Annotated in this window: 41 protein-coding genes and 1 pseudogene; 20 read left to right on the top strand and 22 right to left on the bottom strand. The window is 32.6% G+C overall.

Annotation, left to right across the window (positions count from 1 at the left end; translation table 11 throughout):
• Positions 1 to 49: 49 nt before the first annotated feature.
• The 12 genes from acs (at position 50) to murI (ending at position 13,290) form a co-directional block, all read left to right on the top strand.
• Positions 50 to 1,942 carry an acetate--CoA ligase gene (acs, locus tag Q385_RS0108465; protein ID WP_028951249.1) on the top strand — a complete coding sequence of 631 codons (1,893 nt, stop codon included), beginning with the start codon at positions 50 to 52 and terminating at the stop codon, positions 1,940 to 1,942.
• Positions 1,943 to 2,074: 132 nt separating this feature from the next.
• The gene (locus Q385_RS0108460) at positions 2,075 to 3,433 is read left to right on the top strand and encodes an OprD family outer membrane porin (protein ID WP_028951248.1); all 1,359 of its coding nucleotides are present in this window, start codon (positions 2,075 to 2,077) and stop codon (positions 3,431 to 3,433) included.
• A gap of 15 nt (positions 3,434 to 3,448) precedes the next feature.
• Complete coding sequence (locus Q385_RS0108455; RefSeq protein WP_028951247.1) at positions 3,449 to 3,763, top strand: DUF485 domain-containing protein; 315 nt, start codon at positions 3,449 to 3,451, stop codon at positions 3,761 to 3,763.
• 1 nt (position 3,764) lies between these two features.
• Positions 3,765 to 5,498, top strand: a complete 1,734-nt coding sequence (locus Q385_RS0108450; protein WP_028951246.1) for a cation acetate symporter — start codon at positions 3,765 to 3,767, stop codon at positions 5,496 to 5,498.
• A gap of 51 nt (positions 5,499 to 5,549) precedes the next feature.
• Positions 5,550 to 7,358, top strand: a complete 1,809-nt coding sequence (locus tag Q385_RS0108445; protein WP_028951245.1) for a putative nucleotidyltransferase substrate binding domain-containing protein — start codon at positions 5,550 to 5,552, stop codon at positions 7,356 to 7,358.
• Positions 7,355 to 7,969 carry a 3'-5' exonuclease gene (locus Q385_RS0108440; RefSeq protein WP_028951244.1) on the top strand — a complete coding sequence of 205 codons (615 nt, stop codon included), beginning with the start codon at positions 7,355 to 7,357 and terminating at the stop codon, positions 7,967 to 7,969. Before Q385_RS0108445 ends, Q385_RS0108440 begins: the two co-directional genes overlap by 4 nt.
• A 79-nt stretch (positions 7,970 to 8,048) precedes the next feature.
• Positions 8,049 to 8,939, top strand: coding sequence for a DsbC family protein (locus Q385_RS0108435; protein WP_028951243.1), 891 nt, complete (start codon positions 8,049 to 8,051; stop codon positions 8,937 to 8,939).
• Entirely contained in the window at positions 8,936 to 9,709 is a 774-nt protein-coding gene (locus tag Q385_RS09080) for an ABC transporter ATP-binding protein (RefSeq protein WP_051524442.1), read from the top strand. The genes Q385_RS0108435 and Q385_RS09080 overlap by 4 nt, the downstream gene beginning before the upstream one ends.
• A gap of 95 nt (positions 9,710 to 9,804) precedes the next feature.
• The gene (locus tag Q385_RS0108425; protein WP_028951242.1) at positions 9,805 to 11,217 is read left to right on the top strand and encodes an Rne/Rng family ribonuclease; all 1,413 of its coding nucleotides are present in this window, start codon (positions 9,805 to 9,807) and stop codon (positions 11,215 to 11,217) included.
• Complete coding sequence (locus Q385_RS0108420) at positions 11,214 to 12,140, top strand: outer membrane protein assembly factor BamD (protein ID WP_028951241.1); 927 nt, start codon at positions 11,214 to 11,216, stop codon at positions 12,138 to 12,140. The genes Q385_RS0108425 and Q385_RS0108420 overlap by 4 nt, the downstream gene beginning before the upstream one ends.
• Before the next feature lie 8 nt (positions 12,141 to 12,148).
• Positions 12,149 to 12,508 carry a ribosome silencing factor gene (gene rsfS, locus Q385_RS0108415; RefSeq protein ID WP_028951240.1) on the top strand — a complete coding sequence of 120 codons (360 nt, stop codon included), beginning with the start codon at positions 12,149 to 12,151 and terminating at the stop codon, positions 12,506 to 12,508.
• Positions 12,508 to 13,290, top strand: a complete 783-nt coding sequence (gene murI / locus Q385_RS0108410) for a glutamate racemase (protein WP_028951239.1) — start codon at positions 12,508 to 12,510, stop codon at positions 13,288 to 13,290. The genes rsfS and murI overlap by 1 nt, the downstream gene beginning before the upstream one ends.
• Here murI and Q385_RS0108405 read toward each other — a convergent pair.
• The 6 genes from Q385_RS0108405 to Q385_RS0108385 form a co-directional block, all read right to left on the bottom strand.
• Entirely contained in the window at positions 13,287 to 14,138 is an 852-nt protein-coding gene (locus Q385_RS0108405) for a complex I NDUFA9 subunit family protein (protein WP_028951238.1), read from the bottom strand. The two genes, murI and Q385_RS0108405, sit on opposite strands and share 4 nt — an antisense overlap.
• Before the next feature lie 102 nt (positions 14,139 to 14,240).
• Positions 14,241 to 16,463, bottom strand: a complete 2,223-nt coding sequence (locus tag Q385_RS0108400) for a nitric-oxide reductase large subunit (protein ID WP_028951237.1) — start codon at positions 16,461 to 16,463, stop codon at positions 14,241 to 14,243.
• Between the two features lie 22 nt (positions 16,464 to 16,485).
• Positions 16,486 to 16,893 carry a hypothetical protein gene (locus tag Q385_RS0108395; RefSeq protein ID WP_028951236.1) on the bottom strand — a complete coding sequence of 136 codons (408 nt, stop codon included), beginning with the start codon at positions 16,891 to 16,893 and terminating at the stop codon, positions 16,486 to 16,488.
• Between the two features lie 7 nt (positions 16,894 to 16,900).
• The gene (locus Q385_RS09555) at positions 16,901 to 17,029 is read right to left on the bottom strand and encodes a hypothetical protein (RefSeq protein WP_281169363.1); all 129 of its coding nucleotides are present in this window, start codon (positions 17,027 to 17,029) and stop codon (positions 16,901 to 16,903) included.
• Positions 17,030 to 17,093: 64 nt separating this feature from the next.
• Complete coding sequence (locus Q385_RS0108390) at positions 17,094 to 17,321, bottom strand: DUF2249 domain-containing protein (protein ID WP_028951235.1); 228 nt, start codon at positions 17,319 to 17,321, stop codon at positions 17,094 to 17,096.
• A 9-nt stretch (positions 17,322 to 17,330) separates the two neighbouring features.
• Positions 17,331 to 17,762 carry a hypothetical protein gene (locus Q385_RS0108385; RefSeq protein WP_245596382.1) on the bottom strand — a complete coding sequence of 144 codons (432 nt, stop codon included), beginning with the start codon at positions 17,760 to 17,762 and terminating at the stop codon, positions 17,331 to 17,333.
• 182 nt (positions 17,763 to 17,944) lie between these two features.
• Between Q385_RS0108385 and Q385_RS0108380 the strand changes: the two genes are divergently transcribed.
• From Q385_RS0108380 to Q385_RS0108370, 3 genes are read left to right on the top strand one after another with little or no spacing between them, the layout of a single operon-like run.
• Positions 17,945 to 18,226 (top strand): hypothetical protein, encoded by a 282-nt coding sequence (locus Q385_RS0108380; RefSeq protein ID WP_028951233.1) that lies wholly within the window; start codon positions 17,945 to 17,947, stop codon positions 18,224 to 18,226.
• Between the two features lie 2 nt (positions 18,227 to 18,228).
• Positions 18,229 to 19,464, top strand: coding sequence for a hypothetical protein (locus Q385_RS0108375; protein ID WP_028951232.1), 1,236 nt, complete (start codon positions 18,229 to 18,231; stop codon positions 19,462 to 19,464).
• Positions 19,465 to 19,481: 17 nt separating this feature from the next.
• Entirely contained in the window at positions 19,482 to 19,781 is a 300-nt protein-coding gene (locus tag Q385_RS0108370; RefSeq protein ID WP_028951231.1) for a metal-sulfur cluster assembly factor, read from the top strand.
• On the opposite strand, the gene Q385_RS0108365 is transcribed toward Q385_RS0108370, so the two are convergent.
• Together Q385_RS0108365 and Q385_RS0108360 are read right to left on the bottom strand one after the other, a co-directional pair.
• The gene (locus Q385_RS0108365) at positions 19,774 to 20,442 is read right to left on the bottom strand and encodes a Crp/Fnr family transcriptional regulator (RefSeq protein WP_051524443.1); all 669 of its coding nucleotides are present in this window, start codon (positions 20,440 to 20,442) and stop codon (positions 19,774 to 19,776) included. The two genes, Q385_RS0108370 and Q385_RS0108365, sit on opposite strands and share 8 nt — an antisense overlap.
• Before the next feature lie 68 nt (positions 20,443 to 20,510).
• Positions 20,511 to 21,080: a precorrin-2 dehydrogenase/sirohydrochlorin ferrochelatase family protein gene (locus Q385_RS0108360; RefSeq protein WP_028951229.1), complete on the bottom strand. Its 570-nt coding sequence runs from the start codon at positions 21,078 to 21,080 to the stop codon at positions 20,511 to 20,513.
• A 113-nt stretch (positions 21,081 to 21,193) separates the two neighbouring features.
• On the opposite strand from Q385_RS0108360, the gene ahbB reads away from it, so the two are divergent.
• The 4 genes from ahbB to Q385_RS0108340 all read left to right on the top strand — a co-directional run bounded on the left by ahbB (position 21,194) and on the right by Q385_RS0108340 (position 25,229).
• Positions 21,194 to 22,195 (top strand): siroheme decarboxylase subunit beta, encoded by a 1,002-nt coding sequence (gene ahbB, locus Q385_RS0108355; protein ID WP_028951228.1) that lies wholly within the window; start codon positions 21,194 to 21,196, stop codon positions 22,193 to 22,195.
• A gap of 71 nt (positions 22,196 to 22,266) precedes the next feature.
• The gene (locus Q385_RS0108350) at positions 22,267 to 24,378 is read left to right on the top strand and encodes a ribonucleoside triphosphate reductase (protein WP_028951227.1); all 2,112 of its coding nucleotides are present in this window, start codon (positions 22,267 to 22,269) and stop codon (positions 24,376 to 24,378) included.
• Entirely contained in the window at positions 24,371 to 24,535 is a 165-nt protein-coding gene (gene nrdD / locus Q385_RS09350) for an anaerobic ribonucleoside-triphosphate reductase (protein ID WP_156925213.1), read from the top strand. Before Q385_RS0108350 ends, nrdD begins: the two co-directional genes overlap by 8 nt.
• Positions 24,536 to 24,539: 4 nt before the next feature.
• Complete coding sequence (locus tag Q385_RS0108340) at positions 24,540 to 25,229, top strand: anaerobic ribonucleoside-triphosphate reductase activating protein (protein ID WP_037919909.1); 690 nt, start codon at positions 24,540 to 24,542, stop codon at positions 25,227 to 25,229.
• On the opposite strand, the gene cobA is transcribed toward Q385_RS0108340, so the two are convergent.
• From cobA to napA, 14 genes are all read right to left on the bottom strand, one after another.
• A complete protein-coding gene (gene cobA / locus Q385_RS0108335; protein ID WP_028951225.1) occupies positions 25,201 to 25,962 on the bottom strand; it encodes a uroporphyrinogen-III C-methyltransferase in 762 nt (253 codons plus the stop codon). The genes Q385_RS0108340 and cobA overlap by 29 nt on opposite strands.
• A gap of 3 nt (positions 25,963 to 25,965) precedes the next feature.
• Positions 25,966 to 27,033: a cytochrome D1 domain-containing protein gene (locus Q385_RS0108330; RefSeq protein WP_028951224.1), complete on the bottom strand. Its 1,068-nt coding sequence runs from the start codon at positions 27,031 to 27,033 to the stop codon at positions 25,966 to 25,968.
• Positions 27,030 to 28,157: a radical SAM/SPASM domain-containing protein gene (locus Q385_RS0108325; RefSeq protein ID WP_028951223.1), complete on the bottom strand. Its 1,128-nt coding sequence runs from the start codon at positions 28,155 to 28,157 to the stop codon at positions 27,030 to 27,032. The genes Q385_RS0108330 and Q385_RS0108325 overlap by 4 nt, the downstream gene beginning before the upstream one ends.
• Positions 28,150 to 28,629: a V4R domain-containing protein gene (locus Q385_RS0108320; RefSeq protein WP_028951222.1), complete on the bottom strand. Its 480-nt coding sequence runs from the start codon at positions 28,627 to 28,629 to the stop codon at positions 28,150 to 28,152. Before Q385_RS0108320 ends, Q385_RS0108325 begins: the two co-directional genes overlap by 8 nt.
• A 2-nt stretch (positions 28,630 to 28,631) precedes the next feature.
• Positions 28,632 to 30,284 carry a cytochrome D1 domain-containing protein gene (locus Q385_RS0108315; RefSeq protein ID WP_028951221.1) on the bottom strand — a complete coding sequence of 551 codons (1,653 nt, stop codon included), beginning with the start codon at positions 30,282 to 30,284 and terminating at the stop codon, positions 28,632 to 28,634.
• 2 nt (positions 30,285 to 30,286) lie between these two features.
• Positions 30,287 to 31,954, bottom strand: coding sequence for a nitrite reductase (locus tag Q385_RS0108310; RefSeq protein ID WP_051524441.1), 1,668 nt, complete (start codon positions 31,952 to 31,954; stop codon positions 30,287 to 30,289).
• A 63-nt stretch (positions 31,955 to 32,017) separates the two neighbouring features.
• Positions 32,018 to 33,307 (bottom strand): hypothetical protein, encoded by a 1,290-nt coding sequence (locus Q385_RS0108305; RefSeq protein WP_028951219.1) that lies wholly within the window; start codon positions 33,305 to 33,307, stop codon positions 32,018 to 32,020.
• A 72-nt stretch (positions 33,308 to 33,379) separates the two neighbouring features.
• Positions 33,380 to 33,742 (bottom strand): chaperone NapD, encoded by a 363-nt coding sequence (locus Q385_RS0108300; protein WP_028951218.1) that lies wholly within the window; start codon positions 33,740 to 33,742, stop codon positions 33,380 to 33,382.
• Complete coding sequence (locus tag Q385_RS0108295) at positions 33,739 to 34,698, bottom strand: WD40 repeat domain-containing protein (RefSeq protein ID WP_028951217.1); 960 nt, start codon at positions 34,696 to 34,698, stop codon at positions 33,739 to 33,741. The genes Q385_RS0108300 and Q385_RS0108295 overlap by 4 nt, the downstream gene beginning before the upstream one ends.
• The gene (locus tag Q385_RS0108290; RefSeq protein ID WP_245596381.1) at positions 34,695 to 35,219 is read right to left on the bottom strand and encodes a 4Fe-4S binding protein; all 525 of its coding nucleotides are present in this window, start codon (positions 35,217 to 35,219) and stop codon (positions 34,695 to 34,697) included. The genes Q385_RS0108295 and Q385_RS0108290 overlap by 4 nt, the downstream gene beginning before the upstream one ends.
• Positions 35,219 to 35,872 carry a nitrate reductase cytochrome c-type subunit gene (locus Q385_RS09075; protein ID WP_051524439.1) on the bottom strand — a complete coding sequence of 218 codons (654 nt, stop codon included), beginning with the start codon at positions 35,870 to 35,872 and terminating at the stop codon, positions 35,219 to 35,221. Before Q385_RS09075 ends, Q385_RS0108290 begins: the two co-directional genes overlap by 1 nt.
• Entirely contained in the window at positions 35,865 to 36,740 is an 876-nt protein-coding gene (gene napH, locus Q385_RS0108280) for a quinol dehydrogenase ferredoxin subunit NapH (RefSeq protein WP_051524438.1), read from the bottom strand. Before napH ends, Q385_RS09075 begins: the two co-directional genes overlap by 8 nt.
• Entirely contained in the window at positions 36,740 to 37,531 is a 792-nt protein-coding gene (gene napG, locus Q385_RS0108275) for a ferredoxin-type protein NapG (RefSeq protein WP_028951214.1), read from the bottom strand. The genes napH and napG overlap by 1 nt, the downstream gene beginning before the upstream one ends.
• Positions 37,532 to 37,544: 13 nt before the next feature.
• Positions 37,545 to 40,349: a nitrate reductase catalytic subunit NapA gene (gene napA, locus Q385_RS0108270; protein WP_028951213.1), complete on the bottom strand. Its 2,805-nt coding sequence runs from the start codon at positions 40,347 to 40,349 to the stop codon at positions 37,545 to 37,547.
• A 424-nt stretch (positions 40,350 to 40,773) separates the two neighbouring features.
• On the opposite strand from napA, the pseudogene Q385_RS09070 reads away from it, so the two are divergent.
• Positions 40,774 to 41,011: pseudogene (locus Q385_RS09070) on the top strand (hypothetical protein); the annotation flags it as partial.

Genomic DNA, 41,011 nt, shown 5'->3' with positions numbered 1-41,011 from the left:
ATACTGTTTTATTTTTCATAATAAAACTATGTTATAAAGGAGGTCAAACATGGAAAAGTCTGATTTACTTTTGAAGGTTGATGAAAAGTACTATCCACCAGAGGATATAGTTCAGCAGGCTTGGGTTAAGGATTACGAATATCTCTACAAACAATCTATTGAGGATAGAGAAGGTTTTTACAGTAAAATCGCAGAGGAGTTAGAATGGTTTCAAAAGTGGGATAAGGTTTTAGAGTGGGACTACCCTTATGCAAAATGGTTTGTAAACGGAAAGACTAACATTACTTATAACTGTATTGATAGACACGTAAAAAATGGAAAAAGAAACAAAGTAGCTTTCATATCTGTTGATGAAGAAGGAAATGAGAAAAAAGTTACTTATGGTGAGCTCTTATATTTAGTTAGCAGGCTGGCAAACGGTTTAAAGTCTTTAGGTATTAAAAAGGGTGATAGAGTTTCCATATACATGCCAAACACTGTAGAAGCTGCCATTGCAATGCTTGCCTGCGCAAGAATAGGAGCTATTCACAGCGTAGTTTTTGCTGGATTTAGTGAAGGGGCATTAAAGATAAGAGTAGACGATGCAAAAGCAAAAGCGGTTATAACCGCAACTTACACAAAAAGAAGAGGTAAAAAGATACCTTTATTCCCAACTGTAAAAGAAGCTATAAAAGATTTAGATTTTGTTGAAAAAATAATACTTTGGGACAGAGACAACGAACTTTCTGATGAGTATGAAGAACACAATGTAGTTGATTTCTACAAATTAATTAAAAATTCTTCTAAAGAATGTCCTCCTGAAATCCAAGACGCAGAAGACCCTCTATTTATCCTTTACACTTCTGGAACAACAGGAAAACCAAAAGGTGTTTTACACACGACTGGTGGGTATATGGTAAACACTTATATGACTTCTAAATACGTTTTTGACCTAAAAGAAAATGATATTTACTGGTGTACTGCAGACGTAGGTTGGATTACAGGACACAGCTACATAGTGTATGGACCACTGGCAAACGGTGTAACTTCTATAATGATGGAAGGAGTGCCTGTATATCCTCATCCAGGAATATGGTGGGAGTATGTTGAGAAGTACGGCGTTAACGTATTTTATACAGCTCCTACAGCTATAAGAATGCTTATGAGATTTGGAGAAGAAATACCTGCTAAGTATGACATATCTTCACTGAAAGTTTTAGGGTCTGTAGGAGAGCCAATAAACCCTGAAGCTTGGCTTTGGTATTACAAAAACATAGGAAGAGGAAAAGCAGTTATTGTTGACACTTGGTGGCAAACAGAGACAGGAGCTCACATGATTACAACAGTTCCATCTTACCCAGCAAAACCTGGAAAAGCAGGAAAACCAATGTTTGGTATAGAGGTTGCAGTTGTTGATAAACAAGGAAATCCTATGCCACCAAATCAAGTAGGACACCTTGTTATAAAGAATCCTTGGCCTTCTATGCTTAGAACTTGCTGGGGAGAGCCTGAAAGATACGAAAAATATTGGAACGAAATACCAGGATACTACTCAGCTGGAGACCTTGCAGCTATAGACGAGGAAGGCTACATAATGGTTGTAGGTAGAGCTGACGACGTTTTAAGCGTTGCAGGACATAGAATAGGAACTGCAGAAGTAGAGTCAGCAATAGTTGAAAATCATGCAGTAGCAGAGGCAGCTGTAATAGGAAAACCAAACGAGATAAAAGGAGAATCTATAAAGGCGTTTGTAATCCTAAAAGAAGGTTATGAGCCTTCAGAGGAGTTAAAAGAGAGAATAAAGGACACAGTAAGAGATGTTCTTGGACCAATAGCCGTTCCAGATGAGATTGAGTTTGTAGATAAACTACCAAAAACAAGAAGTGGAAAGATAATGAGAAGGCTTTTAAAAGCAAGAGAGTTGGGTCTTGAAATAGGAGACACTTCTACTTTAGAAGAATAAGTTTTTTTAAATCCAACCTCTCCGTTTTTGGAGAGGTTTTTTTATTGGCTAAAAATAAGCAAATATAACGATGTTATAAACATTTGAATATAACAATGTTTTAATAAATCTAATTTTATAGGAGGTTAAACGATGAAAAAAGTTTTGGCACTGTCAGCACTTTTGGCAGTAGGTTCAACTCAGGTATTTGCAGCAAACGACCTTGAGTCAGCTTTCAAAGAAAGCAAGGTTATGGGTCAGTTTAGGGCTTTTTACATTGATAGGGATTACAACACTGCGTTCTCAAAAAATGACCGTTCAGCTTTTGCAATTGGTGGTAAGTTTGGATTTGAAACTGCAGCTGTCAACGGTTTGAAATTTGGTATTATGACTTACACGACTAATGCAATAAACCCAAATAGAACTAATGATGACGGGACTCCAAACTCACATATGGACCCATCTTTATTCGGTAAAGATAGAAAAGGTGTTACTTACATAGGTCAACTTTATCTTAACTACACTTATAAAAACACAAACTTAAAAATCGGAAGACAGGAAATAAACACTCCTATGGCTGGTATGGACGATGCAAGAATGCTTCCAAACCTTTTTGAAGGTGTTGTAATTACAAACAAGGACTTACCTAAAACAACCTTAATAGGAGCTCACTTCTGGAACATGGCTTATGGAACATTTGCAAACGCATATTCAGCGTGTAGTTATCTTGGATTACAATCAGGTTATGGTTGCGGAGGATACTCAAGTCTAAATCAAGGATTAGCTAAATACGATACAGGAAACTTTATGAATATGGGTAAGCAGGCTATAGGAAAGTCTAACGCGGGAGTAACAGTTTTAGCTGCGATTTACGAAGGAATACCCAACTTAAAACTTCAAGCTTGGGATTACTACGCTTGGGATATGTTAAACATTGTATACCTACAAGGTGATTACACTGTGAAAATGGCTGATGTAAAAACTACAGTATCAGCACAGTATATAAATGAAACAAACATAGGAGATAACGTTAAAAAGGTTTTTGGTAAAGAAGTTGGAGCAAACCTTTTTGGAGCAAAAATTAACTTAAATATTCTAACTCCAGTAGTCCAAAACTTTAACCTTTACGGTGCGTACTCAATAACTGGTAGTAATACAAACAAACTATTAAATGGTGGACTTATTACTCCTTGGGGTGGAACACCTGGATTTGTACAAGGAACAGTTACAAGGCTTGGATACGTAGCAGACACAACAGCTTGGAAGGTTGGAACAAGCTTTGACATAATAAAAGGATTAAACTTACATTTAGCATACTCTTATTTTAATGTTGGAAATAATGCAAAATATGCTTCAACAACTCACGACGCAAGCGAGACTGATTGGGACTTAACTTGGAAGTGTAGATTAATCAAGAATTTAGAGCTAAAAGCAAGGGGAATATACACTTGGAACTTTGTTCCAGGACAAAACTTTACAGAATATAGACTAATAGCAAACTACGACTTTTAACAGGAGGTAAGCGTTATGGACAGAAGTCTTATTGAAAAAATCAAAAACGACCCTGACTTTCAAAAGTTAGTATCTGAAAGAAACAGGGTAATGATTATTCTCACGGCGTTAGAGTTGATAATTTACTTTGGTTTCATTCTACTAGTTGCATTTAACAAGGAATTTTTAGCTCAAAAAATCGGAGAAGGTGTAACAACAATCGGTATACCTATTGGTATTGGCGTTATAGTTTTATCTTTCATCTTAACAGGAGTATACGTCTACATCGCAAACAAAGATTACGACGAATTCTCAGAAAAAATAAAGAAAAAGTATCTAAAGGAGGTATAACATGACAAAAAGGGGATTGTTTTTCTGGTTTTTAAGTTTTGCTTTAGTTTCATTAGCCTTTGCAGCTGGTAGTGTTGAAGGAAACGTTCAAAAACAGGCTGTTAATATGACTGCTATTTCAATGTTTATACTGTTTGTTTTAGCTACTTTAGGTATTACATACTGGGCAGCTAAAAGGACAAGAACTGCAAAAGATTTCTACACAGCAGGCGGCGGTATCACTGGATTTCAAAACGGTCTTGCTATAGCTGGAGACTATATGTCTGCAGCTTCTTTCTTAGGTATTGCAGGACTTGTTTACACGTCAGGATATGACGGACTTTTATACTCAATTGGTTTCTTAGTAGGCTGGCCTATAGTTATGTTCTTACTTTCTGAGCCACTTAGAAACTTAGGAAAGTACACATTTGCTGATGTTACTTCTTTCAGACTTGAACAAAAAAGAATAAGAATCCTTGCAGCTATAGGTTCTCTATCAGTTGTTACGTTCTATCTTATTGCTCAGATGGTTGGTGCAGGTAAGTTAATACAGCTTTTATTTGGATTACCTTATTCCACAGCTATTATAGTAGTAGGTGTATTAATGATAACCTACGTTGCGTTTGGTGGAATGCTTGCGACTACTTGGATACAGATTGTAAAAGCTGTTTTACTTTTAGGTGGTGCATCTTTTATGGCATTTATGGTTCTTCTAAACTTTGGATTTAGTTTTGAATCATTATTCTCAACAGCTACAAAAGTTCACGCAAAAGCTGAAGCTATTATGGCTCCAGGTGGACTTGTATCAGACCCGTTAAATGCTATATCTTTAGGACTTGCTTTAATGTTCGGAACGGCAGGATTACCTCACATCTTAATGAGATTCTTTACAGTGCCTAACGCAAAAGAAGCAAGAAAATCAGTATTCTTTGCAACAGGATTTATCGGCTACTTCTATATACTTACTTTCATAATAGGTTTTGGAGCTATTGCTTTATTTGTAAACCATCCTGAATACTTCCAAAACGTAAAACAGATTGTTGTTGATGGAATAACAAAAATAGTTAGTGCTACTGACGAAACTAAAAACCTGATAGGAGATAAAAAAGCATTAATTGGTGGAGATAACATGACAGCTATCCATCTTGCAGAAGCTGTAGGTGGATCAGCGTTTATGGGATTTATATCAGCAGTTGCATTTGCTACAATATTAGCGGTTGTTTCTGGATTAACGTTGGCTGGAGCTTCTACTTTATCCCACGACCTGTATGCAAATGTTATAGCAAAAGAAAAAGACGAACAGAAAGAAATGAAAGTTTCAAAAATAGCAACTTTTGTAATCGGTATACTGGCAATAATCTTAGGTATAATCTTTGAAAAACAAAACGTAGCGTTTATGGTTGGACTAGCGTTTGCTATTGCTGCATCTGTAAACTTCCCAATTCTTCTTTTATCTATCTACTGGAAAAACCTTACTACAAAGGGTGCATTCTGGGGCGGTTTAGCTGGATTAGTTGTTGCTTTAGTATTAATCGTTATATCCCCTACTGTATGGGTTGATGTACTTAAAAATCCAGAGCCAATAATAAAACTTAAAAACCCTGCATTATTCTCAATGCTTACTACATTTGTTTTAACAATACTAATCTCTAAACTTGACAACTCTGAAAGGGCTAAAGAAGACAAAGAAGGCTTTGAAGCTCAATACTTTAGATCTCAAACTGGAATAGGTGCAGAAGGAGCTGTTAAACATTAATATAGAGATGGGGCTTTTAAGCCCCTTTTTTAGATATTAAGGAGAAAAACGATGAGTATAGCGGACATAAAACTGTATTTAAAAACCTGCTATCCTTTTGAGCTACTGACTGATTCTCAACTAAACGAGATTATAGACAACACAGAAATGGTATATCTAAAACCAAATCAAACTGTGCCAAATCTTTCAAAGTTTTACTGTATCATTCTAAAAGGAGCAGTAGTTGAAAAGGATTTAGCAGGAAATGAAGTGAGCTACTTTGGAGAAAAAGACAGTTTTGATTACCTATCAATATTAGGTCAAAATGAAAATCAGTTCTTTACTGTGGAAGAATGTATCTTTTACAGATTTCCATCAAACATATTACTAAAACTAATCTCTGAAAATTATGATTTTGCAAGTTATTTTAAGAAGTCTACAAAAGAAAAACTCTCTTCTATAGCTTCAGAAAATCCTTATCTATTCTCAAAAGTTAAAGATATAAAGTATCAAAAACCTTTGATAGTCGAAAAAAATTTATCTATATACGAAGCTGTAAAGAAGATGACCGAAGAAAAGGCATTAAGTATAATAGTTAAATACCCAGATTCTTATGGCATCGTTACAGACTCAGACTTAAGAAAAAAAGTTATTCTTTCTAAGAAAAGCGTAGAAGATTCCATAGGCGATATAGCGAACAAAAACATTATAAGCGTAAATCCAGACACTTTCTTATTTGATGCAATAATAACGATGATAAAACACAACATAAAAAGAGTTGTAATTAAAGATGAAAATAACCAAATAATTGGAGTACTCAACGAAGTAGATATACTTACCCAGTACTCAAATCAACCTCAATTTTTAGCTCTACAAGTAGAAAGAGCAAAAACAATAGATGAATTAAAAATTATATCAGACTCAATGATAAACACAGTAAAACTCCTGCACAAAGAAGGAATAAGAACCCGTCATATAATGAAGTTTGTATCAGAGATAAACGAAAAGATATTCAAAAAAATATTCAATCTCCTTGCAGATGAAAAAATAAAAGAAAATACCTGCCTCATAGTTATGGGAAGTGAAGGCAGACAAGAACAGATACTTAAAACAGACCAAGACAACGGCTTAATCTTATCCGATGGTTTTGAGATTGATAAAGAAGTTTTAGAAAGCTTTTCAATAAACTTTATTGAAGCTCTTAAAACGTTAGGTTATCCAGAGTGTAAAGGAAACGTAATGCTTACAAACCCATACTGGAGAAAACCTTTAAAAGAGTTTAAAGAATCTATTTTTGAGTATACAAACAACATAAACCCAGAAAATATGCTGAACCTTGCAATACTTGTAGATTTAAGACCTATTGATGGAAAAACAGAGCTGGCAGAAAAACTTAGAGATTATCTTTTTGAAAAAATATCAGACAATAAAACATTTCTATCTTGGTTTGCACTACCAACTATAAGTTTTAAAACACCTTTAAACTTTTTTGGTGGATTTGAAACAGAAAAAGGAGAACACAAAGGAGAGTTAGACATAAAAAAAGGTGGTATATTCCCGATAATCCACGGTATTAGGTCTTTATCGGTTGAGAATAGAATAACTGAAACAAACACCTTCAATCGTATAAAAGAACTCGTTAACTTAAATGTAATAAACAAAGATTTTGGTAAAGAATTAATAGAGTCGTTAGAATTTATGCTAACTTTAAGACTTAGAGAAAGACTTAAAAAGATAGAGATGAAAAAACAACCTGACGATTATATAAATGTAAACTCTCTAACAAACTATGAGAAAGATTTACTAAAAGAGTCGTTTAAAATTGTAAATAAATTTAAAGATTTTATAACAAACCATTACAAACTAAACTATTTAAGATGATAGATTTATTAAAACGCTTAAAAAAAGAACTTTTAAAGAAAAAGCTTAAAGACAAAGAGTTCTTATTTCTTTTTGATAACCCACCAGAAGATGAATACGTAGTTTTTGATACAGAAACAACAGGCTTAAACCCAAAAACAGATGATATCCTGTCTATTGGAGCTGTAAAGATTAAACAAAATAGAATCCTTCTAAAAGATAGATTTTACACAGTAGTAAAACCTGAAAAAGATATTAACGAAGAAACAATAAAAATACACGGGCTTAGAAAAAAAGACCTTGAAAACGGTATCCCATTAAAAAAAGCCATAAAAGAGTTTTTAAAGTTTATAGGAAGTAGACCTCTTGTTGGTTATTACATAGATTTTGATGTAGCAATGATAAACAAATACACAAAAAAGATTATAGGAATACCACTTCCAAACGAAAAAATAGAAGTATCTGGAATGTATTACGATTACAAAATAGGTACAATACCACAAGGATTTGTAGATTTAAGGTTTGATTCAATACTAAAAGACCTAAACATTCCATCTTTTGGAAAACACGACGCTTTAAACGATGCAATAATGACTGGACTAATTTTCCTAAAATTAAATTCAAAAAATTAGCAGATTTACAAAAGATTTACACACAAAATTAGAAACAAGGATATAATATATAAAAAATCTAATCTTAAGGAGAGAATTGATGAAGTTAAAGATGTTTTTAGTTGGACTAATGACCGCAGGAACAACTGTTTTTGCAGCAGAAAGTTGTCTTGGAGGTGGAAGTAGTAAAGTAAGTACTGCTCAAGTACAAAAAGCATTATCTGGAATTTTAGGAAATGCAAAAGTCGTAAGTGTTTCTGACTCACCTATATCTGGACTTTACGAAGTTGTAATAGAAACAGGCAACAAAAAAGTGCCTATTTACGTTGATTGCAATCTTAAATACTTAGTAAATGGTGAAATTATAGACGTAAACAAAAAAGTAAGTCTTACAAGAGAAAGATTTCAACAACTCCAATCTCAAGTAAACTCTGAAAAAGAAGCTAAATTGGCAAAAATTTTAGGTAAAGATAAAGTAGAAATGCTAAAAAAGGAAGGACTTATAGACCTTATAAACTTTGTTGACACAAAAAATTTACCTAAATCTAACATTACCTACGGTAGTGGTAATAATATAGTTTACGTATTTACAGACCCACAATGTCCTTTCTGTGCAAAATTACATCAAGAGATAGAAAAAGTTTTAAAAAACAGAAAAGATGTGAAATTTGAAATGGTGCTGTATCCTCTACCATTCCATAAGCACGCAAGAGGTATATCAGAAAACATAGAGTGTCAAAAAGATAACAACGCAAAACAAAATATACTTAACAGATCTTTTGAAAGTGTAGCAAAGGGAGATGAAGCAGGATTATCTTCTATAGATAAATCTTGTCAATCAGCTAAAGGAACAATAGATAAAAATCTTCAGTACGCTCAATCAGTAGGAATAAACGGAACACCTACGATAGTTTTTCCAAATAAAGGTATCGCAGTATCAGGTGCAATACCAGCAGAAACTTTAAACAAACTTATAGACGCTTTAAAGTGATAAAAGTTGAAAATCTAAAAGTAAAGTTTACTCTTGACAATCAAACAGTGGAGGCTCTGAAAGGAGTCTCCTTTCATCTAAATCAAGGTGAGATTCTATCAATCGTTGGAGAGTCAGGTTCTGGAAAAAGTGTAAGCTGTAATGCCATAATGGGTCTTCTTCCTTCTTATACAAAGGTTGAAGGAAATATAATTATAGACGGCAAAAACATAAAAGACCTATCAAAAGAGGAAATTAGAAGATTAAGAGGTAGTGTTGTATCAATGGTTTTTCAAGAGCCATCAGCAGTTTTAAATCCACTACTTCCAGTAGGAGAACAGATATTAGAAACAGTGTTGGCACACAAAGACATGTCTTATAAAGAAGCAAAAGATTTAGTTTTAAAAACTATGGAAGCTGTAAAAATTCCAGACCCAGAAAGACGATTTTACCAATACCCTCACGAATTATCTGGAGGTCTTAAACAAAGAGTCGTAATAGCTACAGCTGTAGTAAACAAACCTAAATACATATTAGCAGATGAACCAACAACAGCTTTAGACGTCACAACAGCAGCTAGCATTTTATCCCTTTTTCAAGATTTAAAACAAACATACAACATTGGAATACTGTCTATAACCCATGACCTTGGAGTAGTCGCCCAGATAGCTGATAGAGTTGTTGTAATGTATAAAGGAGAGATTATGGAAGAGGGTGATGTTTACCAGATATTTGACAACCCAAAATCAGAATACACCAAAAAACTCCTATCATCGAGAGTTTATTTGTAAACTCACCTTTTAATAAAAACTACCTCACCTAAATCATGTGTATTTATGCTAAAATTATAAACGTTTTTGTTATTATTGCTTACGGAGTAAAACACTTGGATAGAAAGCTTATCATTACAACAGGAACAAAAAAAATTTTTTACCTTATATTAGAAGATAACGTTCCTGTTGAACTTAAAATTGAAGATATAGAGATATCAAAACAAACAGGCAACATATATAAAGGAAAAGTTTTATCTTACAGCTCAGCAATGGAAGCCTACTTTGTAGACATAGGAGAAGACAAAGAGGCTTTTTTACCCAGTAAAGACGTATGTGAAGAAGAGTGTAAAAATCTAAAAAAAGGCTCTGTAATCCTCGTTCAGGTAAAAAGGTCTCCTGTAAGTACAAAAGGAGCAAAACTATCCTGTAAACTTTCCCTGCCAGGAAAGTTTTTAGTTTTACTCCCACAAAATAAAGGAAAAATTTCAATATCTTCAAAATACGAAGACCAAGAAATAAGAGATTCCTTAAAAAATCGTATAAGTAATCTCATAAAAGACTACAACCCTGATAATTATGGAATAATAATAAGAACTTCTGCAATAAATTCTACAGATGAAGAGATATTAGAAGATTTTGAGTTTTTAAAAGAGTTATGGAGCAACATTCAAAAAGATGCAGAAAAAAAGAAAGCGCCAGCACTTATTTACGAAGAACCATTTAAAGCTTTTACCATCTTAAGAGACTATGCAGCAAACTTTTCAGAGATAATATCTGACGACATAAAACTTCTAAAACAGATAAAAGAGTTTTTAAACAACAACTTCCCAAACAATACCATAAAAATCACACCATACAGAAAAAGAAAAGAATCTCTATACTTTGCATACGGTATAGATAAACTAATAAATAAAATACTTTCACCTTACGCATACCTAAAAAGCGGAGCTTACCTTGTAATACAAGAGACAGAAGCGTTGGTTGTTATAGATGTAAACAGTGGAAGCTGTCATAAGCAAAAAAACCTTGAAGAAACAGCATTTAAAATAAACACAGAAGCTGTAAAAGAGATAGTAAGGCAAATAAGACTTAGAGATTTAGCAGGAATAATAATAATAGACTTTATAGATATGACAGAGAAAGACCATAAAGAAAAACTTCTTGAATTACTAAAAGAAGAATTTAGAAAAGACAAAAGACCTGTAAAAATAAAAGGATTAACCCAGCTTGGTTTAGTAGAACTTTCAAGAAAAAAGTTAGAAGAAAGTATAGTAAAACAACTTTCTCAGTCTTGCCAAACATGCTACGGAAAAGGATATTTAAGGTCTGAAGATATATTACTTTTTGAACTTGAAAAAACGTTGCTTAAAGCCAAACCATTTGTTAAATTAAAACTTATGATAAACCCAAAGCTATCAAACGGAGTAAATCAACTTTTAGAAAGTCTAAACCTTAAGGAGTTTGTAGAAATAGAGTATAATAATAAAATGCACATAGATAAGTTTGAGGTTGAAAAAGTATTATGAAAAAAATTGTTTTTTTAGGCATTTTATCGGCTTTTATGTTTTCTTGCGGTAGCAAAACAGAAGTTTACATAGGTCAAGAAAAGTTATCAAAAGGTTTAACTCTATATCAAAAAGGAGATTACAAAAAAGCAAAAGAAGAGTTAAAAAACGCAATATTCAAGTCGGAAGGTCTTACACCTGCACAGCTTATGGAAGCAAGATTTGCTTTGGCAGACTCTTATTACAACAGAGAGGAGTATGTAGATGCTATAGTTGAGTTTGAAGAGTTTATTGCCCTTTTCCCAACTTCACCTAAAATCCCAGAAGCTCTATACAAACTTGCAATGTCCTATATGTTTGTATCCCCTGATTACAAAAGGGACTTAACATACGTAAACAAAGCAGAAGAAAAAGCACAAGAGATAATAGACAGTTATCCAGACAGCAAATATGTAGCAGCTGCGAAAGAAATAATAAAGAAAGTAAACGAAATAAAGGCAAAGCATACATTATACATAGCAGAGACCTATGAAAAGTATGGCAAACCCTACTCAGCTGCAGTTTACTATCAAGAAGCATACAGTAAGTACAAAGATTACATACAAAAAGACTACGTAATATACAAGCTCGCTTACAACTTAATAAACTCCCAATATCAGTACACCCATGAAATTGAAAACTACAAACAACAGATAAAAGAGTTAGAGAAAAAGATAGACCAAGAGAAAGACTTAGAGGCAAAAAACGTTTTAATAAACAGAAAAAAGCTTTTAGAACAGCATCTTAACAATCTCATAGAGAGAATAAACAACTCAAAAGAGAAAGCAAAAGAGATGATAGCATCATTTGATAAAGCTTTTCCAGAGTCTCCTTACAAACAGCAAATGAAAAATCTTGAAAATGAAAGTAAATTGCAAAATTTATTAAAAAAACTTCAATTTTAAGAGGTGAGATGGAAGCGTTGGATATTTTAAAAAAGATTGTAGAAAAAGCAGAAGAGAAAAAAGGAGAGGATATAGTAGCTTTAGAAATAGGAAAAGTGTCTCCTATTGCAGATTACATGGTTATTCTATCTGGAAGTGTGCCAGTTCATACAAGGGCTATATGTGATAACATAATTGCAGGTTTAAAAGAGTATGGTGTAATCCCACAACATTTAGAAGGTTATAACGAAGGAAGATGGATAGCCATAGATTATGGAGATATTATGGTAAACATATTTTTGCCAGAGATAAGAGATTACTACAAACTTGAGTGGCTATGGTCTGACGCTCCAAGAGTAGAAATTAACTCAACAGTTAAGGAAAGTTAATGTCCATTGGAATATTTGATTCAGGAATAGGTGGATTAACAGTATTTAAAGAAGTTGCAGAAAATTTTCCAAGTGCAGATATTTACTATTTAGGAGATACTGCAAGAGTTCCTTATGGAAACAAATCAAAAGAAACAATAATAAGATATTCTATTGAGTGTGCTACATACCTTTACCATAACTTTAATGTAGACCTTTTGATAATAGCCTGTAATACAGCTTCTTCCTATGCTCTGGAAACTTTAAAAAAAATCCTACCTATTCCTATAATAGGCGTTGTAAAACCTGGAGCTGAAACTGCTATAAGGTACACAAAAAACAAAAAAGTTGGAGTGATAGGTACAGTTGCAACTGTAAAAAGTCAATCTTATGTAAATGAGCTGAAAAATTTAGACAACTCGTTAGAAATCTATCAAAAACCTTGTCCTTTGTTTGTGCCACTGGTAGAAGAAGGCTGGACTGATAACGAAATAGCAAAGCTAACGGTAAAAGAATACTTGCAAGAGTTGGTAGAAAAAGGTATAGATACTCTTATACTTGGTTGTACCCACTATCCCCTTTTGAAAAATACAATCAAATCTCTATATCCTCATCTAAACATAGTTGACTCATCTATAGCGATAGTTGACCATATAAAAAGTTTAAATTTAAATTTTAAAGGAAACGGAGTTAGAAAAATATTCATTACAGACGAATCCCACGCCTTTAATAATTTTAAAAAAATCCTAATAGGAGATGTAAGGACAGAAAAGATAGAGCTGTCTGATTTATGCTCCCTTTAAAAAACAAAAGCATCTCTTACACTTCCAAGTAAGTCTTTTACTCCTTTATAATTTCCACTGCAAACGTTATCTTCCTGTAGCATATAATACTGGTCAAGTGTCATTATAGGGTCAGGCATTAAAGAAAATGCAGGTATCATAAATAAAAATGCTTTCTTTGGAACAGGTATAACAGGTCTTTTTATGTTTAGGTATTTTAATGCAAACTCAAATAGCTCTTTATAGTTTACTACTTTATTACCACAAAGCTCAAAAATCTCATTTTTTACATCTGTTGTGGTGGCTTTTTCAAAACATTCTGCTACATCGTAAACGTTAACAGGCTGAACTTTTGCGTCGCAAGGTGCTAAGAAAAAAGGTGCTATTTTACTGTACTTTTTAAAATCTTCAAACAGTTTCTGCTCTTTCCCAAATATTATTGAAGGCCTAAATATAACGTAATCAAGACCACTGGATATTAAATACTGCTCTGCCATCGCTTTAGTTTTTTGATATCTACTTTTTGAGTTTATATCAGCTCCTAAGGCTGACATTTGAATAAACTTTTTAAGATTAACACTTTTTGAAGCATCTATAAGTCTTTTTGGTATTTCATAGTGGGTATATTCAAAGGTGTTATCTTTACTTTCTTTTAGAATACCTATAAGGTTTATGACAACGTCTGGATTAACTTCAAAAATAGGATTTTCGATTTTATCGGTTAATTTTATAGCTTTTATGTAATCTCCAAAAATGCTCTTTACTTTACTTTCATTCCTCACAGCTAAATATAGCTCTACTTTATTAATCATCTGCTTTACAACATACCTTCCTACAAAGCCAGTGGAACCATAGATTAAAACTTTCATAGTGTTAAATATGAGCGAGGAATTTGAATTTTGCAATAAGAGTTATTACGTTTTAAACTTTATGATAAAGAGGGAAGGTAAAACCTTCCCTCAAAGTTTGGATTATGGAGATGTCTTATATGATACAGATTCTTTTTGAGAGAGGTAAAGCTTATAAATAATATCCACTAAAATTAAAGCACTTCCTATTAATATCATCGCATCTGGTACTATTCTAATCCACATCCAAAATCCTAAACCTTCTAATACTTCTCTTGTTCTCGCAGCCCAATATCCTATTTCGTATGCCCATTGAAATTGTTTAGTTCCAATAACCATTGTAGGAATTGCATAGAAGAATATTCCAGCTGTTGTTAATCCAAAGGCAAGGTTTGAAAGCTTTTCATCCCAGTGAAGACCTTTTGCTAAAGCATTTGCCCTAACAATAAAATATAAGAATGCTATTGCTACATAGCCAAACGCACCAAGCAATGCAACGTGTCCATGTGCCATTCCAAAGTAGGTTCCGTGTTCATAATAGTTAACTATAGGTAAATTTACTATCATTCCATAAAATCCTGCTCCTAACCAGTTTAAAAAAGCAGAACCAGCAAGCCAGATAAATGCCATTCTAAATGGAAAATCTTTATGAGATACATGAGCGTACTCTTTGTATGCTTCAACCATCAGTATAACAAGTGGTAAAGGCTCAAGAGATGAAAGTACACCACCCCAAGCAATCCACATCTCATTTTCTCCCATCCAGAAATAATGGTGTCCCGTTCCAATGGTACCTGTAGCAACTATTAAGAATGCTTCAAAGAACATCATAATTGTTGCAAATCTAACACTGACAAGACCTAAAGCAACAGTTAAAAATGCCATAGTTCCAGCTGCAAAAAGTTCAAAAGTATTTTCAACCCAAAGATGAACGACCCACCATCTAAAGTAATCATCAACAGTAAAGTTTGGCATTATTTTTGTTAGGGGTGCCATACCAGCAAGATATAAAACAGCTATCGCAAAAGAAGACCATATAATCATCTGAAGTGGTGGAGTAATCTTTTCAGCTTTTCTTATTGTAAAGAATACTATCGAAAACCATAGGACAAGTCCAACTACTATTCCAATATCCCATAACCTACCTAATTCAATATACTCTCTTCCTTCATTACCAAGCCAAAACCAAAGATTATCTGGGAGTTTTCCTAAAGCTCCTAACCATAATCCCGCCAATCCTCCAAGTCCGACAATAACAAGTGCAATCCAAAGTATATCTACAGCTATCGGGAATTTAAAGTCTTTTCCTTTTGTAACTAACGGTGCTATAAATAACCCACCAGCTAACCAACCAATAGCAATCCAAAGAACTGCTAAGTTTAAATGGAAAGATCTTGCTGCGTTAAAAGGTAATAATGATTGTGGAATTATCCAGCTGTGAGCAGGATCTGCGTATAGGTGCGCTAAATATCCTCCCATAACCACCTGTAAGAAAAAGAACAGTGGAACTAACGGGACAAACTTTAAAACTTTTTGTTGCATAGGTGTTAAAGATGTTATAGTTAAGGAAGGCTCCGGTTTATCCCCGTTAAATTTCATAAAGTAATCATAAAATGCCCATAAAACCACTATTGTTAATGTCCATATAGCCATTACTGCAACTAATGACCATGCTAATGACGAGAAAGAAGCAGTTAATCCAATTCTTGGTTCTGGCGGCCAGTTGTTTGTGTATGTTAGGTTACTACCAGGTCTGGGTGATGCAGCAACCAAGGCAGACCAATCAACGAATGCAGCAATCTTTTCTGCTTCTTCCGGTTTGATAATTCCTCCAATTAAAGAGTAATTAGGATTTCCTTTTGTTAGAAATTCAACTAATTCTTGTTTTGCTTTTAAAAAAGCTTGTTCATGCTCAGGAGTAATCTGGGTTGTATCTGGCTTTAATACAGATACTTCTCTCATATCTTTTTTAACAAGTCCATCAACATAAGCTTTTTCAGCTGGATTTAAGGAATCAAAAGATTTTGATAACATTTTTTGTGAGTAAATTTCCTCCAAATGTCTTATTTTTTTGTCCAACATCATTGCAGTGTAATCAGGCCCTATGTATCCTCCATTGCCGAGGATAGATCCTTGATCCATAAGAACGTACTTTTGAAAGTAAGCTTTTCCCTGAACTACATCATCATAAGTGTAAAGCGTTCCAGTAGCCCCTTTCACCTCCTGTGGAATAGGTGGAACGTTTTTAATCTGATAGACAGTAAAGCCTGTAAAAAGTAAAACAGCAACAATCAGGCCTATCAGAAATGTCACGAACCACTTCTTGTAAGACCTTTCTTCAGCCATGACAAAACCTCCTATTAGAATTTTAATGAACTAAATAAACTCTACTTAGATAAACTAAAAAATAAATCAAAACCATAACCCGTATTAGAACTTTCTTAATTTTTAAACTATCTCCTTTATATAAAAGGAAAAATATGAAAATAAATACCAAAATAGAAAAACCGCTGATCATTAAAAGTATGCTTATTCCAACATTATTTGTTGTTAAGTCATCCATACCACCAATACTGAGTATAGATAGAAGTCCTATGCCAGATAGAAAAGAAACAATCAAAAAAACAGATGAGAATTTTTTATATATGGACAAAACTTTACTTTCACATGTGTATTCACAAGCAAGAAGCATCAAAATAGAAGAACCAAAAAAGGCTGAATTTGTTATCATATGAGCCATATATGAAATTTTCCAGATCAATCCAACAATATCCATATAAACCTCACATCAAGTTTTTCAGTAAGAGAGTTATAATTGAAATAATACATGGACCTATCAGTAAAATAACTGTTAAAACTATAGGTATTCCCGCCAATACTACAATAATCACAGCTTTCTTTAATCCATTCATTTTTAAAATCCTTTTTATTTAGGATAGTAAAGATCTACTAACTTTTTCATTGATTTAAATCAATTTAAGTTTTTGTTATTTTAACTTTCCATAAATCAGGTCCCTGTTGTAAGTACTCCCATTGAAACTTACCCTCTTGTTCATATTTAAACTGGTAGTAAAGTGGTTTTGGGTCATGATCATTAATAAGAATAAAGGACTCGTTTGGTTTTAACTCTTCAAATGTTTTAAAAATAAGTTCATGTCTTTCAAAAGGTATAATTTTTCTTACATCCAAAACTTTTTCTTCCATAATAACCTCCTATTCTTTTTTTCCTTCTAAATAGTTTCTAAATAGGGAATGACATTTCATACATCCTTGAATCATAAATGTATAGCTTTCATAAGCTTTTGTTTTATCACCTGCCTCGATATATTTAACAATATCTTCAGCCGAACCATGAACGGCCTTTTCAAAAGAGGGCATCATCTTAGCAAATTCTTCTCTCTTTTCCGTTCTTATGTATCTTAATACACCTCCTTTTGGTAAGGGATGTGCATTTATCTCGGTTGCTCCTTGTTTTATCATTTCATCATTGTTAAATAAAAATCCTTGAAGTATTTTTATAGCAGCAGAATTTACAAGTTGCATTACCTGTTTAAAGGTCATATCTTTTTCTTGTTCTTGAGGAGTTCTTTCATTAGCCAATACCAAAGATATCGGAATCAACGTTAAAACCAAAAGCTTCTTCATATAAGAACCTCCTATTCAGTTTTAATTTATTTAAGATAATAAGGTCTTAAATTCATAATTAAAATGATGTTTATCATAAAATTTAAGACATTTTTATCTTAAATTTAATTTGACTCAAATCAATGAGAATTTAAAAAAGTTTTATTAAATTTTAATTTTAATCAAAAATTGGAGGTGCTAAGATGAAACATGAAATTAAAGTAGAAGGTGCAACTGTTCCAGTTTATACCTACGAAGAGAATGGTTACACAGTTTTTGAATTTGATACTTCTATGCTTGGACCACCTGAACCAATGGTTAATGCTATGGCTGTTTTAAAGTTATTGGATAGCCCTAGTAAAAAAGTAATTATGATAAATCATAAAAAACCTATGGGACTTCTTGAAAAAGTTGAAAACAAATACAATATAAACATTTCAGATTATGAAGGAAAGTATAAAATAGAGTTCACTTTAAAAGGGTAATTATGAGAGTAGTTGGAAGTTTAGCAACAAAGTTTGCTCCACCATTCAGCCTGATTTTACATTACTTTGTGCCAGCATCTTTGTTGCAACTTCTTTTTCCAATATTTCTTTTTATCAACAAAAAAAATATTCTTTTAGATTTTTCTATTTTAGAAAACGGGGCGTTAACTCATTTATATCTACTTGGTTTTATTATGATGGTTATATTTGGAGCTTTATACCAACTTATTCCTGTAGCTTTAGAAATTCCCGTTTTTTCCTTTAAACTCGGCTATTTACAGGCTTATTTATATGTAATAGGTTCACTATCATTCATTACTTCTATGTTTTTTCATTCTTTATTTTTATTTTTATCTTTCTTTGCGGGGATTTTATTCTCTTCTTTTCTCATTTTTGCATTTAATTTTTTTATGAGTTTAAAGAATATTGAAAAATTTGATATAACATCAATTTTTATAATAACAGGAACAGTTTTTCTGATATTTGGAACTTTCTTTGGTCTTTTAATTGCTCTCAACTTCAGTTTTGGTATAGGTTTAGATATAAATAAGCTTTTGTTTATTCATGCAGTAATGGTTGTTTTTGGATTTGTGTTCAGTATTATTTTTGGTGTTGGTTTAGTTTTACTTCCCATGTTTTCTGTATCTCATAACTTTAATTACATTTACTCAAAAGTGAGTTATTTTCTTTTAACATCAGGTGTTTTTGGATTTTCTATATCTAAGATTTTCTCTCCTTTTTTTTCAGCATTGTTTTTTATAGTTATAACTATTTCTATTCTTATTTACCTTATTCAAGTTTACGAGATTTACAAACATAAGCCAAAAAAGAAAAGTGATTTTGCTCTAAATGGAATGTTTTTATCTTTTTTATTCATTCCAATGGGATTTCTTGGACTTTTTCATTCAATACAGCTTTTTGCAGTAATTTTATTTCTAGGTTTTTTAGAATTGTTAGTTTATTCAAGCCTTTACAAAATTGTTCCCTTTTTAACATGGTTTCATAGATTTTCTTCTTTTGTGGGTAAAGTTCCTGTTCCTACTTTAAGCCAGATGCTTCCTAAAAATTTACCGACCATCCATTTGATTGTTCATTCATTTTCTTTAGTAGTTATATCCTTAGGAATCATTTTAAAGCAAGATTTGGTAATTTCTTTAGGAACATTTTTACTTTTTGTAGGTAGTATTCTTTTTCTTTACAATTTTATTTACATCATTTCTTATAGAATAAAGGAATAAAATTTAGGAGGCTAACAATGGAAAGAAAAGATGAAGTTTTAAATGCTTTAAAAAAAGTTATTGACCCTGAAATAGGATTTAACATCGTTGATTTAGGGCTTATTTATGATATTAAAGAAAACGAGGGAAACGTTAATATAGATATGACTCTTTCAACACCTTCATGTCCTTTATCTGGAACAATTTTAAGTTGGGTAGAAAGTGAGGTGAAAAAGCTACCATGGGTAAAAGATGTTGAAATAAATTTAGTCTGGAATCCACCCTGGACTATAGATAGAGCTTCTGAGAATGTGAAAAAGGCTCTGGGTGTTATTTAACAAAGATTAACGGTTCATCTTTTGACAATCTTCTTAGTTTTTCTCTATCTTTTATTTGGATTTTTTTACCTTCGATAGATATGATTTTTTTATCTTTTAATTTAGAAAGGACTCTTGACAATGTTTCAGGAGTTATATTTAGGAAAGATGCTATTTGATTATGTTTCAAAATTTCAAATATCTCAGGACTTTCAAGTATAAGTTTTGCTACTCTTGCCTCAGCACTCAATACAACAGTTGAGTCTATAAAGTTATTTAGCATCCTGATTTTATTTGACAAAGATTTAAGTATAGATAGAAGTATATCAGGATTTTTTAAAAATTTTTCTTCAAAAACTTTAAAATTGATAGCCAAAGCTTTTCCTTCTGTCATAAATTCCGCAGTAGCTGGATAAGGGATCTTTTCAAAATTTGCAAGCTCTCCAATCATAGAAACAGGACCAAACTGATTTATGAATATTTCTATTCCTTTGAATGTAGTTTTATAAACTTTCAATTTTCCTTCTAATAAAATGTAAAGATTCTCTGCTTTTTCTCCTTCAAAAAAGAGAACCTGCCCTGGTTCATACTCTCTAATAGTGGATATTGATGCCAATTCTTTTAAAGTTTCATCTGATAAGTGTTTGAATAGATAGACGTTTTTTAAATCTTCTATTGTCATTCCCATATACTCTCTCAATTTTTTAATAAAAGTATATGATATAAATCAAAATATTCTTATGATTTAAGTCATAAATTAAAATGTTTTTCAATAAATTCTCTGGCTTTTTTATCTAAAATTTCTTGTCTTTCTTTTCCTTTTGGAATTTTCTCTCTCAGCTCTTTCATCTCTTTCAAAAAGTCTTCTATCTCATCAGGAATTATCCTTTCAAAAAATTGTCTCAGGTATTTAGCAATAGCAGGAGAAGATCCCGATGTAGAAAAAGATACTATTAAATCACCTTTTTTAACAATTGAAGGAAAAATAAAATCAGAGTATTCTACAACGTCTACAGTATTACATAACTTTTTACTTTTTTTTGCGTCTTTATATATTTCTTTCTGAAGTTCAATATCATTTACAGCAATAATAATAATATCGTAATCTGATATAAGCTCAGGAGTATACTTTTGTGAAATATAAGTTAAATGTTCTTTATCAACTATTTCATTAAGTTCCGAAGTTAAATCTGGAGATAAAATCGTAATATTTTTTGTAAAACTTAATAACCTCTTAATTTTTTCTGTAGCAACTTTACCTCCACCTATTACTAAGAACTTTTTATCTCGTATATTTAGGATTATCGGAAATGGATTCATTTTATCACCTCTGTATTATTTTACAATAGATTTTTAAAAGCATGTTTTGACTTTAATCAATGATTTTCAGAAAGAATATATAAAATAATGATTATAAAAAGTGAGGTAGTGTTATGAAGGACGAATTTTTAAAAATAATACAATCTTCTTTTCCTCTTGAAAAAAGACCTTTTGAAGATATTGCAAAAAGGTTAAATTCAACTGAAGAAGAAATTTTGAATTTATATAAAAACTTAAAAGAAGAGAAAATAATAAGACAGACATCTGCAATATTAGAAACAAAAAAAGTTGGATACAAATCTACACTGGTTGCTTTTAGTGTAAAAGATATAGAAAAAGCTGCAGAGATTATAAACACACATCCGGGTGTCAGTCATAATTATGAAAGAAATCACGAAATTTTTAATCTATGGTTTACTTTGGCTGTACCTGAAGATTCCAAACTCGGAATTGAAAAAACGATAGAAATTCTTGCTAATGTAACAAATGCTGAACAGTGCATAATCCTTCCTACAATAAAGATGTTTAAAATAGGAGTTGTTTTAGATACAACAGCAAGTAGTGTTGAAAAGGAGAATATTAAAAGAAGAGAGTATAAAGATATAAATCTAACTCAATTACATAAGGATATAATGTATTATCTTCAAAAAGACATAATGCCAGTAAAAGAACCTTTTAAGGAAATAGTAGAAACATTAAATATAGATTATGATACATTTTTTGAAGAGATAAATAACTTATTAGAAGCCGGATACATAAGAAGGTTTGCAACAATCCTAAATCACAGGAAAGCAGGATTTACAGCAAATGCAATGGTTGTATGGAACGTGCCAGATGAAGTTGTAAATGGGGTAGGTGAAGAACTATCACAGTATAAGTCTGTTTCCCATTGTTACATAAGACCAAGGTATCAAAACTGGCATTACAACTTATTTTCTATGATTCATGGGAAATCAGAAGATGAAGTAAATCAAGTAATAATAGAAATATCAAAGAAATTCAATATAAAAGACTTTAAACCTTTATATTCTACAAGGGAATTTAAAAAATCCAGGATAGAGTACTTTAGTAAATCTTTTAATGAATGGGAAGAAAATTTTTCTAAAAATCTTTGACAAAAATCAATGCATCCTTCCTATATATAGGGTATATTTATAAGAAACTATACTATATATAGGAGGAGACAATGTTAATAATAAAAAGAGATGGTTCTATTCAAGAATTTATGCCTTATAAAATTAAAGATGCAATAACCAAGGCTTTTGAAAGTGTTAATCAAAAATATGATGAAAATATTTATAATGCAGTTATCAAAACGTTAGAACAAAAAGATGTATGGGCTGTTGAAGAGATACAAGACTTGATAGAAAAAGAGTTATTTAGAGCTGGTTATTTTGAAGTTATGAGATCGTTTATGTTATACAGACATACAAGAAAACTTCAAAGGGAACATGTTCTTGGTCTTAACGATGATACAACTTATATTGACACAACTCAAGCAGTTGAAGAGTATATCTTTAACAAAGATTGGAGAGTAAATGCAAATTCTAATATGGGCTATTCTCATGCTGGTTTAGTTAACAATCTTGCAGGAAAAGTTATAGCTAACTATTGGTTAGACAAAGTCTATAGCAAAGAGGCAGGATATGCACATAGGAACGGAGATATTCACATTCACGATTTAGATAATTTATCTGGGTATTGTGCAGGTTGGAGTTTAAGACAACTTTTAAATGAAGGATTTGGTGGTGTTAGAGGTAGGGTTGAAAGCAAACCTCCTAAACATTTTAGGGAAGCACTTGGTCAGATGGCAAATTTCTTAGGTGTTTTACAATCAGAATGGGCAGGGGCACAATCATTTAGTTCATTTGATACTTATTTAGCACCATACGTTTTTAAAGATAAATTGTCTTACAAAGAAGTAAAAAAAGCCATAATAAGTTTTGTTTACAATTTAAACGTTCCATCAAGGTGGGGTCAATCTCCATTTACAAATATAACGATAGATTGGACTGTACCAGAAGATTTAAAAGACCAATGGCCTACTGTTAACGATAGACACCTTTTTGAAGGTATACATGATGAACAACTTTTAGAAGAAGGCAAAAAACGAGATAAAAATATTAAAACCCTTACAGATTTAAGATTTAAACATTTCCAAAAAGAGATGAATATGATAAATAGAGCTTTTTTTGAAATAATGACAGAAGGTGACAAAACAGGACAACCCTTTACATTTCCAATCCCAACAGTCAACATTACCGAAGATTTTGACTGGTATGGAGAAAATACAGATATACTTTTTGAAAATACGGCAAAATTAGGAACCGCTTATTTCCAAAATTTTATAGGTAGTCAGTATACAATTGATGAAAATGGAAATAGAGTGAGAAATCCAGATGCATTCCAACCATATATGGTTAGAAGTATGTGTTGTAGATTACAACTTGATTTAAGAGAACTTTTAAAAAGAGGTAATGGGCTTTTTGGAAGTGCTGAAATGACAGGTTCTATAGGAGTTGTAACTCTAAATATGGCAAGACTTGGATACAGGTTTAAAGGTAACAAAGAAGGTTTTTACAAAGAATTAGATAGACTGTTAGAAATTGCAAAGGATACGTTAGAAAGAAAAAGAAAGTTTGTTCAAGATATGTACGATAGAGGTTTATATCCATATACTAAAAGATACTTACCTTCTTTTAAAAATCACTTCTCGACAATAGGTGTTAATGGTATGAATGAAATGATAAGAAATTTTACAAACGATGAATACGATATTACAACACCAGAAGGAATTAAATTTGCAGGAGAAGTTTTAGATTATATTAGAAGTAAAATTGTAAAGTTCCAAGAAGAAACAGGCAACCTTTATAATCTTGAAGCAACTCCAGCAGAAGGAGCAACTTATAGATTTGCAAAAGAAGATAAAAAAAGATTTCCTGATATTATTACAGCTGGAGAAGGAGAAAATATTTACTACACAAATAGTTCTCAAGTTCCTGCGAATTACACTGATGACCCTTTTGAAGTTTTATCTCTACAAGATGACTTACAGTGTAAATATACAGGAGGAACAGTTTTACATGTATACTTAAAAGAGCATATACAAAACCCAGAAATTTGTAGAAATTTACTTAAAAAAATATTAACCAATTACAGACTCCCGTACATAACACTAACTCCTTTAATAACAGTATGTCCAATTCACGGTAGATTAGATAAAAATTATGAATACTGTCCTAAATGTGATGAAGAATTAATTAATAAATATTTACAGGAGGTAGATAGCAATGGTTAAAACAGCAAAAACAAAAGAAGAGATTTTACAAATGTTAGAAGGTAAAAGAACAAAGACACTACAATATACAAGAGTTGTTGGATACTACAGACCTATAGAAAGTTTTAACAAAGGTAAAAAGGGAGAATTTAAAGAGAGGGTATATTTTAAAGTTTAAGAAAATGCCTTGTTTTATTTACGATTTAACACCATTTACATTGCTGGATTATCCTGATAATGTGAGTGCTATTGTTTGGTTTACAGGTTGTAATTTTAGATGTGATTACTGTTATAATCCAGATATAGTTTTCTCAAAAGAGGATAGAATAACAGAAGAACAAGTTTTAGATTTTTTAAAGAAAAGGGTTGGTCTCCTCGATGGAGTTGTATTCTGTGGAGGAGAACCAACTTTCTATAAAAATTTAGAAAATTTTGCAAAAAAAGTAAAAAATTTAGGGTTTAAAATAAAACTTGATACAAATGGAACAAATCCTGATGTGGTGCAAATTTTATTAGAAGAGAAAATTATTGATTATGTAGCTTTGGATTACAAAGCACCAGAGTATAAATTCAAAGAAATTACCAAAACTAATACATTTGATAGATTTGGAAAAACTCTAGAAATTTTGATAAATTCTAATATTAATTTTGAAGTTAGAACAACAGTTCATTCTGATTTGATAACTGAAGAAGATGTAAATGAAATAATTTTAGATTTATATAACAGAGGGTTTCGTAAAGTATATTACATACAAAATTATATCCACACACCAAACATAGGAAATTTAGGGAAACCTTCTAAAAATTTTGATATTACGAAAATTAAAAAAGACCTTATCAATATCAAATTCCGAAATTTTGATAATGTATAACTTTCTCAAACCATGCAATTTTTTCTCTAAGTTTTACAACTTCTCCAACAACAATAATAGAAGGAGGTTGTAAATCTTTTGAAAGTTCAACAATATTTTCAATAGTTCCTACTACAACTCTTTGATTTAAAGTTGTTCCTGATTGAATAACGGCAACAGGTGTTTTAGAATCTTTACCTATTTCAATAAGTTTTTTCATTATTTTTTCAATGTTATGAAGTCCCATTAAAAATATCAAAGTTTCATCTGCTTTCATACTTTCCCAGTCTATTGAAGAATTTTCTTTATCAGGAGCTTCATGCCCAGTTACTACTCTAAAGGAAGAAGATATTCCTCTATGGGTTACAGGAATTCCAGCATAAGCTAAAACTGCAATAGCAGAGGTGATTCCAGGTACAATTTCATATTCTATATTTCTTTCAGAAAGATATAAAGCTTCTTCACTGCCTCTACCAAAAACAAAAGGATCTCCCCCTTTTAACCTTAAAACTGTGTCATAAGTAAGTGCGTACTTATACAGTAATCTATTTATCTCTTCTTGTGGAATTGTGTGTTTTCCATCTTCTTTGCCAACGTATACAAGTTGTGCATCTTTTTTTGCAAAGTTTAAAATCTCCTCGTTGACTAGTCTGTCATAGAGTATAACATCTGCATTTTGAATTATCTTTAGGGCTTTTAAGGTTAAAAGTTCAACATCCCCTGGACCTGCTCCTACAATGTAAACTTTTCCCATGGCTCACTCCTCATAAATAAATATTCCAGATGGTTTGATTACTTCTACAGAAAACGATTCTTTCCATTTATCAATACTAATTCCAACAACTTTGTTAGAATCGTTTACAGATACGTAAAGTAAAGGCTCTTCTTTAGACCATCTTACATGTAAAACTTTTCCATCAAAATTTAATGTTTTAACTTTAACTATCTCAAAATTTGACATATCTACAATCTGAAGATAAGGGAACTCTTTTCCGCTAAAAGTTACAGCCATAAAACGTCCATCTGGACTTATAGATGTAAAAACAGGTAAACCAACTGTTTTTATGGTTTTAATAGGTTTAAAGTTTTCATCAAAAACATACACCTTTTTATCTCCTACAGCTGGAATAATGATTTTATCTTTATAGATACTCCATGTTCCAAAGTGAGGAACTTTTAACACAGGCTCACTGTTTTCATTAAAGAGCTTAATCTGTTTATAATTAAAATTGTGAAGATCTAAAACACCTATAAATGGTGAGTTAAAAAATCCTACAATGTAAAGGTTGTCTTTTTGCATTGCATCAAAAGGAACCTCTCCAACATTTTCAAAGGTTTTAAAACGTTCAAATTTTTCTTTACTCTTTTTAAGAACCCATATTTGGTCTTTATCCATTAAAGAAAATACTAAATAATCTTTATAACTTTTTATCCCTACATTTCTTGAGCCAGTTTCAATAGTTTGCTTTATATTAAGATCTCTGTCTAAAATTATTACAGATTTGTTAGAGTAGTTAGCTACTGCTACATAATCTTCTTCTATAACAATCCCTATAGAGCTTTCTCCTACTTTTATCTCTTTTAAAATTTTTTCATTAATAGGATCAAACTTTATTAAATATCCATCTCTTGTTATTAAATACCCATCTTTCTCATAAAATTTTATAACTGCATGGTTTAAATTATGAAGATTTTCAAGTCTTGATTTAAATTTATGATTTTCAACAGTAGCAACAGAAGAAGTTTCTCTTTCTATTACAAAGTACTTCTCTTTTGCAAAAGTTATGAAAGGTATTAGTAAAATAAATAAAAATAACTTTCTCATAAAAAACTCCTTATTTCTTTATCTGAAAGATAGCAAGAAGGGTCTTCTGCAGATAAATCTCCGTAAACTGAAAATGCTCTTGATCTTGAGCCTCCATTACATATGTTTAAAAACACACATTTTTTACATCTTCCTTCTATAGGTCTTGGTTTACTTCTTAAAAAGTTAAGTATTGGGTTGTTTTTATCGTTCCATATATCATAAAAATCTCTTTCTTTAATATTTCCTAAAGAAAAAGGAAAGAAAGGATCTGGTTTTACGTTTCCAAAACTATCTATATTTACAAGCTTAACGCCAGCAGAGTTCCCACCCCATCTTACTAACTTTTCGTAAAGTTTTTCAACTAGATCAGGATAATTTTTAATAAATCTTTGAAGAAGCATAACCGCATCCTGTTCCATATTTCCTGTTACTATTTCCGTTTTTCTTTTTGACTTATAGTAAAAAAATGCTTTGTCTAAAATAAAGTTTACTATCCTTCTCCTTTCTTTCTTAGATAGATCCATACTCTGATTTTCTAAACCTCTTCCAGAGTAAACAAGGTGAGAGATATAAAGTTTCGGAATTCTGTATTTTTCTACTAAATTAAAAATAAATTTCAAACTTTTAACTGTTTCTTTTGTAAGTGTAAATCTTATACCAACTTTCTCTGTTTTTCCCATCAACTTTAACACAGCTTCAAAACTCTTTTGATAAGAACCTTTCATTCCTCTAAATTTATCGTGTATATCTGGCTCACCATCTATACTTACTCCTACGTAATTAAAGTTGTTTACCACGTTATCTAAATTTTTGTCATCTATGTATAATCCGTTAGTTGACAAATAAGTAAAAATTCCTCTTTTTTTACACTCCTGGGCTATATCAAAAATGTCTTTTCTAAGTAAAGGCTCTCCTCCAGAAAAGATTATAAATTTTATTCCGGCTTTAACCATAGAATCTAAAGTTTTTACGATTTCATCGGTAGAGAGAGCATCTCTACTGTCAACCGTTGCTTTTGAATAGCAATGTAAACAAGATAAATTACATCTATTTGTAAAGTTCCATATGGCTATCGCTCCATCTAATGTCTTTACTTTTTCTTCTTCAAAAGTTGATTTTATAATATTAGATAATCTAAACATTATTTAACTCCAAGGTAACCTCGCAAATTCCTTCGCCATTTGCTCCACATTTTGATTCAAAAGCCTTAACTTTTTTACCCATGAAAGACTCAACAAGACCTGCAGCAAATCCTACTTCAAAATGGCATATTCTTTTACCTATATTTGGCATACCTGCACAAGTAATACACTCATCAAGTTGAAGAATAATGTGGTTATGACTAACTTCAACAGGAATAATGATTCCAATCTTAGCATCTCTAACGAACTTTTGAACATTCTCCAAATATTTATCTAACTTTTCATCTTTTATCAATAAGCTTACTTCCTTTCCTAAATCTCTACCCGCATTTTGAAAGATTATGTTAGCACCCCTTTCTCCTATTAAATCGTTTGTATAGTTTGCACTAAAATGTCTAAAAGCTCTGAATATGACTATAGGAATTTCTTCACCTAAAATAGGTCTTTTTATTTGTGATATTTCATTTAACACAACTACTCTCCAAAACTTTTTATATACTTAACAATTGCCTCAAGCTCATACTCATTAAAATTAAAAGCTGGCATTGAGTTTCTTTTGTACCCTAATAACTTATAACTGTTTTTAGGATCTAAAATCTGAGCTATTATTTGGCTTTCTGTCCTTTTCTTTGATATTTCTTTAAAAGAAGGTCCAAAAGCTTCTTGAGTTTGATGATGACAGCCCCAACATTTTTCTTTAAATATCTCTTCTCCAAAAAGTCCTGGATAAAAATTTCTGGATTTGTTTACAAAATTATACTTACCAACAGGTTGATTTGCAGGATAACGTTTTATCTCTCCTAAAGAGTAAGTGTCATACACTATTAAAGAACCATATTTATCGTATATACTTAAATATGCCAATTTTCCGTCTCCGTTAAACTCTGTATGGGTAAATTTTTTCCCTTTCTCTGGATAGATGATTTTTTTAGAAAAATCATTTTGGTTTATCAAAACCAGCTGATCAGTTGAGTTATCTACCCATAAATAATCAGTTGCAGGATGTGTTTTTACAAAATATCCAATTCCACCTACATCAACATTTTTTATAAATTTCCAGTCGTACATCTGCCAAACAGATATGTATGTTTTACCTACATGAGGAGTAGCAAAGTAAAATTTGCCATTCTTATACCAGTATGAAGCCGAAAAAAGATGAGGCATACTTTCCATACTGCCTTCAAAAACGAGAGAAAATCTTTCTAAATCATAAACGACTAATTTTTTACCCTGTCTTGATGTTCCAACTAAAAATTTATCAAAAGGATCTATAAAAAAGTCTTCTACAGGTTCTACTGATTGTTTGTAAATTATTGTAAAATCCTGAGTATTTATTACTCCTATTTGTGGTTTGTCTCTAAAAGTGAATATTGCTTTATTTTCTTTATACAGATCATAAACGGCAGAGATTTTACCTTCTACTTTTATCTCCTTAACGGGTGTCAATGTTTTTGCATCAAGAATTTCTATAGTCTGAGGAAGAATACATCCTACAATTAGATATTTACCATCATTTGTTAAAGCTATGTTTCTAAGATATATACAAGCTCTTACTTTGGAATGTAAACTTCCTTCATTTTTCTCATTAATCCTATAGTAAGCTATCCATCCATCTCTTGCTGGAATATAAAAATTTTTTCCATCTAATGTGTACTTTATTCCGCCGTGAACATTTGGAAATTCAAATTTATCTAATATATCACTACCTTCCATAAGCCAGATTTTATTGTTTCCTCTCTCAACTACAAACGTTAGATTTTTTACATTTTTTATTGGTAAAGGTTTTGGTTTTTCTTCTATAACCACCTTTGAATTTTGAATATCTAATGAACTCCAATTATATGCAATATCTTCTCTTAAAAATCTTACTATCCTGTTTATTTCTTCATCTGTAAGATTTTTAAAAGAAGGCATTTGTGTTGATGGAAGCCCATCTCTTATAATTTTTTTTAAGTCTTCATCTTTATATCTGTTCAGCGTTTCTGGAATCAAAGGAGGGGCGGATACACCTATTTTTTGAGGATGATGGCAGGAAGCACAGTACTTGTTATAAAGTTCCTCTCCCACGACAGGGGAGAGGAATAAAATTGAAAAAAGTAAGACCAACGCAGCAGCAGGAACTCTCATGATTAGTATATATCCTTCTGTGTGTTCAATACGTTAAAGTGTCCAGTAGGTGTTCTCACCCAATCACCTTCTATTGCCTTTTTAAGTTTTAAAGTTTTATCGTCAAATACTAAGATAGCAGAAGGAATTAATTTATTACCCCATACAGCTACCCATACTTCATCTCCTTTATCGTTAAACTCAAGATGTACAGGACCTCTTGGTTTCACTTCTTTACCATTAATAGTTTTTGGTTGGAGATATTTTTCTGGAACTTTCAACTCACTCACAACTTCTAACTTATCTTTATCTATAACGTAAATTTTTGATTGAGCTTCTTTATCAGGATTTAATGGTCTGTCTGCGTACATATACTTAGAGTTTGGATGTGTTTTTACAAACAAGTTACCCCCGCCATCACCCGGAAGTGTTATCTTTTTAACAACTTTCCATGCGTACTCTGGATGACCTTTTGGATCTGTACCTATACAAGCAATTGTATTTTCTCCTAAATGTCCTGTGCACCATATAGGACCATACTTAGGATGGTCTATGTTTGCACCTCTTCCTGGGTGTGGCTTATTTCCAGTTTCTACTATTGCTGCAACTTTTCCTTCTTCTGTATCAACCGCAACAACTTTATTCCTCATATTTGCCGCAACGAGGAAGTACCTCTTTGAAGAATCCCAACCACCGTCATGGAGAAATCTTTCAGCGTTTAATTGCTTTATCTTTGGATTCAATGGATCAGAGTAATCATAAAGCCAGACTTGTCCTGCTTCTTTTATGTTTATAACCCACTCCGGATTATGATGAGACGCAACTATTGACGCTACACGAGCTTCTCTAATAAATTCGTTAGGTTTATCGTAAGCATAACTTGAAGTAGATACAATTTTTAAAGGTTCAAGGGTCTGTCCATCTAATGTGACTATTGCAGGTGGCCAATAACATCCAACTACAGCGTACTTATCAAGGAAATCTCCTTTGCTACCTTTATACTTACTTGTGTCGACACTTCTTGCATCGTTACACGTTTTAACCTCTGCAACAACATCCGGCTTTTCCATCCATAAGTCGATAAGGGTTACCTTTCCGTCTCTACCTATTGAGTACATGTATCTTCCTGAAGCTGACATTCTAAGGATGTGAACAGCAAAACCTGTATTAACAATATTAACTACCTCTTTTGTGTCTCCATCTATTATTGCAACTTTACCAACATCTCTTAATACTACACCCATGTAGTTTTTCCAATTTCTATTTGTCATTGGCTTTGTTGGTCTTTTTTCCGTTGGAATGTAAAGTTTCCACGTAGCTTTTATTTTATCAAGCGATGTTTCAGGAGGTGGTGGTGGGTCATTTTGTATAAATTTTGCCATAAGTAAAGTTTCATCCGGAGTTAACTCACCAGAAGCTCCCCAGTCTGGCATACCACCCGCCGTTCCATAATAAATTATTGCTTTTAAAGCTTCTGTCCCCATTTTTCTTGTTTTTTCTGGTTCAAGGTTTGGACCTGTTGCACCTTTTCTTAGCATTCCGTGGCATCCTGCACATCTGTCAAAGTAAATCTGAGAAGCCTTTTTCATTTCTTCATCAGAAAGTTTCCAGTCCGGTTCCTGTGCCTTTAATGCAAAGGAAGCCAATAAAGATGCTGATAAAACTGCCGTAGCGACTTTTAACTTCATCATGGCACCTCCAATTAAAGTTTTTTAAATCTTAATTTATTTATCCAATCAATTCATTAATCTAAATCAATATCTGTAAGTTAGCTGTATCCAGTACTTTGTTAAATCTTTAAGGGATGGTGAACCTGTAATGTTTTTTCCATCATAAAATGCAGCTTTAGCAAGGAAGTTTAATCTTTTTGTTAAATCAACTGTGTATAAGACGTCAACTTCACTACCAAAGTTTTTACTTGAAATCGTTTTTAATGTATTACCAACATATCCAGTTGATTTATCAGCGTCAAATTTGTGATATGTTATGGTAGCTGTTCCATAATCTTTATGTGTATAACCCAGTGTAAAGTATGCATCCTTTAAACCAAATGTATCTGTGTTAGCAATATATCCAAGGAAGTTATCAGCCCATCCTTCCCATTTGTGTAGTGTTGCAAGAGGGGTTGTAAATCCCTTATCCTCTCCTTTATCTGCCCCTTGAAATCTTTCATATCCTGCAATACCAAAAAATCCATAACCTGAAAGTTTAGCTTCCACTCTGTAAAAATCAGCATCTACTTTTGGTTTTGTGGTTAGATTATATTTAGTGTATGGGTCTTTTTGGATAGCGTACTCTCCAAGGTAGGAGAATTTTACATCTTTCGTTAAACCAATATCACCTCTTGCATTTATACCATATGTATTGCTAATATTTGTAATTAGATAACCGTAGGCTGTAACTTTTAGCTGTGGTATGAATGTGTAGGTTCCGTGAAGTACTATTGGCATCTTATCAAGTCTCCAATGGGCATTTAAAGTATTTGTAACGCCTTTCCTTTCATAGATTCCTGCTATAAGAACGTTAAGATTTTTTATAGTGTTGTCTTTTATACCTATTATTCCAAAGGTTTGAGGCATCTGTCTCCAATCAACTGAACCTATAAATCTCTCATCATCTAAGTTTACTCTTGTTCTTCCTGCTATAAATGTTGTTTTATTTAATGTATAGCTTAAGTAAGCTTCTGTAATCCTTGCTATATCTGGGTCATTTACTACTGCATACCCTGATTTTTGTGGAGAGTAATCATCCACTAAAGCTCCTACATCTGTTGCTTCAATATAGGCTTTTAAGCCGTTGACTTGAAATATTTTGTTAATCTGAACACCTATAGATGTTCTAATTGTAAGAGCATTTGCATTCTTATTTGGAGAATGGTCATCAACGTACTCGTACCTTGGTCTAAAAAGAAGTTTTACCTTTACGTCATCAATGAATGTAGGAGCTTGAATGTCCAGAGCAGATGCTTGATGTTTCATAACCACAGGTGAAAAGAGTGTTAAAAGTGATGCTGCTAATAGTACTTTTTTTGTTTTGACTTTCATATTCCTTAACCTCCAAATAAAGTTATGTTAATAATTGTTAACTTTTTGTTTAAATTAAGTCATTGATTTGTATCAATATTTTTTATACATATGTCCTGAGTAGTTTATCTTCTCTGCTGGTATAGAATCATCGTTTAAAAACTCTATAATTTTTTGCTGATTCTCTTCAATTTTCCTTAAAGCTTGATCTAACTCTTCTGCTGTATAAGTAAAGTGCATCTCTGCAGAAATTACGTGAGGAATAGATTCTATCTTTTTTATTTTTGATATTTCTTCGTCTGCATCTTTACCTTCTACTGTTACAATAATTCTCCCTTTTTCATCGTAAAAATGTATATCGCATACTCCACTTTTTTCCAAATCTTCTAATACTTGAGTAAGGTATTCTGGTCTGGTTTGAACTACAATTGCGGAAATATTCTTAATTTCGTTCATGGTTTTATCCTCCATACAATAATTTTTCCATCATCTGACCCTGATATTAGATTATCTTTTGATAAGAAAAGCATCACTCCTATAGTTGATTTATGACCTTTTAATTTTGCAACTAAAGAATCGTTTTGAAAGTCATAAATACCAATATCATTTGATTCGTTTAACTGATAAGAACCGTATCTACCGTCGGGAGATAATGCTACTGAAAACACGATAAAATCGGCTTCTACCTTTTTAAAACTTCCGGATTTAATCTCGTAAAGGGCTACCCTTCTGTCTCTCCCACCGGTTAATATTTTTCCAGCTTTACAATCTACCCTATATATCTGATCAACATTTACTTTATCAAACCTTTTGTAAGCATTACCGGATTTGATATCAACAAGAATTGCGGTTCCACCTTCATCACCGATTACAAGATTGTTTTTATCATCACATATGGACATATCACCAAAAGAGTAATTTCCAACTTGTTTTTTATAGATTATTTTATTATTTTTAACATCGTAAAGGAAAAGTTCTGAACCTTTTGTTGATAATAGAATATAGTTATCGTTCCAAAATCTTACTTTTGTAAGCTGTAATCTTTGCTGGGTAGATATTACTTTCTGTAGATTACCTTTCCTTTCTAAATATAACTCTCTATTTCCTCCTGTTGCTTCCGTAATTACTGCCAATATTTCTCCGTTTGGGGACACATCAACAGAAAAAACTTTTGGAAGTTGATAATCTCCCATAAAGTCTTGAAATTTTGGAAGGGTTATTTTTTTCTCAACTTTTCCATTTTTAATATTTATAAACTCTACCGTTCCTTTTTCAGTAGAAACAATAATTTTATCTTTGTATTCAACAATATCTAAAACTCCTCCTTCTACTTTTATTTGCTTTTCCTGCTTTACTTCAAAAGAGAAAGATTCCATAAAAATAAGTAGAATTAAAAAAATTATCTTTTTCATGATAAACCTCTTATCAAAATTGCATCAACCGGACAGTAGATTAGACAAAATCCACAGTTTGTACACTTATCTGACAAAATTATTGGTTTAAATAGACCCTGAAACTTTATAGCATCGTCTATACAAGGATCTTTACATGAAAAACACATTGTTCCATTCCATGATAAACATCTTTGAGTATCTATTACTGTTTCTCCATAAACTTTTTTATTTGAAGGATTGTTTAAAACTCCTTTTTGACAAGCAGATAAACAATTTCCACAAAATGTACAACCTGATTTTTTAAAAGATATGTACGGACTACCATCTTCGTGTCTAAACAAAATGTTTTCTTCACAGGAAAATACACAATCTCCTGCACATTCTTTACAAAGGGAAAAATCAGAGTTTTCAGATAGATAAGGAGGTCTAACAAGTAATGGTTTTTCGGACTTTTCTTCTTCCTTTTCCACAGGTTTTATACTTTCTGATATTAAAGAAGGGAGGGCTTTAAATAGCCCTCTTCTACTTATCTTATCCATCAGTGATGTTCTCCTTCTGGTACTTTATCACTTGGAGGACCACTAAATTTCTCATTTTCTATAGCTGTTCCACCTAAATCTGTACCTTCCATTATATTTTCAATAAGTTTGGATTTTTCTTTTGCCTTAGGGTCTCTATATTCCGGATTGAATTTGTTTTTAACAAGTGGTTGAACGTCTAACTGAGGTGCATGACATTGGGTACAGTTGTATCTTCCTTGATAAAGATGATTAAGCTTTTCACCTGTTCTGAAATTAATAAAATGGGTAGGAGGGATAGGAGTTGCTTTTACTGTTTTTGCAACTTCTGGCATATGACACCCCAGACAAGCATTGTTTTCTTTTGTTATAGGTAATAATCCTTCTGTACTATGTGGTATTTGTGGAGGTGCATTTTCGTATGCTCTTTTATACTTTTTAGATGCACCAGGTGGAGGTTTTGGTGCATACTCAGGGTCTATTATCGGAGGTGGTGCTGTTTTTTCCTCTTCTTCAACAGGTGCCTGTCTTAATCCTATATCCTCCGGTGCAATTTCAGATTTCACAGGTTTCTTTTGCTCTTTTGCTACAACTTTATCTGTAAAAACTTCGGTTAAAAATATTGCACCCCCAATTGTTGCTAAAGCTACTATAGTTTTAATTTTTTTAACCATGGTTTTTTTCCTCCTTATTTGGATTTTTTAATGAAAATTTAAAGTTTAAAGCTTCTGCCGGACAAACTTCTACACATCTACCACAGTTTGTACACGCCCCTCTAACAAATGCATTAAATCCATCTTTTCCTACCATATGTAAAACAGGTTTTTCAGGACATACAGATTTACACTCCATACACAACGTACACTTGTCGTGGTTATGGTAAACCCTAATCAAACTTTTTCTACCAATTAAAGAATAAAATCCACCCAGTGGACACAGATGTCCACACCATCCGTTTTTCACTACAAACAGATCAAAAAAGAAAACAGCAGCAACAACAGTCCAGCCAAGTCCCATTCCAAAGATTAATCCTCTGTGAAGAATAGAGATAGGACTTATCAATTCAAACGCTGGAGTAGCAACTATAAAAGAAATTACAAGACTAAGACCCAAAATCCAATAACGAACATTTCTGCTTATATAGAGGGGATGAAACTCATCTCTATCAAGTTGGAACTTTTTCCTTATAAAATTAGCCAAATCTGTTACCATATTCATCGGGCAAACCCAAGAACAAAACGCTCTCCCACCAATTGTTGCGTAAAAGAAAAGAATGATCAATGCACCTATCATCGTATCAATAGCCACAAGAGATCCAGATGCTAATATTTGTAAAACTGCATAAGGATCTGATAAAGGAACTTTTTCAAAAAGCCTTGACTGACTCAAGTTGCCCTGTAAAATCTTCCATCCATAAATATTACCGCCTATATAGAGAGTCAGAATAGTAATTTGTGTCATTCTTCTAAGAATAAGGAATTTGTACTTTTGAAAAAATGTTCTGTTATCTTCTTCCTGTGTTAATCTAACAGCCTCTTCCATTATAATCCCTCGTTTAAATAATCTTCAGCTTTTTTGTGAGTTTTTTCTGTTTTCTGTGTTTCAATACCTTTGGAACCCTGCAGTCTTGACTCGTCTTTTTCTTCCCATCCTTTGACGTAATGTTTTCCTGCCTTACCCAAAGCTATATTTCGTGGAAGAACAAAAATTGCAGCTTTTTCAGTTACACATGCCTTTTCACAAAGACCACAACCTGTGCAATAATCAGCATGAACTACAGGTCTTAAATAAGCATGTCTCCCTGTTCTTTCAATCCTTTCGTACTCGAGGGTAATAGCTTTATCCATCAACGGGCAAGCACGATAACAAGCATCACACTGTATTCCCCAAAACGCTATACAATTTTCATGGTCAACTACAGCTACTCCCATCCTTGCTTTGTTTATATCTAAAACTTCTTTACCGTCTTTTATAGAGGAAACAGATTTAATGTCTAATGCTCCTGTGGGACAAGGAGGAACACAAGGAATATCTTCACACATTCTGCAAGGATTAGTTCGTGGAATAAAATACGGTGTACCTAAAGGTTTGTTATCTCCAGGTTTTGCAAGGTATAAAACATCGTAGGGACAACCTTCTACACATAAACCACATTTTATACATTTCTTTATAAACTCCTCTTCAGGTAAAGCTCCAGGTGGTCTGAGTATAAGAGGATCACTTTTTGCCTCATAAACAAAACCAGCCCAAAGGGAACCTCCCAAGAAGGAGATTCCCAAACCTTGTAGAGTAGTTATTATAAGTTTCCTTCTGTTTATTTTTTTCTCTTCCATAGCTTATTATACCTTATGCTTTGTAAATCTTAACTGCACATTTTTTATAATCAGTTTGTTTAGATATAGGACAGGTTTGATCAAGAGTGACTTTATTTATATAAACCCTTTCATCAAACCATGGAACAAATACAAGCCCTCTTGGTGGTCTGTTTCTTCCTCTTGTAGATACACGGGCTTTAACCTTTCCTCTTCTGCTTTCAACCCATACAAGCTCCCCATCCTTAACTCCAATAGCTTCAGCATCTTTAGGATGCATATAACAGAGTGCTTCAGGAACTGCCCTATATAATTCAGGAACTCTCATTGTCATTGTTCCACTATGCCAGTGTTCGAGAACCCTACCAGTACATAACCAGAATGGATATTTTTCATCTGGAACTTCAGGTGGATCCATATAAGGTCTGAAAAAGATTTTTGTCTTATTTTTAAGTTCTACCACCTCTGTTGATGGACCAAAAAGATTTCCTTTTGGTATTTTCTTAAATGCAGGACCGTAGAATGCAAATTCTCCTGCCCCTGCTTTTCTTGCGTATGGGTCATACTTGGCGTTAAATCTCCAAAGTGTTTCTTTGCCATCAACAACAGGCCATTTTAATCCTCTTACCCTATGATATGTATCAAAGTCTGCAAGGTCGTGTCCGTGTCCAAGTCCAAATTTTCTGTACTCTTCAAAAAGGTATTTTTGTATAAAGAATCCATAACCTTTCCATGGTTTTCCATCAACACCTATTACATTTCTTTTATCACCTTCTGCCTCTGTATTTAGGAATCCTTTTCCTATAGGATCCGGCCATTTATAACTTTTTGCTTCTTCATTTGCAAATAATACATCGTAAAGAGTCATTTCAGGATTATAACCCATAGCCTTTGCTGCATCTAAAACGTTAGGAAGAATAGTTCCATTTGGCAGTTTCCATTCCTTCCACACTTCTTTTAATTTAAAGAATTTAGAAAATTCAACAACCTGCCATGTATCAGACATTGCTTCTCCAACAGGTGTTACTTGTTGTCTCCACAGTTGAGTTCTTCTTTCTGCATTTCCATAACCACCCCATTTTTCATAAATCATTGCAGAAGGTAAAATTAAATCTGCCACTTTTGCTGATATTCCCGGATAAGCTTCTGAAACAACTATGAAATTATCCATCTCTCTTGCAGCTTTTATCCAGTGATTTGCATTTGCTGTATCTTGCCAAGGGTTACATACTTGAACCCATGCCCATCTTATCTTTCCATCTTCTAAATCTCTCATAATCTGAACGATATGAGATCCTGGAACAGGATTTATTGTTCCTGCCGGAACTTTCCATATTTTTTCTGATATTTTTCTATGTTCAGGGTTATTAACAACCATATCTGCCGGTAGTCTATGAGAGAATGTTCCCACTTCTCTTGCTGTACCACAGGCAGAAGGTTGTCCGGTTAAACTAAACGCCCCATCTCCCGGTTTAGCCATTTTTCCAAGGAGTAAGTGAACCATATAAGCTTGTTCGTTTACCCAAGTACCTCTTGTGTGCTGGTTAAATCCCATAGTCCAGAATGTAACAACCTTTCTTCCTTTTTCAATGTATAGGTCAGCTAACGCTTTTAGTTTTTTCTTGTATTCTTCTAATGGTTCATCAGGATCGCCTTTAGAAATTGTTGCTACATAATCAAGTGTGTATGGTTCAAGAGCTTTTTTAAAGTCTTCAAAAGATATAACCCAATGGGCATCTGCTTGGCCAGAATGTTTCATCTCAAGAACATCTTTAGGTTTAACACCAAGGTAAGCTAATGCAGGAGCTTCTCTTTCAGAGATAACCTTTTTCTTTTGTTTTATCATTGTTTCCTTTTCTAAAGATGAGTATTTTGGATTATCAACATCTTCCCTCATACCGTATCCAATATCTACATAACCCGTTGTAAATACACAGTATTTATCAACAAAGTTTTTATCAATTGCTTCTGGATGATTGTAAACTATTTCTCTTGCGATGTAGTTAAATATAGCAAGGTCAGTATTTGGTCTGAACACAATATCAATATCAGCCAAATCCATACTTCTATGTCTGAATGTTGATAGAACAACAACCTTTACTCTATCCGGATTTGATAACTTTCTATCACTCACTCTTGACCAAAGGATTGGATGCATCTCTGCCATATTTGATCCAAAAGCAACGATTGTGTCTGTAAGTTCAATATCGTCGTAGCATCCAGGAGGTTCGTCAATACCAAATGTTTGCATAAAACCGGCAACTGCGCTTGCCATACAATGTCTTGCATTTGGATCTATATTATTGCTTCTAAACCCGGCTTTCATAAGTTTTACAGCTGCGTATCCTTCCATTATTGTATGTTGTCCAGATGAGAAAAAGCCAATTCCAGTAGGACCAAGCTGGTTATAATACTTTTTAAACTGTTCAACCATTACTTCATATGCTTTCTGCCAACTTACAGGTTTAAATTTTCCTTTTTTGTCAAATTCGCCCTTTTCGTTTACTCTCAAAAGAGGTGTTGTTAACCTGTCCTCCCCATACATAATTTTTGCTGTAAAGTATCCTTTAATACAGTTCAATCCTCTGTTTACAGGCGCTTTTGGGTCGCCTTTAACTGCAACTATCCTATCATCCTTAGTCGCGATCATTATTCCACAACCTGTTCCACAAAAACGACAAACAGCCTTATCCCATCTCCAACCAGCTTGAGATTCTGTAGCTGCTAAAACTTCTTCAGGCACTTCCATTCCTATGGCAGTAGCAGCAGAAACTGCAGCAACAGTTTTCAGAAAGTCTCTACGGGAGAGTTCTAATGTTGTGTTCTCCTTGACCTCCATATTCTTCTCCTTTTCCGTATTTAACGGGTTCGGTTATTTTTATTCCGCCACCGAACCGGCGGTATTAGTTAGTTCTAACTTACTTTCAATGTTAATTTATATCTTTATATAATTTTAGTCATTGATTTAAATCAAGACATCTAATTTTATCGAGTTAAAAAAAATGGGAACCGGAGGAGGTTCCCATGGGAGAAAACAAATGTAAAAGGAGGTGTGGTGGAACTTACATTTATATTTTATTTGATAAGTTTTAACTTAATCATTGATTTTTATCAAAAATTTTTGAGAATAAAAATGATAGTATATTTAAAATTATTTTGTATATACCTTGAGTGAGAAATTCATTTTTTCAATTTTATTTCTAATAAAAAGCCAAAAGTAGCTCGGGTTATAATATACCCAAACTACTTTTGGGAGGTCAAAAATGCAACTGGAAAAGTTTTATAACATACTTCTCAAAAATTTTCAATCATTTAAAGTTTCTTTTTATAAAAATACAGCTAAATCTAATGCTGGTAGAAAACCAAAAATTACCGATGAAGAAATAGCAGCAGCTTTCATCTTATCATACATGACTGGAATGCCTGTTTTGAAAATAGCAAGACAATTTATTGATGACTCTATAAAGTCTTATCACATATTTAGAAAGTCAAGAATTAAAA

The sequence above is a fragment of the Sulfurihydrogenibium subterraneum DSM 15120 genome, assembly GCF_000619805.1.
Classification (GTDB): domain Bacteria; phylum Aquificota; class Aquificia; order Aquificales; family Hydrogenothermaceae; genus Sulfurihydrogenibium; species Sulfurihydrogenibium subterraneum.
This window is presented reverse-complemented; position numbering and strand designations above follow the sequence as displayed.

Bases quoted from the DNA above. Each gene is read 5' to 3' on its own strand.
- acs (WP_028951249.1), top strand. From the start codon at position 50: ATGGAAAAGTCTGATTTACTTTTGAAGGTTGATGAAAAGTACTATCCA.
- Q385_RS0108460 (WP_028951248.1), top strand. From the start codon at position 2,075: ATGAAAAAAGTTTTGGCACTGTCAGCACTTTTGGCAGTAGGTTCAACT.
- Q385_RS0108455 (WP_028951247.1), top strand. From the start codon at position 3,449: ATGGACAGAAGTCTTATTGAAAAAATCAAAAACGACCCTGACTTTCAA.
- Q385_RS0108450 (WP_028951246.1), top strand. From the start codon at position 3,765: ATGACAAAAAGGGGATTGTTTTTCTGGTTTTTAAGTTTTGCTTTAGTT.
- Q385_RS0108445 (WP_028951245.1), top strand. From the start codon at position 5,550: ATGAGTATAGCGGACATAAAACTGTATTTAAAAACCTGCTATCCTTTT.
- Q385_RS0108440 (WP_028951244.1), top strand. From the start codon at position 7,355: ATGATAGATTTATTAAAACGCTTAAAAAAAGAACTTTTAAAGAAAAAG.
- Q385_RS0108435 (WP_028951243.1), top strand. From the start codon at position 8,049: ATGAAGTTAAAGATGTTTTTAGTTGGACTAATGACCGCAGGAACAACT.
- Q385_RS0108420 (WP_028951241.1), top strand. From the start codon at position 11,214: ATGAAAAAAATTGTTTTTTTAGGCATTTTATCGGCTTTTATGTTTTCT.
- rsfS (WP_028951240.1), top strand. From the start codon at position 12,149: ATGGAAGCGTTGGATATTTTAAAAAAGATTGTAGAAAAAGCAGAAGAG.
- murI (WP_028951239.1), top strand. From the start codon at position 12,508: ATGTCCATTGGAATATTTGATTCAGGAATAGGTGGATTAACAGTATTT.
- Q385_RS0108405 (WP_028951238.1), bottom strand. From the start codon at position 14,138: ATGAAAGTTTTAATCTATGGTTCCACTGGCTTTGTAGGAAGGTATGTT.
- Q385_RS0108400 (WP_028951237.1), bottom strand. From the start codon at position 16,463: ATGGCTGAAGAAAGGTCTTACAAGAAGTGGTTCGTGACATTTCTGATA.
- Q385_RS0108395 (WP_028951236.1), bottom strand. From the start codon at position 16,893: ATGGATATTGTTGGATTGATCTGGAAAATTTCATATATGGCTCATATG.
- Q385_RS09555 (WP_281169363.1), bottom strand. From the start codon at position 17,029: ATGAATGGATTAAAGAAAGCTGTGATTATTGTAGTATTGGCGGGAATA.
- Q385_RS0108390 (WP_028951235.1), bottom strand. From the start codon at position 17,321: ATGGAAGAAAAAGTTTTGGATGTAAGAAAAATTATACCTTTTGAAAGA.
- Q385_RS0108385 (WP_245596382.1), bottom strand. From the start codon at position 17,762: ATGAAGAAGCTTTTGGTTTTAACGTTGATTCCGATATCTTTGGTATTG.
- Q385_RS0108380 (WP_028951233.1), top strand. From the start codon at position 17,945: ATGAAACATGAAATTAAAGTAGAAGGTGCAACTGTTCCAGTTTATACC.
- Q385_RS0108375 (WP_028951232.1), top strand. From the start codon at position 18,229: ATGAGAGTAGTTGGAAGTTTAGCAACAAAGTTTGCTCCACCATTCAGC.
- Q385_RS0108370 (WP_028951231.1), top strand. From the start codon at position 19,482: ATGGAAAGAAAAGATGAAGTTTTAAATGCTTTAAAAAAAGTTATTGAC.
- Q385_RS0108365 (WP_051524443.1), bottom strand. From the start codon at position 20,442: ATGACAATAGAAGATTTAAAAAACGTCTATCTATTCAAACACTTATCA.
- Q385_RS0108360 (WP_028951229.1), bottom strand. From the start codon at position 21,080: ATGAATCCATTTCCGATAATCCTAAATATACGAGATAAAAAGTTCTTA.
- ahbB (WP_028951228.1), top strand. From the start codon at position 21,194: ATGAAGGACGAATTTTTAAAAATAATACAATCTTCTTTTCCTCTTGAA.
- Q385_RS0108350 (WP_028951227.1), top strand. From the start codon at position 22,267: ATGTTAATAATAAAAAGAGATGGTTCTATTCAAGAATTTATGCCTTAT.
- nrdD (WP_156925213.1), top strand. From the start codon at position 24,371: ATGGTTAAAACAGCAAAAACAAAAGAAGAGATTTTACAAATGTTAGAA.
- Q385_RS0108340 (WP_037919909.1), top strand. From the start codon at position 24,540: ATGCCTTGTTTTATTTACGATTTAACACCATTTACATTGCTGGATTAT.
- cobA (WP_028951225.1), bottom strand. From the start codon at position 25,962: ATGGGAAAAGTTTACATTGTAGGAGCAGGTCCAGGGGATGTTGAACTT.
- Q385_RS0108330 (WP_028951224.1), bottom strand. From the start codon at position 27,033: ATGAGAAAGTTATTTTTATTTATTTTACTAATACCTTTCATAACTTTT.
- Q385_RS0108325 (WP_028951223.1), bottom strand. From the start codon at position 28,157: ATGTTTAGATTATCTAATATTATAAAATCAACTTTTGAAGAAGAAAAA.
- Q385_RS0108315 (WP_028951221.1), bottom strand. From the start codon at position 30,284: ATGAGAGTTCCTGCTGCTGCGTTGGTCTTACTTTTTTCAATTTTATTC.
- Q385_RS0108310 (WP_051524441.1), bottom strand. From the start codon at position 31,954: ATGATGAAGTTAAAAGTCGCTACGGCAGTTTTATCAGCATCTTTATTG.
- Q385_RS0108305 (WP_028951219.1), bottom strand. From the start codon at position 33,307: ATGAAAGTCAAAACAAAAAAAGTACTATTAGCAGCATCACTTTTAACA.
- Q385_RS0108300 (WP_028951218.1), bottom strand. From the start codon at position 33,742: ATGAACGAAATTAAGAATATTTCCGCAATTGTAGTTCAAACCAGACCA.
- Q385_RS0108295 (WP_028951217.1), bottom strand. From the start codon at position 34,698: ATGAAAAAGATAATTTTTTTAATTCTACTTATTTTTATGGAATCTTTC.
- Q385_RS0108290 (WP_245596381.1), bottom strand. From the start codon at position 35,219: ATGGATAAGATAAGTAGAAGAGGGCTATTTAAAGCCCTCCCTTCTTTA.
- Q385_RS09075 (WP_051524439.1), bottom strand. From the start codon at position 35,872: ATGGTTAAAAAAATTAAAACTATAGTAGCTTTAGCAACAATTGGGGGT.
- napH (WP_051524438.1), bottom strand. From the start codon at position 36,740: ATGGAAGAGGCTGTTAGATTAACACAGGAAGAAGATAACAGAACATTT.
- napG (WP_028951214.1), bottom strand. From the start codon at position 37,531: ATGGAAGAGAAAAAAATAAACAGAAGGAAACTTATAATAACTACTCTA.
- napA (WP_028951213.1), bottom strand. From the start codon at position 40,349: ATGGAGGTCAAGGAGAACACAACATTAGAACTCTCCCGTAGAGACTTT.